The sequence below is a fragment of the Paenibacillus sp. 01T424 genome (assembly GCF_056398745.1).
On record NZ_JBFTPZ010000023.1, the window covers coordinates 57,672 to 109,576 of the forward strand.

The 51,905-nt window shown below is 46.4% G+C and carries 50 protein-coding genes (1 of these 50 only partly in view); 6 read left to right on the plus strand and 44 right to left on the minus strand.

Translation table 11 applies throughout. The features are described 5' to 3' along the window. Together nrdE and nrdI are read right to left on the minus strand one after the other, a co-directional pair. Positions 1 to 51, minus strand: the start of a protein-coding gene (nrdE, locus tag AC1DPK_RS17990; protein ID WP_076270062.1) for a class 1b ribonucleoside-diphosphate reductase subunit alpha. Its footprint begins 2,034 nt before the window's first position; only the first 51 of its 2,085 coding nucleotides appear in the window; it begins with the start codon at positions 49 to 51; its stop codon lies off the left edge, out of view. Continuing rightward, positions 38 to 397 (minus strand): class Ib ribonucleoside-diphosphate reductase assembly flavoprotein NrdI, encoded by a 360-nt coding sequence (nrdI, locus tag AC1DPK_RS17995; RefSeq protein ID WP_076270063.1) that lies wholly within the window; start codon positions 395 to 397, stop codon positions 38 to 40. The genes nrdE and nrdI overlap by 14 nt, the downstream gene beginning before the upstream one ends. Positions 398 to 710: 313 nt before the next feature. Here nrdI and AC1DPK_RS18000 point away from each other — a divergent pair, with 313 nt between their 5' ends. Continuing rightward, positions 711 to 896, plus strand: coding sequence for a hypothetical protein (locus AC1DPK_RS18000; protein ID WP_477511203.1), 186 nt, complete (start codon positions 711 to 713; stop codon positions 894 to 896). Positions 897 to 1,602: 706 nt separating this feature from the next. Here AC1DPK_RS18000 and AC1DPK_RS18005 read toward each other — a convergent pair. The 27 genes from AC1DPK_RS18005 to AC1DPK_RS18135 form a co-directional block, all read right to left on the minus strand. Further along, the gene (locus AC1DPK_RS18005) at positions 1,603 to 2,370 is read right to left on the minus strand and encodes a class I SAM-dependent DNA methyltransferase (protein ID WP_076270065.1); all 768 of its coding nucleotides are present in this window, start codon (positions 2,368 to 2,370) and stop codon (positions 1,603 to 1,605) included. Further along, on the minus strand, positions 2,367 to 3,323 hold the full coding sequence (locus AC1DPK_RS18010) for a CvfB family protein (RefSeq protein ID WP_477511204.1): 957 nt from the start codon (positions 3,321 to 3,323) through the stop codon (positions 2,367 to 2,369). Before AC1DPK_RS18010 ends, AC1DPK_RS18005 begins: the two co-directional genes overlap by 4 nt. After that, positions 3,320 to 3,667, minus strand: coding sequence for a ribosome silencing factor (gene rsfS, locus AC1DPK_RS18015; RefSeq protein ID WP_054027809.1), 348 nt, complete (start codon positions 3,665 to 3,667; stop codon positions 3,320 to 3,322). Before rsfS ends, AC1DPK_RS18010 begins: the two co-directional genes overlap by 4 nt. A gap of 21 nt (positions 3,668 to 3,688) precedes the next feature. Further along, the gene (gene yqeK / locus AC1DPK_RS18020; RefSeq protein WP_477511205.1) at positions 3,689 to 4,243 is read right to left on the minus strand and encodes a bis(5'-nucleosyl)-tetraphosphatase (symmetrical) YqeK; all 555 of its coding nucleotides are present in this window, start codon (positions 4,241 to 4,243) and stop codon (positions 3,689 to 3,691) included. Continuing rightward, complete coding sequence (nadD, locus tag AC1DPK_RS18025; RefSeq protein ID WP_477511206.1) at positions 4,233 to 4,823, minus strand: nicotinate-nucleotide adenylyltransferase; 591 nt, start codon at positions 4,821 to 4,823, stop codon at positions 4,233 to 4,235. The genes yqeK and nadD overlap by 11 nt, the downstream gene beginning before the upstream one ends. Before the next feature lie 110 nt (positions 4,824 to 4,933). Further along, complete coding sequence (yhbY, locus tag AC1DPK_RS18030; protein ID WP_076270069.1) at positions 4,934 to 5,239, minus strand: ribosome assembly RNA-binding protein YhbY; 306 nt, start codon at positions 5,237 to 5,239, stop codon at positions 4,934 to 4,936. A 60-nt stretch (positions 5,240 to 5,299) separates the two neighbouring features. After that, positions 5,300 to 6,160, minus strand: coding sequence for a shikimate dehydrogenase (aroE, locus tag AC1DPK_RS18035; RefSeq protein WP_475449568.1), 861 nt, complete (start codon positions 6,158 to 6,160; stop codon positions 5,300 to 5,302). A 38-nt stretch (positions 6,161 to 6,198) separates the two neighbouring features. Beyond that, entirely contained in the window at positions 6,199 to 7,323 is a 1,125-nt protein-coding gene (gene yqeH / locus AC1DPK_RS18040) for a ribosome biogenesis GTPase YqeH (protein ID WP_076270070.1), read from the minus strand. Further along, positions 7,323 to 7,847, minus strand: a complete 525-nt coding sequence (locus AC1DPK_RS18045; RefSeq protein ID WP_076270071.1) for a YqeG family HAD IIIA-type phosphatase — start codon at positions 7,845 to 7,847, stop codon at positions 7,323 to 7,325. Before AC1DPK_RS18045 ends, yqeH begins: the two co-directional genes overlap by 1 nt. Before the next feature lie 116 nt (positions 7,848 to 7,963). Further along, positions 7,964 to 10,219, minus strand: a complete 2,256-nt coding sequence (locus tag AC1DPK_RS18050; RefSeq protein ID WP_477511207.1) for a transglutaminase domain-containing protein — start codon at positions 10,217 to 10,219, stop codon at positions 7,964 to 7,966. After that, the gene (locus tag AC1DPK_RS18055; RefSeq protein ID WP_339208542.1) at positions 10,216 to 11,463 is read right to left on the minus strand and encodes a DUF58 domain-containing protein; all 1,248 of its coding nucleotides are present in this window, start codon (positions 11,461 to 11,463) and stop codon (positions 10,216 to 10,218) included. Before AC1DPK_RS18055 ends, AC1DPK_RS18050 begins: the two co-directional genes overlap by 4 nt. Positions 11,464 to 11,467: 4 nt before the next feature. Then, the gene (locus tag AC1DPK_RS18060) at positions 11,468 to 12,424 is read right to left on the minus strand and encodes an AAA family ATPase (protein WP_076270074.1); all 957 of its coding nucleotides are present in this window, start codon (positions 12,422 to 12,424) and stop codon (positions 11,468 to 11,470) included. Between the two features lie 140 nt (positions 12,425 to 12,564). Continuing rightward, on the minus strand, positions 12,565 to 12,915 hold the full coding sequence (gene spoVAE / locus AC1DPK_RS18065) for a stage V sporulation protein AE (RefSeq protein WP_076270075.1): 351 nt from the start codon (positions 12,913 to 12,915) through the stop codon (positions 12,565 to 12,567). Then, the gene (gene spoVAD / locus AC1DPK_RS18070; protein ID WP_076270076.1) at positions 12,912 to 13,934 is read right to left on the minus strand and encodes a stage V sporulation protein AD; all 1,023 of its coding nucleotides are present in this window, start codon (positions 13,932 to 13,934) and stop codon (positions 12,912 to 12,914) included. The genes spoVAE and spoVAD overlap by 4 nt, the downstream gene beginning before the upstream one ends. A gap of 1 nt (position 13,935) precedes the next feature. Then, positions 13,936 to 14,421 (minus strand): stage V sporulation protein AC, encoded by a 486-nt coding sequence (spoVAC, locus tag AC1DPK_RS18075; protein WP_076270077.1) that lies wholly within the window; start codon positions 14,419 to 14,421, stop codon positions 13,936 to 13,938. Between the two features lie 45 nt (positions 14,422 to 14,466). Next, the gene (locus tag AC1DPK_RS18080) at positions 14,467 to 14,814 is read right to left on the minus strand and encodes a hypothetical protein (RefSeq protein WP_441882152.1); all 348 of its coding nucleotides are present in this window, start codon (positions 14,812 to 14,814) and stop codon (positions 14,467 to 14,469) included. A gap of 67 nt (positions 14,815 to 14,881) precedes the next feature. Next, positions 14,882 to 16,906 carry a beta-galactosidase gene (locus AC1DPK_RS18085; protein WP_477511208.1) on the minus strand — a complete coding sequence of 675 codons (2,025 nt, stop codon included), beginning with the start codon at positions 16,904 to 16,906 and terminating at the stop codon, positions 14,882 to 14,884. A 92-nt stretch (positions 16,907 to 16,998) separates the two neighbouring features. After that, positions 16,999 to 18,723 (minus strand): ABC transporter substrate-binding protein, encoded by a 1,725-nt coding sequence (locus tag AC1DPK_RS18090; protein WP_477511209.1) that lies wholly within the window; start codon positions 18,721 to 18,723, stop codon positions 16,999 to 17,001. Between the two features lie 70 nt (positions 18,724 to 18,793). Further along, positions 18,794 to 19,687 (minus strand): carbohydrate ABC transporter permease, encoded by an 894-nt coding sequence (locus tag AC1DPK_RS18095; protein ID WP_430061753.1) that lies wholly within the window; start codon positions 19,685 to 19,687, stop codon positions 18,794 to 18,796. A gap of 12 nt (positions 19,688 to 19,699) precedes the next feature. Further along, positions 19,700 to 20,659, minus strand: a complete 960-nt coding sequence (locus AC1DPK_RS18100; protein WP_477511210.1) for an ABC transporter permease — start codon at positions 20,657 to 20,659, stop codon at positions 19,700 to 19,702. Positions 20,660 to 20,944: 285 nt separating this feature from the next. Further along, complete coding sequence (locus AC1DPK_RS18105; RefSeq protein WP_477511211.1) at positions 20,945 to 22,501, minus strand: response regulator transcription factor; 1,557 nt, start codon at positions 22,499 to 22,501, stop codon at positions 20,945 to 20,947. Beyond that, positions 22,494 to 24,296 carry a cache domain-containing sensor histidine kinase gene (locus AC1DPK_RS18110; protein WP_477511212.1) on the minus strand — a complete coding sequence of 601 codons (1,803 nt, stop codon included), beginning with the start codon at positions 24,294 to 24,296 and terminating at the stop codon, positions 22,494 to 22,496. The genes AC1DPK_RS18105 and AC1DPK_RS18110 overlap by 8 nt, the downstream gene beginning before the upstream one ends. 207 nt (positions 24,297 to 24,503) lie before the next feature. Next, positions 24,504 to 24,857 carry a hypothetical protein gene (locus tag AC1DPK_RS18115; protein WP_441882133.1) on the minus strand — a complete coding sequence of 118 codons (354 nt, stop codon included), beginning with the start codon at positions 24,855 to 24,857 and terminating at the stop codon, positions 24,504 to 24,506. Positions 24,858 to 24,999: 142 nt separating this feature from the next. Continuing rightward, the gene (locus AC1DPK_RS18120) at positions 25,000 to 27,828 is read right to left on the minus strand and encodes a glycoside hydrolase family 3 C-terminal domain-containing protein (RefSeq protein ID WP_477511213.1); all 2,829 of its coding nucleotides are present in this window, start codon (positions 27,826 to 27,828) and stop codon (positions 25,000 to 25,002) included. Positions 27,829 to 27,833: 5 nt separating this feature from the next. Then, positions 27,834 to 30,218 carry a glycoside hydrolase family 95 protein gene (locus AC1DPK_RS18125; protein WP_477511214.1) on the minus strand — a complete coding sequence of 795 codons (2,385 nt, stop codon included), beginning with the start codon at positions 30,216 to 30,218 and terminating at the stop codon, positions 27,834 to 27,836. Positions 30,219 to 30,445: 227 nt separating this feature from the next. After that, a complete protein-coding gene (locus tag AC1DPK_RS18130; RefSeq protein WP_477511215.1) occupies positions 30,446 to 31,282 on the minus strand; it encodes a sugar phosphate isomerase/epimerase family protein in 837 nt (278 codons plus the stop codon). Positions 31,283 to 31,327: 45 nt separating this feature from the next. Next, positions 31,328 to 32,395 (minus strand): Gfo/Idh/MocA family protein, encoded by a 1,068-nt coding sequence (locus tag AC1DPK_RS18135; protein WP_477511216.1) that lies wholly within the window; start codon positions 32,393 to 32,395, stop codon positions 31,328 to 31,330. Between the two features lie 158 nt (positions 32,396 to 32,553). Between AC1DPK_RS18135 and AC1DPK_RS18140 the strand changes: the two genes are divergently transcribed. After that, the gene (locus AC1DPK_RS18140) at positions 32,554 to 33,435 is read left to right on the plus strand and encodes a helix-turn-helix domain-containing protein (RefSeq protein WP_477511217.1); all 882 of its coding nucleotides are present in this window, start codon (positions 32,554 to 32,556) and stop codon (positions 33,433 to 33,435) included. A gap of 265 nt (positions 33,436 to 33,700) precedes the next feature. On the opposite strand, the gene AC1DPK_RS18145 is transcribed toward AC1DPK_RS18140, so the two are convergent. After that, the gene (locus tag AC1DPK_RS18145) at positions 33,701 to 34,930 is read right to left on the minus strand and encodes an MFS transporter (protein ID WP_477511218.1); all 1,230 of its coding nucleotides are present in this window, start codon (positions 34,928 to 34,930) and stop codon (positions 33,701 to 33,703) included. A 171-nt stretch (positions 34,931 to 35,101) separates the two neighbouring features. Here AC1DPK_RS18145 and AC1DPK_RS18150 point away from each other — a divergent pair, with 171 nt between their 5' ends. Then, a complete protein-coding gene (locus tag AC1DPK_RS18150) occupies positions 35,102 to 35,797 on the plus strand; it encodes a GntR family transcriptional regulator (RefSeq protein WP_430061766.1) in 696 nt (231 codons plus the stop codon). A gap of 102 nt (positions 35,798 to 35,899) precedes the next feature. Here AC1DPK_RS18150 and AC1DPK_RS18155 read toward each other — a convergent pair whose 3' ends face one another. Together AC1DPK_RS18155 and AC1DPK_RS18160 are read right to left on the minus strand one after the other, a co-directional pair. Further along, a complete protein-coding gene (locus AC1DPK_RS18155; protein ID WP_477511219.1) occupies positions 35,900 to 36,883 on the minus strand; it encodes a Gfo/Idh/MocA family protein in 984 nt (327 codons plus the stop codon). After that, the gene (locus tag AC1DPK_RS18160) at positions 36,880 to 37,911 is read right to left on the minus strand and encodes an alcohol dehydrogenase catalytic domain-containing protein (RefSeq protein WP_477511220.1); all 1,032 of its coding nucleotides are present in this window, start codon (positions 37,909 to 37,911) and stop codon (positions 36,880 to 36,882) included. The genes AC1DPK_RS18155 and AC1DPK_RS18160 overlap by 4 nt, the downstream gene beginning before the upstream one ends. 162 nt (positions 37,912 to 38,073) lie before the next feature. Between AC1DPK_RS18160 and AC1DPK_RS18165 the strand changes: the two genes are divergently transcribed. Continuing rightward, complete coding sequence (locus AC1DPK_RS18165; RefSeq protein ID WP_477511221.1) at positions 38,074 to 38,964, plus strand: helix-turn-helix domain-containing protein; 891 nt, start codon at positions 38,074 to 38,076, stop codon at positions 38,962 to 38,964. Positions 38,965 to 39,019: 55 nt separating this feature from the next. On the opposite strand, the gene AC1DPK_RS18170 is transcribed toward AC1DPK_RS18165, so the two are convergent. The 3 genes from AC1DPK_RS18170 to fabF all read right to left on the minus strand — a co-directional run bounded on the left by AC1DPK_RS18170 (position 39,020) and on the right by fabF (position 42,495). After that, positions 39,020 to 39,850 carry a uroporphyrinogen-III synthase gene (locus AC1DPK_RS18170; protein WP_477511222.1) on the minus strand — a complete coding sequence of 277 codons (831 nt, stop codon included), beginning with the start codon at positions 39,848 to 39,850 and terminating at the stop codon, positions 39,020 to 39,022. A 96-nt stretch (positions 39,851 to 39,946) separates the two neighbouring features. Further along, positions 39,947 to 41,026 (minus strand): AI-2E family transporter, encoded by a 1,080-nt coding sequence (locus AC1DPK_RS18175; protein WP_477511223.1) that lies wholly within the window; start codon positions 41,024 to 41,026, stop codon positions 39,947 to 39,949. A 230-nt stretch (positions 41,027 to 41,256) separates the two neighbouring features. Further along, entirely contained in the window at positions 41,257 to 42,495 is a 1,239-nt protein-coding gene (fabF, locus tag AC1DPK_RS18180) for a beta-ketoacyl-ACP synthase II (RefSeq protein ID WP_477511224.1), read from the minus strand. A 127-nt stretch (positions 42,496 to 42,622) separates the two neighbouring features. Here fabF and AC1DPK_RS18185 point away from each other — a divergent pair, with 127 nt between their 5' ends. After that, positions 42,623 to 43,465 (plus strand): helix-turn-helix transcriptional regulator, encoded by an 843-nt coding sequence (locus tag AC1DPK_RS18185; RefSeq protein ID WP_339209573.1) that lies wholly within the window; start codon positions 42,623 to 42,625, stop codon positions 43,463 to 43,465. Here AC1DPK_RS18185 and AC1DPK_RS18190 read toward each other — a convergent pair. The 8 genes from AC1DPK_RS18190 to AC1DPK_RS18225 form a co-directional block, all read right to left on the minus strand. Beyond that, entirely contained in the window at positions 43,462 to 44,067 is a 606-nt protein-coding gene (locus tag AC1DPK_RS18190; protein ID WP_477511225.1) for an ABC transporter ATP-binding protein, read from the minus strand. The genes AC1DPK_RS18185 and AC1DPK_RS18190 overlap by 4 nt on opposite strands. Beyond that, the gene (locus tag AC1DPK_RS18195; RefSeq protein ID WP_430061780.1) at positions 44,057 to 44,980 is read right to left on the minus strand and encodes an oligopeptide/dipeptide ABC transporter ATP-binding protein; all 924 of its coding nucleotides are present in this window, start codon (positions 44,978 to 44,980) and stop codon (positions 44,057 to 44,059) included. Before AC1DPK_RS18195 ends, AC1DPK_RS18190 begins: the two co-directional genes overlap by 11 nt. 45 nt (positions 44,981 to 45,025) lie before the next feature. Beyond that, positions 45,026 to 45,886 carry an ABC transporter permease gene (locus AC1DPK_RS18200; protein WP_441882091.1) on the minus strand — a complete coding sequence of 287 codons (861 nt, stop codon included), beginning with the start codon at positions 45,884 to 45,886 and terminating at the stop codon, positions 45,026 to 45,028. After that, a complete protein-coding gene (locus tag AC1DPK_RS18205) occupies positions 45,883 to 46,878 on the minus strand; it encodes an ABC transporter permease (RefSeq protein ID WP_441882088.1) in 996 nt (331 codons plus the stop codon). Before AC1DPK_RS18205 ends, AC1DPK_RS18200 begins: the two co-directional genes overlap by 4 nt. Positions 46,879 to 46,899: 21 nt before the next feature. Continuing rightward, positions 46,900 to 48,441 carry an ABC transporter substrate-binding protein gene (locus AC1DPK_RS18210; RefSeq protein WP_477511228.1) on the minus strand — a complete coding sequence of 514 codons (1,542 nt, stop codon included), beginning with the start codon at positions 48,439 to 48,441 and terminating at the stop codon, positions 46,900 to 46,902. Positions 48,442 to 48,695: 254 nt separating this feature from the next. Then, positions 48,696 to 49,145, minus strand: coding sequence for a nickel-responsive transcriptional regulator NikR (gene nikR / locus AC1DPK_RS18215; RefSeq protein WP_339208511.1), 450 nt, complete (start codon positions 49,143 to 49,145; stop codon positions 48,696 to 48,698). Positions 49,146 to 49,176: 31 nt separating this feature from the next. Further along, positions 49,177 to 49,494, minus strand: a complete 318-nt coding sequence (locus AC1DPK_RS18220) for a Dabb family protein (RefSeq protein ID WP_083682390.1) — start codon at positions 49,492 to 49,494, stop codon at positions 49,177 to 49,179. 99 nt (positions 49,495 to 49,593) lie between these two features. Beyond that, complete coding sequence (locus tag AC1DPK_RS18225) at positions 49,594 to 50,697, minus strand: glycoside hydrolase family 172 protein (protein WP_477511226.1); 1,104 nt, start codon at positions 50,695 to 50,697, stop codon at positions 49,594 to 49,596. Between the two features lie 120 nt (positions 50,698 to 50,817). Here AC1DPK_RS18225 and AC1DPK_RS18230 point away from each other — a divergent pair, with 120 nt between their 5' ends. Further along, positions 50,818 to 51,687 carry a helix-turn-helix transcriptional regulator gene (locus AC1DPK_RS18230; protein WP_477511227.1) on the plus strand — a complete coding sequence of 290 codons (870 nt, stop codon included), beginning with the start codon at positions 50,818 to 50,820 and terminating at the stop codon, positions 51,685 to 51,687. A gap of 82 nt (positions 51,688 to 51,769) precedes the next feature. On the opposite strand, the gene AC1DPK_RS18235 is transcribed toward AC1DPK_RS18230, so the two are convergent. Beyond that, the coding region (locus AC1DPK_RS18235) for a beta-galactosidase small subunit-related protein (protein ID WP_477511229.1) at positions 51,770 to 51,905 on the minus strand (136 nt) is incomplete at its 5' end.

The following is a 51,905-nucleotide window of genomic DNA, read 5'->3' on the forward strand; positions in this document are numbered from 1 at the left end:
TCCGTCTGCACCGCGCTGCATCAATTCGTTATTCAATTCAATATGCTTCAATGGTTCGCACCCTTTCGACAAAATGTTGCGTATCTTGATTCGTACCTGACAATTCAAACTTCAAAATCACTGGAACATCGTACATTTGTGAGATCGTATCCGCGCTTTTTGCGAACCCGGTTCCCCAGTTGCGGTTGCCGCTCGCAGAAACGCCGCGGAGCATGCCAGAGTTGCTTTCTAGAAACGAAGTTACCTTCTCTGGAACTTGGCCGAACCCTGTTGTGTATGTTACTAGCACGAACGGCTCGTCAACTTCTTCCCTCTCATCAATCGGCACCGCCCGCATATTCAATTTTTTGATGAAACGCTTGACGTTGCCTGTTTTGGAATCATAGACGACTAGCATAACACGTTCGCTCCCTTACTGTAATCAAGCAATTAAAAAGCGCTTCTGACTAGCAATTCCGTCAGCTGCGCTTGTTCAAGATATACCGCTGGTAATCGTTGAAGGCACCAATCCACATCAATATGTAGTTGATGTTTTTGATTCTACATCAATATATAGGAGTAGTCAATGAAAATTATGGAGAAAATATTAATCTATTTTTTTGGCGCACTCGACTATTTTAACAGATGAGGATATGATGTGATAGTGACATTTTATTGCTATTTTGGGGGTCCTGAAAATCGTAAACACAACTGCAGAACAAATAAGAGCATTGCTAGAAAAACTGTTCAAAGATGCCGGATATACAGTGCCGGAGCTGCTTAAATACATCGAAAAACTTGAAAAAGATCAAGATCTAATGGCCGAAACAATCAAGAAAATGAAGCTTGAATCGATACGAAAAGCATCTGCTTCCGCAGGCATGAACAGCCGATTAAAAGATGCGCTTCGGGAATAATCGGATATACGAGTCACAAGATCTAGATATATACAAGCGAATAATTCAAGAAATCGATAGCACTTCTCGTTCACCAAAACGCCGTTGATAAAATTTTACAATCAGAATACTTTTCGTCAAACTTCGACACTCACACTAGATATAGATGTCGATTGCAATGTTTCTACTTCGACATTGCAATCGACATCTATACAGACCAACTCATACTTCGATCCCACTCATTAAGCACATATGTGTGCTTAACCACCACAAACCAGGGTTGCTTTCCCTCTATAAGCGCATATGTGTTCTTACAGCGAACTTTCGAGCATACTCTCACCACGATCCCAGTCTGTAAGCACGTATGTGTTCTTACAGACCACAAACCAGAGTTACTTTTCCCCAATAAGCGCATATTTGTTCTTACAGCGAACTTTCGAGCGTGATCTCACGACGATTCTACTCTTTAAGCACATATGTGTGCTTAACCACCACAAACCAGGGTTGCTTTCCCTCTATAAGCGCATATGTGTTCTTACAGAGAACTTTCGAGCATACTCTCACCACGATCCCACTCTGTAAGCACGTAAAGGTACTAACGCACCACAGTCTCCTATTGTCGTCTCTTATATAGCGACGTTTTCTGCGAATAGCCGGACAGATCAAAAAAGGGTTTCCCATAAAGTCTAGTTAGACTCTATGAGACACCCATCTCTAGTGGATCATATTATTTGATTGCTGCGAAGAACAAACGCTCTGACTCGCTGTCAGCTGGCTTCAGCTCAAAATCTGCGTAACGGTCGACCGTTTTAAAGCCCGCACGGTACAGAGCTGACTCGATCCAGTCTGGATCGTAAGCGCGCTGCACATGTGATTCTTCAAACCGATAAAACTTTGAATCGCGGTCACGCGAGAATATCGTTAGGTTATGCTCAATCTCGCAGCGCTCCTCTTCAAAGTCGCATGTCCATATATAGGCTACATCACGCTCATCAAGCACAAAGGGCTGTTCTTCCGCATAACGAATGAGCTGCTTTGGCGGATGCATATCGAATAAAAAGGAACCGCCGCTGCGAAGGCCAGCATAGGTAGCGCGGAAAGCCGCCTCAATATCCTCTTCCTCCGTCAAGTAGTTCAAGCAATCACAAAACGAAATGACCGCATCAACGGGCTCTTGCAGCTCCCATTCACGCATGTCCTGCTGCAGCCACCGAATCGAACCGGAGCGTGGTCTCGTAACCGCCTGAGGCGTCTCATCCCACTTGCTTCGCGCGACGGTAAGCATGTCCGATGACAAATCAATTCCATACACATGGAAACCCGAGCGTGCTAACGGAATCGAGATGCTCCCTGTACCGCAACCAAGATCTACGACAGTAGCAGGCATGCCATAGCGCGACCAGCCGGCCCTTGCGAAGCCCAGCCATTCTGCATAGGGCATATCCTCCATCAGCTGATCATAGACAGTAGCGAACTGTCCATAAGAGCGTGTCATTGCCGGTCAGCTCCTTCAGCTGAGGAGCCTGAAGCGTTCGCTTGCTCTCCTGCTTGCTCCGTCGTCGCATCAGACGGTTCAGCCAAATAAGTCCAGCTGCCTTTCTGAGTGACAAGCCTTTCTCTCATCAGCTTGCCTAAAGCGCGTTTGAATGCACCTTTGCTAATCCCGAATTTTTGTTTAATAATGTCGGCATCTGTCTGATCAGAGTATGGCATTCCGCCGCCTGGTCGTTCTTTAATGAAGGCAAGCAGTCGATCAGCATCCTCCAATCGTCCTACTTCCTTACGCTGCGCCATGGAAAGGTTAGCTCTGCCATCCTCACGAATGAAAGTAACACGAGCGCTTACACGCTCACCAAGTCTAAGCGGACGGATTCGTTCTGCGCTTGGAATAAGCCCATAAACGCCAAACCCTACAACGCCGCCATCAATCATGACGAACGAGCCGAGCTGCAGCGTTTTTGTTACCCAGCCTTCAACCCATTGATTATTCCAGCTCTCAGGTGCATGGAAGACAAGCTCCGAGAGTTCCTCTTCAAAAGCAATTTTCGCTACGAGTCTTCCTATTTTGTCATGCTTCATCACAACAAATACTTCATCGCCAGGAAGAGGCCTGTATTCAATACTCTCCGGCAGCTCTGAAAGCGGAAGCAACAGTTGTCTGCCAAGCCCCATTTCTAGGAAGCAGCCAAGCCTTGGATGAACGTCCGCTACTTTCAGGCGAGCAAGCTCACCTAGCTGGAGAAGCGGCTTCTTCATCGTAGCAGCCAATCGATCCTCTGAATCGTAAAAAATGAATACTTCCACTGCATCGCCGATTTTTGGCTTAGAGCCTACAAGCTCGGTATAATGCATGAGCACATCCGATTCTTCATCGCTCAAAAAATAGCCGTAGGGCGACACCTCGCGTGCCACCCTTAAAGTCAAAGTTGTTCCGGCTACAAAACTCATGCAAACTCCACAACCTTCGCATCGGACCATAGCCGCTCAATGTTGTAATATTCACGCTCATCGCGATGGAATACGTGAACGATAACGTCGCCGAGGTCAATCAGCACCCATCTTGCCGAATCCATACCTTCGATTCCGCGCACGCGATTGCCATTTTTCTCAGCTTGTTTCCGAATTTCGGTTGCGATAGCTTGTACTTGTGTATCCGAGTTACCGCTGCAAATGACGAAGTAATCCGCCACCAAGGAAATTTCTTTTAAGTTCAAAGCAACAACGCGCACCGCTTTTTTGTCTTCTGCTGCTGCGACTGTGATTTGAAGCAATTGATCCGAATGTAACGCCATAGCTCAGCCTCCTGTTAAATATTATTCTAATAAACTATTTCTTGCTTCTATTGTTAGCGGAAATATTCGTTTTCCTTTTTCTAATAAGAAGGAAATTGTAGAGTTAAAGCCAGCAAGCAATGCTTGATCCAATGAATGCTCGCTAAGCTCGCGAATTTTGTCTACTCCTGGAAACTCTCGCCCTGGTTCCATATAATCGGCAAGGCAAACAATTTTCTCAAGTTTCGACATACCGCGGCGACCTGATGTATGGTAGCGAATAGCGTCCAGCACTTCGGTGTCCGCCACACCAAATTCATGTTCGGCTACCCACGCCCCAACGGGTGCATGCCACAATTCTTTATCATAAAGTAAAAGCTCTGCTGGCAATGCTTGATCGCGAATGACCTTCTGCATACGATCGACATTCCAGTACTTAGAAACATCATGCAAAATGGCAGCAAGCTCAGCTCGTACAGCATCTTCGCCAAACCTATTAGCTAATATGACTGCGGTCTCCATGACTCCCTGTGTATGCAGCCATCTTCGCTCAGGCATTTCCGCTTTTACTTTTTCGATCATTTGCTCACGATTCATACAGGTTGTACCTCCTCATGTAGCTATTCACCGAATCAGGCACTAAGTATTGAACAGACTGCCCAGCTTTTACCTTGCTCCTAATCGCTGTTGAAGAAATCGCAATGGCAGGCATGTGAACCAAGCTGACCCGCTCCTGCAAAAAAACCGGCAGTGCGGAAATATCGACCGGATTGCCTGGACGCTCTAATCCAATAAATGATATTCGAGCAGCTAGCTGCTCGATTTCATGCCACTTCGGCAGGTCGTTGATGCGATCTGAACCGATAATATAGGAAAAAGAATGGTTCGGATAACGTCCCTGCAGCTCTACGATCGTATCGTAGGAATAGCTCACACCACCACGCTGCAATTCAATATCAAGCGCTCGAAAGGCCTTGTTGCTCTCGATAGCATCGCATACCATTTCGTAGCGCCGCTCTCCGCTAACGCCTGGCTCATTCGCCTTGAGCGGTGGTCCGTATGACGGGATAAACCACACCTCGTCCAAGCCGCTCTGCTCTCGTGCGGTTTCTGCAGCAATCAAATGACCGATATGGATGGGATCGAAGGTGCCGCCCATAATTCCTATCTTAATCACTTGTTGAACGCCTCCCTATCAAGCAAAGTCGAAGCGTTAACAGCTATCGTGTCTTCTAGTATGCCCTTTATGACAAAAAGCTGCATTCGCCGCGCAAGTCTCGGTCCATATTATTTGCGAGCAGCTGTAGGAAGCTCGATTTGTTTGTTGTCCTTGGATTCTTTGTATAGAACGATCGTTTTGCCGATCACTTGTACAAGCTCCGCGCCCGCTGATTTAGCAACTTCAACGCCGATTTCCTTAGGATCGTCTAGACAGTTGTTAAGAACAGAAACTTTGATAAGCTCGCGCGACTCAATCGCCTCCTCGATATGACGAACGAGGTGATCGTTAGTGCCGCCCTTTCCGACTTGGAAAATCGGTGTCAAATGATGAGCTAGAGCTCTTAAATATCGTTTTTGTTTGCCTGTAAGCATAATAAGTGTTCCTTCTTTCATCTCAATAATTCGTCTGTTTGATTGCTTCAATAAATAAGTTTAGCCTTGCAATGAAGCAAGTACCGTTTCGCGCATCGCTGTGACGGGTGCTGGCTGGCCTGTCCAATATTCAAAGGCATATGCTCCTTGATAAATAAACATGCCAAGCCCGCCATGAATACGGCAGCCGCGCAGCTCTGCTTGCTGCAAAAATTTCGTTTTCAAAGGATTGTATATTAAATCACTTGCAACCGCGCCCAGCTTCAGCCAGCTTGCATCAATTGGAGTCTCCTCCGTATGAGGGAACATGCCTACTGATGTCGTGTTAATCACGATATCGGCTTGCTCGCATGCGGTTTGCAGCTCATCATTCGAAATCGCTTCAATATCTACTTTATTTTGCAATGAATCTGCAAGCTCTTTTGCCCGGTCTACGGAACGGTTGGCCACCGTAATTCGCGCAGGATTCTCGCTTGCTAGAGCATAAATGATGCCGCGGGCTGCGCCGCCCGCGCCGATAACGACGATTCGTTTCCCGGCAAGCTCACGCTCCGCTTCTTCCTTCAACGAACGCACATAACCAATACCATCGGTGTTATATCCGATTAGACGGCCAGCGTCGTTGACAATCGTGTTAACCGCGCCAATCGCCTGCGCGCTTGCATCGATCTCATCAAGCACGGACATAATGTCCAGCTTATGGGGGATCGTAACATTGACACCGCGAATGCCCATTGCACGAACACCAGCGGCAAAATCTCCGATACGATCACTCGTAACATGAAAAGCAGTGTATACACCGTTAATTCCCGTTTCCCGAAAGGCACGGTTCATCATAATAGGTGATTTCGAATGCCTTATCGGATCGCCGATGACGCCGAACAAAAGAGTATTGCTGTCAATCTGGTTTCCTGCGCTCATATTCGTCACAGTGAATTCCCCTTCCAAGTGACATGTGTTTAGATCATCGAGTCGCGAAGCATGACCTTAACGCCCTTCGGCGCATAAATGTCAATAACAGCTCCACCAGTACCGTTCACTTGAATCCATCCAAGACCGGATATAAATACGTCCTTATTCAAGCCACGCTTAACACGTAGTGAATGCCTTGTCCAAGCCGGAATCGTTTCTAGTTCTTCAAGCGATGGTCCTCCGAGCAATTGCCCACGGTGATCTGCATACAACTCATCCGCCCGCTCCAGCTTCGTACGATGCATGTTGAGCGCATTTGAAACATAGAACGTAAAGGATTGGCGATCACCCTCAACAAAATCGAATCGAACAAGGCTGCCAATAAACAGCGATTGACCCGAGTTCAATTGATAGACGAGCGGTTTAATTGGCTTGTCCGGCAATAGTGAGCCTAGGAAGCTCCGCGGTACAACCTCTGTCATACGTGTCGTATAGACGATACCTGGGGTATCAATAATCGCTTTCCCATCCTCAAGCGGAATATGAACGGCATCAAGCGTTGTTCCCGGATAACGAGAAGTAGTCAGCTCACGTTCCATGTCACTGTAATCTCGAATTAGACGATTAATCAAGGTTGATTTGCCGACATTCGTCGCGCCAACCACATAGACATCTCGGCCATTCCGGTACTGCTCAAGCGCTTCAATAACCCGCTCGAAGCCCATATTCCGCTTCGCGCTGCATAGGACCACATCGACTGTGCGCAGTCCCTCTTCTTTTGCTTGCTTCTGAACCCAATTCCGAAGTCGATTGACGTTCATCGCTTTCGGCAGCAAATCAATTTTGTTCACGACAAGCAGCACTGGATTGTTTCCGACAAAACGCTGCAAGCCCGAAATCAAACTTCCTTCAAAATCGTACAGATCGACAATATGCACAACGAGGCTATCCGTATTTCCGATGCTGCCAAGCAGCTTTAAGAAGTCATCCTGATCAACCGCTACGGATGAAGCTTCATTATAATTGCGAATTCGGAAGCATCGCTGGCAAATAACCGGTTCGCGACCGACAGCCGCCTCCGGCAAATAACCTGGCAAATCAGAACTTTTAATCTGAAGCGCCACTCCACAGCCCGCACATGATCCATATGCCTGACTAAGTTGTTGTTCCATCACTTTGTTTCCCCCTCATACCATAACCCTTTTTTCCTTAAACGCACTAACGCTATTCGTTCAATACGACGATTCACTCGTGTCATTATACCTTCATCAGCAGGAGCGATTGGCGTGACAAGGATGGTGTATAACCCCATACGGTTACCCCCAAGCACATCCGTCAGCATCTGATCTCCGATTACGACGGTTTCCTCAGGTGCAAGGCGGAGTACACTAAGCGCTCTCTTGAACGATTTGCCAGCTGGCTTGCGAGCAGCATGAATATATGGAATATTCAGCGGCGCAGCAAACTTCCCGACGCGTGTCTCGTTGTTATTGGATACGATAACAACCTGAAAGCCCCGAGAACGTACGTAATCAAGCCACTGCACAAGCTCAGGCGTAGCTAACGCCTCCTTGGCACCGACAAGCGTATTATCCAAATCCGTAATGATGCCGCGAACGCCTCTTGCATGCAGCTCATCTAAGTTAATTTCATATACTGTATTGACGCGCATATGCGGCAACAGCCGTTCAAACATAATGGATATCCCTCTGCTTTCTGCTTGCTATCTTACGAAACTATACCATACAAACTAAATTTGTTGCAAAAAAATACCGCTACCAATTTCTCTGGCGAGCGGTATTTGTTCGTATGTTATCTTAATTGATCAATGAGTGAGCGTACTTTAACGACGAAACGATCCGCTTCTTCAGATGACGCCATAACGGGGCTGTATTTCGCTTGCTCAAACCCATTCAGTACAATTTTAAAATCTTCACGCAACCGCTTCTGATTTTGCGACCAACGCAATACGGCCTCGCGCAGCGTCTCATGGTCTTCGCGCTCCATTCCACGCTTTTTGCAAATGCGCAGCAGCTTTTGCGTCTCAAGTACGATTCGATCATTTGTTGTGTATGATCCATGGCGGAGCTTTCTCCAAGAAAAGATAAGCTTGTCACGACGAATAATGAGCCATGCAATTGCAGCAACGATGAGTAGTGATATGGAGCTCCATAACCAAACCTGCGAGCTTGATGAGCCTTCTGTATCTCCTGCTGCTGCAGCATCGTTATCGCTTAGTTCCAGATCTGGCAAAGCAGCAACCTCTTCTTCAGGCAGCGTATACGGGAATGAGAAACCCGCTGTTGCTTCGAACGGTATCCAGCCAGTACCTTCAAAATAAATTTCTACCCAAGAATGAGCATCTGAATTTCGAACGGTGTAGGTGCCTGCTCCGCTTGGATTTACTTCTTCCTCCCTATAACCGCCTGGAGGGCCGAAGTCACTAGCTGGAAGCGCACCAGGAGCAAATCCTTTAACCCATCTCGTCGGAAGGCCTAAGCTACGCGCCATAACGGCCATTGAAGTGGAAAAATAATCGCAATAGCCTTCTTTTAGCTCGAACAGAAATTGATCAACGAAATCGCTGGTAGATCCTGTGAGCTTCGATTCATCGGGCAAATTATTATAGTTGTAATTGAGCCTTAAATACGACTCCAACAATCTAGCTTTATCATAATCATTAGCTGCTCCAGCGGTGACCTGCTCTGCAAGCTGTTTGACTCGATCCGGCAATGATTCAGGCAATTGCAAGTAAAATGAATGGCGTGAAGCCTCTCCCTTATCTGACCAGCCAGCTTTGGATGTCCTCAGCAGCGCTTCATCTAAAACAGGTACTGACGACGTAACCGAATACGTTTGCGGGTATTTGCGGTTTTGCATGGACCAGTTCAGCAGCCGCAGCTCGCCTGAGCTAGGCTCCCATCTCAAGCTAGTTGGAATAGCTGCCTCTTCATTTTCAATCCAATTGATCTTCGAAAGTGGTGCAGCAGCAAAAAGAACCGGATAAACATCCTTTCGAATCATTGTAACAATCTGATTGACTTGCTTAACCCCAGCTTTTGGCGGATCATCTAATGAAGGGAATACTTCTCCCTTTACAACTGAAATATTTTCTTCGCCAGCAAGCCTGGGACTTACATCAATCCATCCGTCACCCGTGTAAAAAGCTTTGGACTCCCCGCGCCAGTAGCTGCGATGCGAGGTCGTGACGGTCATCATCGGTGAATAATCAAATTCAAATCCACCACCAAGCTTATCGTCGCTTCGACTATATCCGGAGCTCGCATTGCCTGATCGGTTCGGCGATATCACATCTGTGCCCTTATCGCCTAAAAACACCTGAACCCTCTCCCCTTTAGCTTCCTTCCAGATCGTATAAGGATCCTGAAGAATAGGAGCAATTGAGGGCATATTCAATCCTACAATCATGAGAATAGATAAAACGAGTGCAATCGGCACCATTAATCGCAGCGGATACTCGATTAGCTCTTTCCAGCTATTCGGATGCTCGCGCTTCAGCCTCGACAAGTGGCCAGCGACCATCCAGAGCAAACCAATAAAGACGACCATCCCTACTTCATCCCACAGCCAGATCGGCGTAAAGGAATCTGCGATGGTTAACACCAAAATGCTTACGCCTACAAATCCGAACATTCGAACTCTTGTGATCGTCCATATTCCAAACAGCACGTAGAGCATAAGCATCGCCCCACTTATCCATATAAATGGATTAAGCTGAACGAGATGTACCTGCAGCCACCACAGCCACTCTTGCCAGCCCTGTGGACTTGCAACAATCCATTCCATTCTTGCCCATTGCGTTGTAATAAAAATAGCTGCCATTACTTGAAAAAGAAGCTTCAGAAATTTCCAGCGGGGAGGAAGCAATATATCAATTGCTGCCGCCGCAAATAAAGTGTAGTAGGCAATGGCGTACGTTTCGTCCCACCAATAACCTTCAAATATTGTAATTACATTCGCTAAAATAATGGCAATAAATATAGATCTCAGCTTCTCAAACCAGTTCGTCGTTAAATACACACCAATTGATTTCATCATTTGCTTCATGCAATTCCGCTCCCTTCCAATACCGTTGGGAGCTCTTGCAGCTGACGAACTTCAAATACAGGCCAGCCGCGTTCGCGCAATACACGTTTCCAAGAAGTATTATGGCTTAATAAATCAACCGACGAGGAGATATGAATCAAGCAAGGGGTAATTCCTTTGCGTGAGAGCCACTCCATGCTTCGAATGACATCCGCGCCAGTCTCAGGAGTAATGAGGACTGCAAAACTTCCGGCTTCAATCGTAGAATCAGCTTGCTGAAGCGACGGATACAAAGGCCTCGCTGCATTTGCATCTACAAAGGTTAAATGCCTCATCACCATATTTCGTTGATCAATGCCTGATTTGGGTGTAACGAATGTCATGGAGTCTCCAATGGAGAGCAGCCCCATTGCCGTATCACTTTTGAGACCGTTCTCGAGCAATGAAGCTGCAACGGATACGGCTAATTCGAAGCGAGTCGCGAGTTCACCTTTGTAGCTGCTTGAATGTCGATCAAGGATGACTAGCGTACGCGGCAATGACTCACGCTCGAAAGCTTTCGATTTCCACTCGCCCGTCTTCGCCGTCGCATTCCAATGGACACGTGACAAACGGTCTCCGTATAAATATTCACGAACGCCGTTAATTTGTGTCGTTTCCTTCGCTGAGCGTGACGCGATGGCATGAGAGTAAGGACCGCGAATCCCGCGCTGAATGCCATTCCACTGCCTAAGCGGAACTGTCTGAGGCAGCACATTAAGCACCGTCTCTGATCCGAATTTCCCTGAATGCTCGAACAAACCGAAAACATCATAAGACAAGCACTCTGTATGAGTAAATCGGTACTCGCCGCGCTGCAGCGGAGGCGTTTGATACACGACATGGCCCGCACGCTTCCAATTCGGCACGAAGGAAGTCTCGAATGCCAGCCTTTGTCCATTATGACGATGCAGCTGATCTCTAACAATGACGTATGGAAGCGGATAATAGCCAGGTATTTTCATGGAAAGGCTTACTTCTAGCGTGCTGCCTGCTGATAAAGATTGATCGATTGTTGTTGCTCCAGGCATCGCATACACTCTGCTGCCCGTCACCTTGTTAATTCCGCTCCACCTGCCAAGCACTAAATAAATAATTAATAAATTCAAAATCATGAAGAGCATCATCGCGGTTTTGCCGCCTTGAAATAAAAAGTAGAACAGACTGGTCAAATAAATGACTGCGACAAGCTGCATCCGCAGCTTCGAAGATTTGGCCGCTGTCATACGACTAACGCTCTAGCCGAACCGGTACTTTCGTGGACTGAATCACCTGCTCGATGATATCCTCCGCTTTAAGACCGTTCATTCTAGCTTCCATTCTCAGAAGAAGTCTGTGCGAAAGCACGTATGGAGCAAGTTCCTTCACATCATCAGGCGTTACAAACTGTCTCTGCTGAATATAAGCGCTCGCTTTAGCCGCTCTTGCCAGCGCTAGCGCTGCACGAGGACTTGCACCGAGCATTACATTCGCGTTTTCTCTCGTTCCTCTTATTAATGAAACTAAATATTTGCCTACGGCGTCATCAATATGCACCTTAAGCGCTTGGTCCTGAATTTGGATCATATCGGATATATTAATCATTTGCTGAATGCGATCAGATGGATGTATTCCTTCATTAGAGAGCACCATTTGCTGCTCATCTGTTTCACTTGGATACCCGAGCGACAGCTTCATCATGAACCGGTCCAGCTGCGCCTCCGGAAGCGTATAAGTGCCTTCAAATTCAATTGGATTTTGGGTAGCGAGCAAAACGAACGGACGAGGCAGCTCATATGTATCGCCATCAACCGTTACATGTCCTTCTTCCATCGCCTCAAGCAGTGCAGATTGTGTCTTCGTTGTTGCGCGATTGATTTCATCGGCTAGCAATATATTGGCCATAATTGGACCCGGACGAAATAAAAAGGTTTCTTGTTTGGGATGGTAAATGGAAACGCCTGTTATGTCAGTTGGCAGCAAGTCGGGATTGCATTGTATCCGGCGGAACTGGCCGCCTATTGACTTTGCCAACGCTTTCACTAATTGTGTTTTGCCCGTGCCTGGCACGTCTTCAAGCAGAACATGTCCACCTGCAACGACGGCAATTAACAATCTTTGGATCTCTTCCTGTTTGCCGAGGATACAAGATTCTAAGTTTCGGAGAATAGTAGAACATAATTGCATGTCTGCAGGACGAATATCCATTTCATAACCTCCCGAAATAACGCATGAGTTAGTATTCAATACTACTATTTTACAGTACTTCCTTTACAGTACACAAATTTTTTCGCTACAAAAAAAATTGGAAGATCCCACAGGACCCTCCAACTTAAGTGTATAAATGGTTATCCTTTTGGCCTGACGACAAGTGCTGCCAAGAAGGAAAATATAATCGCTGCCGAAATGCCGGCACTAGTTACTTTAAAGATACCCGATATAACGCCAATCCAGCCTTGCGTATGCAATTCGGTTAATGCGCCGTGTACGAGGGCATTACCAAAGCTTGTTATCGGAACCGTAGCTCCCGCTCCAGCAAACTTGACGAGCGGTTCATATAAGTCAAAACCATCAACGATAGCGCCAATGACCACTAAGGTCGACATCGTATGGGCAGGAGTCAGCTTAAGAACATCAAACATCAGCTGACCGATCACACAAATTCCTCCACCAACTAAAAAAGCCCACAAAAAGATCATATATGCTTGCTCCCTCCTGCGCTAATGGCAACAGCATGTGCTATACATGGAATACTCTCGCCTTGCTGGAACGAGAGCGGCGATAATAATGCGCCCGTCGCCACGACTAAAATTCGGTTTAATTCGCCTTTCTTGATTCGTTTGAGCAGATGTCCGTAAGTAACGACGGCTGAACAACCACATCCACTGCCCCCTGCCTGTACCTTCTGCTTCTGAACGTCATATACCATAAGGCCGCAATCGCCAAACACTGTTTCGTTCATCGGAACGCCGTTTTTCATAAGCAATTCCTTTGCAATGGGATGCCCTACTCCAGCCAAATCACCCGTTACAATTAAATCATAATCACGAGGAGATCGGCCTGTATCGTTAAAATGGGCTTGTATCGTATCTACAGCTGCGGGCGCCATTGCAGCTCCCATATTAAATGGATCTGTGATGCCGAGATCTATGACTTTCCCGATGGTTGCACATTCCACGACTGGGCCGTCACCTTCTGCAGCGACAACAGCTGCGCCAGAACCCGTAACCGTAAATTGAGCGGTAGGCGGCTTCTGTGAGCCATATTCCGTTGGATAACGAAATTGCTTCTCAGCTGTGCAATTGTGACTGCAAGTGCCTGCCAGCACATGAGTGGCTGAGCCTGAATTCACGAAGAGCGATGCAAGCGCCAATGATTCCATCGAGGTGGAGCATGCGCCAAATACGCCAATGTACGGTACTCCTAGTGATCGAGCAGCAAAGCTATTGCTAATAATTTGATTCATGAGATCTCCGCCGACAAAAAACTGAAGCTGGTCGCGTTCGATGCCGGCATTTTGAATTGCAAACTCCGAGGCTTGCTCCAGCAGCAGCCGCTCTGCCTTCTCCCAGCTTTTTTGCTGCATGTCTAGCTCAGGATGGACGAGATCAAAATCGGCTGCAAGCGGACCATCTCCCTCATCAGGACCGACCACGGTCGCTTCGCCGATTATTACCGGGCGTTTCTCAAACCACCATGATTGTTTCCCTCGCAGCATATTACTGACCCCCAGTTCCGAGAATAAGATGAGCGATACCTACGAAGAAAGCTGCGACTGTACCGAAAACAATCACTGAACCAGCCAGCTTAAACATATTGCCGCCAACACCAAGCACAAGACCCTCGCTCCGATGCTCCAAAGCAGCCGAACACATGGAATTGGCAAATCCGGTTACAGGCACTGCTGAGCCAGCACCAGCCCATTGCGCAATTTTATCGTACACGCCTAGGCTCGTTAAAATAACGGATATCAAAATAAGCGTTGCAACGGTTGGATTGCTTGCCGCTTCTTCGCTCATTCCCATCAAATGGACATAAAGCTCCTGTATAACCTGTCCAAATACACATACTGCCCCGCCGAAAACGAATGCTTTCAAACAATTCCCAAGTACAGATCGAGGCGGCTCCATCGTTTTTGCGAACGATTGATATTCTTTTGGTGACATGGACATTTTTTTGTAATGACTTTTGCTTTTGGTCGCCACAAAACCATCCTCCTTTTCCGCTACGGTTTTTCTCTATGCCTGAAGCTAAAGTTCCGTAACCGCTTTGCTTTCTTCTGGTTCATTATTTGTAATAGCAGGTTGCAATATTCCAACACAAACAAAAACGCCATCAATGTCCTCTGGATGCTGCATCAGCTTTGACGGAGATATACAAGATAATCTGGAGCAAATAATATTCTTTCTTACATTAAAAAAAGGATTGCCCCCGACTAATGATTTAGTCGCAGGCAACCCTTTATTTAAAGAAATATGGCTAATAACAAAAGAACGAGTAAAACATACATTATGAGCACGAGCAAGCTCAATAAATGACGTTGCCGCTTCGTAGACAAAAGTGCAGCTCCCCTCACACCGGGCTTTTATCAACAGCATATGCCAAACACCCAGCTGCGGAGCTTATCCAGGGCGATTTCAATAACGATTTCAATAGGCAAATGTTTTATTGTTCAATAATCATAACGCCTTTAGCAGATAAGCTGTAAGTGCCGCTGACAATCTCACCCGTGAGAAGCTCTGTTCGCTGCTGAGCGCCAAGCTGAAGCTCAGAAGGCTCAGAGTTATGGTTCAAAATAAAAGTAAAGGATTTCCCATCTTTATTTCTGCGTGTTACTTCGACCCCTGTAGGTACGGACAAGATTGGCTCAATCCCTTTGTCCTTGCATAGGTTCGTGAGCAGCGACTGCAGAAACTCTTTATCAGGACTGGAAGCTATATACCAAGCTTCCCCGCTGCCAAATTTATTAACGGTAACCGCTGGCATGCCTTTATAGAAATCTGAGCCGTACTCAGCAATAACCTCAGCACCTTCAGAATGGATCAAATCACATAGCAGACTGCATGTATAGGTGCCGCTGAGAGCCCCATCAACTTTTTTCATCACCATTTGGTTGTGTTGGCCTGGCAGCAGCGCGTCGATCTCCTCCGCCCAAATGCCAAGAACCTTGCGCAGCTTGCCTGGATAGCCGCCCGTAGTTACGAGATCATTCTCATTAACGATGCCGCTGAAAAAAGTCGTAATGAAGGTGCCCCCGCGCTCCACGAACGCTTCAACCTTCTCCGCAAAACCCGGTTTAATCATATACATAACCGGTGCAATGACGAGATCATATTGCTCGAAATTTTCTTCAATGCTGATCATATCGGTTTGAACATTCAATTCAAACAAGGCATCGTAATACTTATGAACCTCGTCCACGTATTTTAAAGCTACGCTTGGACCGCTGGATAGCTCAACTGCCCAGCGGTTTTCCCAGTCAAATACGATGGCTGCCTTTGCATCAATTCGCGAATCAAGCAGCTTATCTGAAAGCTTCGTCAGTTCATGACCAAGCTCCGCGCACTCACGAAACACGCGCGTATGCTCATGGCCCACATGCTCAATGACAGCGCCATGATATTTCTCGCATGCTCCGATCGAGCGGCGCAGCTGGAAGAACATGACGGTATCCGCGCCATGCGCTACTGCCTGATAGCTCCAAAGCCGCATGACGCCAGGGCGCTTCAAAGCGTTGTAGGCTTGCCAGTTCTGCTGGCTCGGCGTTTGCTCCATCAGCATAAAGGGCTGTCCACTTTTCAAACCGCGCATAAGCGAGTGCGTCATTGCTGTATAGCTTACGAGAGTGTCGATCGACGGGTAATTGTCCCACGAGATGACATCCAAATGTTTTGCCCACTTGAAATAATCAAGCTCAGGGTAAGTACCCATCATATTTGTCGTAATTTGAATGTTGGGCGAGTGCTTGCGAATTTCTTCGTGTTCAATTAAATAACAATCAAGTAGAGCATCCGATTGAAATCTGCGATAATCAAGCGATATGCTTTGGAAGTTGGTTCGATTGCCGCCCCATTCCTCGCTAAGCGCATTAGGCGGTTCAATTTCATCCCAGTCATAAAAAGTATGGCCCCAGAAATTTGTATACCAAACCTTATTCAATTGTTCAATCGTGTGATAACGCTTTTGCAGCCATATTCGGAAAGCGTCGGCGCAGTTATCGCAATAACAGTAGCCGCCATATTCATTCGAAATATGCCAAGCGACAATCGCAGGGTGATCCTTATAACGCTCAGCCAGCTTCCCAGCGATGCGTCCCGAATGCTGCCGGTAGGTTTGGCTGCTCGGACAGGAATTGTGGCGTCCTCCAAATTTACGTTTGCGGCCCTCATAATCGACACGAGTGACATCCGGATATCTCTTCGCCATCCATGCCGGATGAGCCCCCGTACTTGTAGCAAGGCAAACAGCGATTTGGTCGCCATGAAGTCTGTCAATTATGTTATCCAGCTCAGTGAAATCATAGGTTTCTTCACTTGGTTGAATCCGCGCCCAAGAAAAAACGTTAACCGTTGCAACATCAATGTTCGCAAGCTTGAACATGCGAAGATCCTCTGTCATCGTCTCATCATCCCACTGCTCCGGATTGTAATCTCCGCCGTACCATATTTTCGGAAGTTTCTCGTTTATCATTTTTATTTCAATCTCCCTTCAGTTTATGTTAATTAACAGCAAGGGAGAGAGCTCATTAGATGAGCCCTCTCCCTGCCAATTCACTTTGAGTCTTATTTCGACCAAAGTTCCACACGATCCTGCACCATTTTTGTAAATTCAGCATTCAGTTTTGCTACACCTGCATCATCAAGATCTTTTAGAAATGCATCATAGATTTTATCGAAGTCTGCTGGTTTAGCAAGAATCGCTTCAGGGATACGTTTTTTCATAATATCTTGTGTTTTTTGGAAAATAACGTTTGCTTGCGAGCCCGTCTCGAACGGAAGTGTCCAAGCTGCGCCATATTTGCGAACAGGGAATGCATCGTCAGCAGGCCATAGGTCTCTGTACGTTTTCGCATTGTATTTCGCTAGCGTCTTCTTGTCTTCTTCGGAATAAGCCGTTTGAATTTGCTCAGGGAATGTCGTCGTATAGTAGTTTCCAGAAGGATCCTTCACGCCATCGCCGTAGCGAGCAGAAATCAAGTAGTTGCCAATACCTGTCGTTTTCTTGAATGTATTGCCGTCATTTGATTTTTGAGCTTGAACATCTGCAGGAATAACACGTTTTCCGCCTTCTACATTGTAATGCTTGCCTTCAATACCCCAGTTCACTAATACTTGACCTTCATCTGATGCAAGGTAATCAAGGAATTTGATTAAGCGTACTGGATCTTTGGCATCCTTTGTAATCCCAATTCCATAACCAGATAGGTAACCTGTGCCTTGGAAGGAGTGATCTTGGAATGTATCATTCAGCGTTACAGGAAAACGAGCGTAAGTTGATTTAAAATTGCCAGCTGCTTTCAAAGCGTTTTCTGCTTCGCCATAATCCCAGTTTTGGTCAATCAGTCCAAGCACACGGCCGGAAGCAATTTTTGATTTATATTGATCATATTTTTGAACGAAGCTTTCTTTATCAAGCAAACCGATATCGTTCATATGGTTCAGCCAACGGAAATACTCTCTTTCCTCAGGACGCTGGTAATGCATGATCGCTTCATGTGTGTCTTGATTAACGAAAAACTCGCCATCATCTGGAGCACCTGTTGCATAGAAAGCCGGGTTTGTAACTGAAATTAGAATTTGCCATTCACCGCCGTTAAGCGACATGCCGATTGTCGGCTGGCCATCAGCTGTTTTAGGGTTCTTCTCAATATAAGCTTTGATTGCAGCTTCATAGTCTTGTACCGTTTTGATTTCTGGATAACCTGCAGCTTCAAGCACTTGATGCTGCAATTGGAAACCGCCGCCTGCTTCGAAGTAGGTTTGTCCTACGCCGTCTTGAGGAAGCACATAAATCGCGTCGTCATCTTTGCTCCAACGAAGACGATTAAAGTATTCGCCGTAAATCTTTTTCAAGTTCGGTGCGTGCTCCTCAATCAAAGGTCGAAGATCGATCAGTGCGCCAGCATCAACCAGTTTGCCTGCGCTGCCTTTTGGCATAACCATATCTGGAAACTCGTCGCTTGCTACCATAAGGGCAAACATATCTGTGTCACTGCCGCCGACAGGGAATTCTTGTTTAATCGTAATTCCTGTTTTATCTACAATAAATTGCCCTACATCTGACTTCATATCATCCCAGCTCGGGTTCGCGTCGCCAGAAGCGATACGAATCGTAATCGGATCACCCTTCTCCGGCTCTACTGCATTTGTTGGTGAATTCGTGGAATTGCCTGGTGCGTTCGTTTCTTTATTTTTGCCGCCTTCATTATTCGAATTGCCGCATGCCGTGACAAATACGAATACAAGTGCCAATACCAAGCTTAAAGCCATTTGCATTTTTCTTTTCATTGCTTGAAAGCCTCCCTTTTTCTCGTTCATCATGCTTGTGTATATAACAGGAAACCTGCTATTACCAATATTAACTTTTTACTGCGCCAAGCGTCATGCCTTTGACAAAATACTTCTGAAGGAAAGGATAAACTAGCAAAATCGGTACCGTAACGACGATCGTAATCGCCATCTTGATAGACTCCGGTGAAACCGACGCCAGCGTTTGCTGCGCATTAGGGTCACGGTAATTACTGCCCGTTTGCGTGGATAGCAGCACCTTCATCAGCTCATACTGCAGTGTCGTATTCTCTGGACTCCTATTATTGAACAAGTAAGTATCAAACCAAGCGTTCCAGTGTCCAACAGCAATATACAAAGCAATTGTAGCGAGTACAGGCTGACAAAGCGGAAGGATAACCTTCCAAAATATAGTCCAATCATTTGCCCCATCAATTTTGGCTGATTCTTGGAGTGCATACGGAAGCCCGTCAATATAAGAGCGGACGATGAACACGTTCCAAACGCTCAAAATAGCAGGAATGATGTAAACCGAAAACGTACCAATCAAACCTAAGTTTTTCATAAGCAGAAACCCTGGAATGAGACCGCCTGAGAAATACATCGTGAGTGCGAATACGACGGACATCCATCTTCTTGCTTGGAAGTCTGGACGACTTAAGGTGTAAGCCATCATGGATGCCGACAACACCCCAATGAGCGTTCCCAAAACGGTACGAATAACCGAGTTTTTGAAGCCTACAAGCAGTCCCTCAAAGCCGAAAATCGTCTCGTAATTTTTGAGTGTAAATTCGCGAGGGTATATAGTTAAACCGCCTCTTACCGTATCTACCGAATCATTAAATGATATCGCTAGTACATTCAGGAACGGATACAACGTTACGATAGCAACGATGATCATGAATACATAAATGCATGTGTCAAAAACTTTATCGCCTGTACTTCTTCTCATAGCTCCTTGCATGTACCGCACCTCCTATATGATTGATTCTTTGGTGACTCGTTTGTAAATTCCGTTCGCGATAAACACTAATAGGATGCTGACGACGGAGTTAAAGATACCRATTGCCGTACCATACGAATATCGGCTCATTTGAATACCGTACTTCAGCGCATAAAGATCGAGCACTTCTGAAAAATCGGATACAAGAGGATTTCCTAACAAAAACTGTTTCTCAAAGCCAATGCTGATTAAATGACCGATCGATAATATGAATAGCACCATAAAGGTTGTTCTAATTCCCGGTAATGTAATATGCCACATTTTGCGGAATCGGCCTGCCCCATCGACAGTCGATGCTTCATAAAGCTCAGGATCTATTCCCGCCATCGCAGCTAAAAAGATAATGGAATTCCAGCCCATTTCCTTCCACAAATCCGATATGGTTACGACGCTCCAGAACCATTCGCCCTTGGCCATAAACTGAATCGGCGTATCAATGATGTTAAGATACATCAATAATTGATTAATCGCACCGCCGTCTGTTGACAGCATCTTCGTTACAAGCCCCGCAACAACAACCCAAGATACAAAGTGCGGCAAATATGAAATGGTTTGTACTGAGCGCTTAAAAAACTGCCCTCTTATTTCATTCAGCAATAGAGCAAAAATAACTGGAATCGTAAACCCTACGATAAGCCCCATCGTACTCATTGCCAGCGTGTTTCGCAAAACGATATAAAATCTTTCGTCTTGAAACAGCTCTACGAAATTGTCAAAGCCTACCCATTTTTGATTCAATATCCCGTTTTTCGGCTTATAATTCTGAAATGCGGTCAACCAGCCCCATACCGGCACATAGCTGAATAGGAAGATCCAGATGACGAATGGCAGCGACATCATGTACAAGTAACGCTGCTGAATGGCTTTGAACCAAAATCGATTCCTTTTGTTTGTCGCCCTTAACTGCTTAGGACTATCTGTTAGCGGTTTCATAGCTGCTCCTCCTACTGTTTCTGCTTCGTGCAAAAACGTCTTCGCAAGCTACCTTATGTGGTGAGTAGCTTACCCTCTCTTATCTGTACTTATCATAAACGATAGAACCTATCCTCCGGCACCCATATAATTAGACCTAAAATCATATGAAAATACGTTCTTTCAAGCGCTTTCATAACCGTTGGTTATATAAAAAAAATAAAAAAAACATCTAGCTCGTCAGCGACTCTATCAGTCCTGTGAAATAGATGTTTGTAATAATAAGATTATAGGAACAACAGCTTCCTATTCCAAAGCCGTTCTACCAGAAATACTTTTAAAGGATGAGGGCGATACCCCTTTATACTTTTTAAATTTACTATGGAAATAATCAACATTCGCATATCCGACCCGTTCCGACACCTGATGAACCTTGAGCCCCTCCTGCAGCAGCCCAATGGCATGCTGTATTCGCACTTGATCCAAATACGTGTTGAAATGCTCACCCGTATAGTTTTTGAACATTTTGCCTAAATAGCCGCTATTGTAATTAAAAAGATCAGCCAGCGTTTCCAGCTTAATATTTTCGCTATAATGACGTTCAATAAAGTCAGTCATTTGTTTCATGACCGACAAGCTGTCTGATTTCGAAGTTTTCATCGCCAGCTCCGACAGACGGGTTTGCAGCTGCGCAATCATTTCCTCATAATGATGGGCAAGGTACAGGGCGGTAATCATCGACAGATCCTCATGAAGTGATAGCTGCGGATTAGACAAGGCCGCTTTATTTAGTACGATCGTGAGAAGCTGCGCCCAGCTCGATTTGACGAACGGCTCGGAACAATCATAAGCGATAATTTGATTGGACGCCTCCTGCATCGCGTTGTCCATTCCCTCTTTGCTCCCGATATCCAGCATATAATAAATCTTTTGAGCAAGGCTTTCGATTGATAATTGATTGCTAAGCTTAGCCTCCGCCTGCTGTCTTTCCTCGGCTAAAGACGCCATATGGATGAACTGTCCTTGCAGCATGAACCGCTGCTTCAATAAGTCGTGAATGGGCATGGACCATTTTTGCAGCTCCGCGGGTTCGCGAACGGGTTCGCTTGCCGCAGCTGCAAATTTCACCTTCGTTCCGCAGCATTCCTCGATCCACAGCTTCATTTGCTCGCGCGAGCCATTTTGGAGCATATAATCTTTAAGCAATATCCCAATATAAGGCTCGGCAGAAAAAACCCAGCCGATTTGCTTCTCTTCAACAATGTCTGTCAGCTTCTTCTTGAGCGTTGCATTCAGTGTAAGGGAATGTTCCCTGCTGTAGAGCTCGATCAACATCAGCTGGTAATATTTCGCAGGCTCACCCAATAATGTTTTCAGCTCGTGACTGTTAGCCGTATTTGCATCCAGCTTCCCGCTTGAGAGCTGATACAGCATCTCCTCACGCAGTAAAGCAACCGATTGCTCTGTGTTTTGGCGCTGCTCCGACTGACTTTGGAGCTGAGCAGAGACACGTTCGACATAGCTCTCCAGCTCATCTTCATCGATCGGCTTTAAAATATAACCATCCACATTATGCGCGATCGCTTGCTTAGCATAATTGAACTCCGCATAGCCGCTCAAAATTAAAAAATGACAGCTATTGTCTGTTTTCCTTATTTCCTCAATCGCTTGTAGTCCATCCATGCCAGGCATGCGGATATCAATCAGAATCAAATCAGGACTCAGCACGCCGTGCTTCTCGACTGCCTCGCGTCCATTGGATGCTGTCCCTGCGACGGCAAATCCGTATTTGCTCCAATCAACTAATGTTTGCAGTCCTTCTCGAATCATCGGTTCATCGTCTACAATGAGTACTTTATGCAAGCGAATGACCCCCTATTGGAATTTCAAAAGTAATGCGTGTACCCGCTCCAAGCTCGCTCTTCAGCGTCAAGCCATATCCGTCCCCATAGATCATGACCAGCCGCTGATGGACATTGCGCAGCCCGATTCGGTATTCTTCCTCTTCTTCCATATCATGCAGCGATTCATTGATTTCATTAATCTTTTCATCGCTGATTCCTACGCCATTGTCGGATACCTCAACCCGAAGCATATGATCACTGACCTCTGTCTTTAACCATACGAATCCGCCCTCAGCAACATTTTCAAGACCATGCACAACAGCATTCTCGATGAGAGGCTGAATAATAAGCGGCGGAATTTCGATCTCCTGACCGTTAGCATCGATATCCAGGCGAAACGTCAATCGATCGTTACCGTATCTGAATTTTTGAATTTCCAAATAGCAGCGCACCATTTCGAGTTCATCCTTTAATGCAATTTTGCGCGCGCCTATTTCTAAATTTCGACGAATCATTTTACCAAGCATACGAACGATTGAAGAAATCTCTGTCTCGCCCTTGATATGAGCCTTCATTCGAATCGATTCAAGCGCGTTAAACAAAAAATGAGGATTGATTTGGCTGGCCATCATTTTCAGCTTAATTTCCTTTTGTCTAAGCTGCAGCTGGGCCTGTTGTTTATGCGATTCCGCTACCTCGTCCATTAAGCCGCGAATACTTACGACCATGTTGTTGAATTGCTTGGACAGGATGCCAATCTCGTCATTGCCTGTCACATGCGAAATCACGTTCAAATCTCCCATCGCTACTTTGTTCAAATCTTTATTCAGGACCAGCATCCGCTTCGATATAATCGCAGAAAAAATATAAATCATAACGAAGGCTATAACTAAGCTTAGCAAAATAATGCCTAGCCCAAGCAAGCTTATGCGATTAGCTCCACTTACAATACTATCAATTGTAAATACAGATACGATTTTCAACCGATTAAAGCTTGATTCAGGCTGAAGATCCTCGATAACAATTTTCGAAGGTTTTCCTTCGTATTTGAATTCATAGGTGCCTGCTGCTTTATTCGTCAGTTTACTGGCAAAGTCTAATTCAGAAATATTTTTACCTACCCATTCGGGGTTTTTCGCTGCAATCATATAACCATTGTCATCAATAATCATCGTATCAAACGGCTCTTGGCTAATCATCGCATTAAGCTCATCCTGATTCACGCCTATCACTAGTACGCCGCTTGTCCGATATGTTGGGAACGTGATCTTCCGAATCAGACTCAAATAACGGCGGTTATTTTTGGTTTCATCCTTAATGTATTCCCAGTGAATGCCGTCGCGCTTCATTGCTGACTTATACCAGTCTGTTTCCGCAATGGGATCGGTAACTTTCAGAAACTCCCAATTGTCGAGTATCGTCATATTCGTCGTATAAAAGCGTATGTTGTAGACTTCACTGTATAGTTTAATGTAATCTTTAAAATCACGGTAATCCCAAAACGCCTTAACGACATCAAACGTGGAGCTGTATTGCGTGTTGACGACGTTCGTTAACCTGCTATCGACCAGCAGCTTGTCGGAAATTTCGATTGGCATGCGTATAATATCCAAGGTCTGCTTCTTAATTCGCTCGACGTTATTCGTAATTTGCTGGGTCGCTTGATCAAGTACATTTTGCCTAAAAGCGACGGTAAGAAAAATGCCTACGATAAGCACCGGTACAAAAACAACGAGAATAAAAGAAATAATAAGTTTCTTTTTGATTCGAATATTGTTCATTCTTTGCCCCATTGTTCGAATGCTCTTCTTCATACAAACGGTTCCTCCTTAAAGCTTTGCGCAGCAAACTTCATTCGTTAGTATCGGCTGAGGTAAGCGTTTACTTTTTCGCGTAAAATTTTAAGGCATCTACATTATAATGCTGGTAATCTGCCGTGCCTACATCACTAATTCAATATTTTATCATATGAAAATTAGACAAAATGGAAGCGCTGCCTATACGATGCAAAAATCCCGCTCTTAAGAGAGCGGAATTCGGTAGGATGAATGCTCTTCAACGATATGCTCGCCTTTGTTGTACAACCATTTGAAAGCAAAACGATCGCCTGCATAATTTGTTCTGCTGCGAATATCCGGCACAATAACCGTTTCAAAATGATCGATGATCGTCTGCTGCAGCGAGGCAAGGCGTTCTTCATTGGCATCCGCCTGCTGCTCTGCTTCCTCTTTCGATTGTGCGGTCTGCGAGAAGTAAGCAACTGCTGCCTCCCGATCGCTAATGGATTCAGGCAAAGGATGTCCTGACCCCCGGAAGATTTCTTTCACCGTATTTATCCAATCTTTATACAAGTTGATTTCAATGTCGTTTGCCATATGGACTAGCTCCTCTGTCGATGCTCATTGTTCATTTAAAGAATAAAGCTGCATTACATAAAAAGCAACCATAACCGCAAAAACGGAGCTGCAACAAGCGCTATACAGCACCTGAAGACAGCTCCGTATGAAATTGCTCATATTATTGAAAGCGGAAGAAGCTCAGCTTCACACTTTCCGTCAAACCAATTACCAGATCGCCTCTCAGCTTGCAGCTTGGCAGATCAATACGAATCGTTTGCCATTCTTGCTCACCGCTTGACTCAACCGAGCATGAGCCTCTAAAAACAGCGGCCGGGCTGATCATCTGAATAGACAACTCTCCGCCTTGAGCGCCGCCGCTAACGCGAGCTTCAAATACACTTGGGCCGTTTGACCAATCAACATCATTAAATTTGATCCAGCCCTCTGCTTGCGATAAACGGACTGCCGTTCCGCCTTCCTTGCTCTCATCCAAATAAACATGGGCATAATCATCATAGTTTTCCGCGCGCGTCTGCAAGGATAACTGACGTGGTGGAATGGTCTCGCCTTCGATTGTTATTGTACTCTCGGCAAGGAGATGTGCAGAGGAGGCACCAGCTGCAAACGTATAAGCCGCCGTTTCAAGGCAGAAACGGTCCCGTGTTACATCCCAAATAGCAAGCTCTTCTGCTGGAACTACAAGTTCTACTTGCTTCGTCTCTCTAGGCTGGAATGAAATCCGCGTGAAGCCAACCAGCTTCTTAAGCGGACGCTGTACCCTTGAGCCCTCTACTCGAACATATAATTGGACAACCTCATCCGCTGCGATGTCGCTCTCATTCGTAACCTGCAGTTCCACTGTTACACTGCCGTTCATACTCGCAGCGTTATTCGTAATCTCAAGCGGACCGTATCGGAATGAACCGTAGCTAAGACCATAACCAAATGGATACAACGGTTCGCCATCGAAATAAAGATATGTTCGTTTTCCTTTCAAAATATCATAATCCATTAGATCGGTTAACTGCTCTTCTGATTTGTACCAAGTCATATTCAAGCGTCCAGCCGGCGAGTAATCACCGAATAAAACGTCAGCAATGGCATTGCCCAGCTCTTGACCTGCATGTGATAAGTAAACAATCGCGGGAACTTGCTCGTTTACCTTGTTAAGTGCAAATGGATAACTTCCAATAACTACGACGACCGTGTTCGGATTAGCAGCGAATACCGCGCTAATTAATTCATTTTGCGAAGCGGCAAGGTCAAGGCTTGGACGATCGATTTCTTCTTTCCCGTTAATAAGAGGATTATTGCCTACGAAAACAATTGCCGTTTCTGCTGCTTTGGCTGCAGCTGCCGCTTCTGCAATTCCGTTCGCGATAACATCTTTAGAGAACAGCTCGCTTGCTCCAATATCCGCTAATTCCGTAACTTGAAGGGAATCTGCGCCGCCATTAGGGGCAGTGACCAGCTTGCCGTTCCAAGTTCGTATCGCAAAATTCTCTTCGGATTGCTCATCAAGCTTGAACACTTCCTTCACAAACCAGCCAAAAGCTTCGCTTGCAGCAGCTGCAATATTGACATCATCTGCGCTTGTAAGCAGCTTGCCGGAATCCATGCTCTCTAGCGTATAACTGCCCCAGCCCCAATCCGTCACCTCAAATGTATCGCCTTCCTCATCCAAATCAGTCGCTTGCAGGCGGTTTGCATGGTCTGTGGATGTGCGCAATACTTTTCCATTCGCAGCTGATTTCAATCGAACGCGATCATTGCCGCTGCTGAATGTTACTTCTTTGCCGGCAAGCTTGCTCTCGATGCCTTCAAGTGGTGTTACTTTGTACGGCAGTGATCCAGAGTACCAGTCTCGGTATACAACGTCGGCAAGCGGCCCGATCACTGCTACACGGCTTAACTTTTCTTTATTCAACGGCAACGTTTTGTTCTCATTTTTGAGCAAAACAATCGACTCTTTTGCAGCTCGCAGCGATAATTGTCCATGCTCCGGTGCACATAGTTTCGATTCCGGCATATCCACGTATGGATTCCCTTCAGCGGGATCGAACTCTCCTAAGCGGAAACGTACACGGAAGGTGTTAATAAGTGCTTTATCCAAATCCTGCTCTGACAGCAGCCCTTCTGACAAAGCTTCACGAATAGCCGCGCATGATTTTTCTTTATCATCCGTTATGCTGTCGATGCCTGCTTTGATGGAATGAGCTACTGCCTCTTTATAGGAATCATAATAATGATGATCGTTGACGATACCAAGCAAATCTCCCGCATCGCTGACGATGAAGCCGTTCATGCCCCATTCCTCTTTCACTACTTTGTTTACGTCCTCATGCAAAATAGTAGGCGTGCCATTAACCGAGTTGTACGAGGTCATCATCGAATGAGCGCCGCCCTTGACGAAAGCAGGCTTGAACGCTGCTTGATAATATTCCTTCATATTGCGCGGATCAATGCTCGCCGAACAACTGCCGCGATTGATTTCATTGTTATTGCCGATAAAATGCTTCAAGGTCGCTACCGCTTTAAAGTAAAGCGGGTGATCGCCTTGAATGCCCTGTACCAGCGAGGCTGTTAGCTCACCTGTCAGCTTAGGATCTTCTCCATAAGCCTCTTCTGTTCTTCCCCAGCGCGGATCTCGCTCCATATCCACCGTTGGCGCCCACAGCGTCAAGCCGTTGATGGCTGGGTTTCGCTGAAAGTAAACGCGTGCTTCGTCACCGATTGCAGAGCCTACTTCCTTCAGCAGCTCGGGATTCCAAGTGCAGCCAAGCCCGATGGGCTGAGGGAACGTGGTCGCTTCGCCTAACCACGCCATTCCGTGCGCCGCTTCCGTCCCATGTTTGTACGGCTTTACGCCTAATCGCTTTATTTCAGGCTGGTATTGAACCATCGATTCAATTTTCTCATCCAGCGTAAAACGTGAAACAAGATCGGTTACCCGTTCTTCAAGCGGAAGCTCTAAATTTTCAAATGGAAAACGTATACTGGTCGTCATAACGCTTACTCCCCCTCTATCGTGGATGTTAATATGCTATACCATTCATTTTTGTTTGTTGAAAATGGCTTTGACGCATCGATAGCTGTACCGTCAGAAGCAACAACGGTAATGGATTCCTTCGATCGCAAGCTGCAAATCGATCCGTGTGTGGATTGCATGCGCCCAGCCGTCAGCTTGCCATCTGTCCATTCCATATCGACAACAAACCCTCCACGCGCTTTAAGACCTTTCACGCAACCTGCCGGCCATGCACCCGGAAGCGCTGGCAGAAGCTCGATATAACCCAAATGGCTTTGCAGCAGAAGCTCTGCAATGCCCGCCGTACCGCCAAAGTTTCCATCGATTTGAAACGGTGGATGATCATCGAACAAATTCGGATGCGTAGAGCGTGCAAGCAAAGTATGGATAAAATGATAAGAAGACTTCGAATCCTTCAGCCTCGCAAATAAGTTAATTAACCACGCACAGCTCCAGCCTGTATGACCGCCTCCGTGGTTTATGCGGCTCTCAAGTGAAAGGCGGCCCGCTTCCACAAGCTCCGAAGTTGTTTCTTGATTGATTGACGTACCTGGATATAAGCCATATAGATGAGATACATGACGATGCCCAGGCTCATGCTCCTCGAAATAATCATGCCATTCCTGCAATTGTCCATTAGGCGCAATTTGCAGCGGAGGAAGCTTGCTCCTCGCTGCTTCTAGCTGCTGCTTGAAAGATGCATCGATTCCGAGCAAGCTCGCAGCTGCTGCGCAATGATCAAACAGCTCGCCAATTAAAGTAATGTCCATAGCAGATGACTCAGCAACACTGCAAGCCTCCCCTTGTGCGGTCAGAAATTTATTCTCTGGCGACGTGGATGGCGAAGTCATCAGCTGCCCTTTGTCGTTCTCCTGCAGTAAGTCCAAACAAAATAAAGCTGCGCCCTTCATTAAGGGATAAGCTTTTTCTCTCAAAAAGGCTTCACTCGGATGATATAAATAATGCTCCCATAAATGCTGCATCAGCCAAACGCCGCCAAGCGGCCAGAAAGCCCAGCTTGGATGGCCGGCTGTCGGCGTTGATGTCCGCCATAAATCCACATTATGATGCGCTACCCAGCCTGCACTGTTGTAATGAATAGCCGCGGTACGGGCTCCCGTGATGCTGAGTTCCTCAATCAAGCGAAACAAAGGCTCATGGCATTCGCTCAAATTCCCTATTTCCGCCGGCCAATAATTCATTTGCGTATTAATATTCGTCGTATAGTCGCTGTTCCAAGGCGGCTGAACCCGGTCATTCCATATGCCTTGCAGATTAGCCGGCTGCGTGCCTGGCCGCGAACTTGCCATAAGCAAATATCGGCCGTATTGGAAATATAGCGCTTCCAATGCTGGATCTTGTTTGCCTTGCTTATAGTTTTCCAGCCGCTCATCTGTCGGCAATTGAGCTTGTTCCGTCCGCCCCAAATCGAGCTGCACGCGTTGAAACAAGCTTCGATGATCCTCTACATGGCGCTCTCGCAGCTGTTCATAGCTAAAAGTTAATGCTTTCTCCAGTAGGCGATCGTTTTGCTCGGCCAGTTCAGCAGCAGTTTTGTCTGGATGAACATCAAAATTCACAAAGCTTGTTGCTGCGCTTAATAGAAATGTAGCCGAGCTTGCCCCTTGAATATTTATTTGCTTATCGCTGTTTATCGATAGTTTGCCGCCTTCTATCTTGACCATCAGTTTTCCTTGAAACGTAATGCCGCGATCATTCTCATACTGTACAGCCAGCGGATGATCTCCCAAATAATTGTCTGCTACATGACTTGGACAACGACCGTGAAGTACGATAGCGTCGCTGCCTGCTGCCTCGATTCCATACTGTACGGAGGAAGTCATCGCTGCTGTAAGCTCTAGCAGATCTTCTCCTTCTGACTCGTATCTAACGCATAATACTTGATCCACCGCGCTAACGAACATCTCGCGCGAGTAAACCGTTTTACCCACTTGAAACCGTGCAGCAGCGATGCCTGCATCGATATCAAGCTTGCGAATGTAATCTGGAGCCTGATCAAGGGCGTGTTCAAAATGCTGCTCTATAAACAAGTCGCCCATCGGTTGATAGGACTCTGTGTTTGTTCCGAGCATCTTCGCCTCGATTAACTGCTCCGCCTCAACAAATCTTTTATCTGCTATGAAGTCCCGGGCTCGCTTTAAATAGCGCAGCGCTTCGTAATTGTTCGTATCCCGCGGAAAGCCTGACCACAATGTATCTTCATTTAATTGAATGCGTTCTTGTTCCACACCGCCAAATACCATACCGCCTAGTCGGCCATTCCCAATGGGCAGTGCTTCCTCCCATCGTGAAGCCGCCTGCTTATACCAAAGGTTTAACGGATGAAGCTGCTCTGCTTTATATCCCATGTTTTTGGTCTCCTATTATCGCTCTGTTCACAGCGTTTAAAAAACAGTTATTATTCATCATAACGGAATAGCCCTGCTCGACAGTACCCAATACATTTCATGAAAAATCATGTCAAAATTAGCGTTTTTTCGAATTCTCGCTAAATAATAAAAAATCGCTGCAAGCACGATGATGTGTGCTTGCAGCGATGTAACTCACAGCCATATTATATTTGAAGGAGTATTTCTTACAGACCAGCTGCGCCAAATACTTTATCAAAACCTGCTTTGGAGCGCTGCGCCAGCTCTTCCGGCGATTGCGATTCCGCTTCTGATGATAAGATCTCCTGTGACACAGCACCTTTATAGCCAATACGATTAAGTGCTTGCAGGAATCCGACTAAATCAATTACACCTTCACCAGGATATACGCGGCCGTTGTCGAGTGCTTCCTCAACCGGCACGTCCGGCGCGTCATTGATATGAACATGGACGATTTGCTCTGGACGAAGCGCTTCAATATCAGCAACAGTCAGGCTGTTCGTATACCAGTGATAGGCATCAAACAACAATCCTACATTGCTCTCACCGATTGCGTCGATCCACTCCAATGTTTCCTCGAGCGTCCAAATAAATGGATTTTCCCAACGCGTCCGCAAATGATGCGGGCCAACAAATTCAAGGCCAAGGCGAATGCCATAAGCACCTAGAATTTGAGCGCAAGTACGTAATCTGCGAGTTGCAAGTGCCATGAAGCGAGCTGCTTTCAAATCTGTTGAAGGCAAAATATAGGTGCAGCAGCTTGTACAGCCTAGAGCCGCAGCCGCAGCCGCAGAGGATGCCAGCTTCTCCAATCCTTCAAGAAAAGCTTCTTCCGTTGTTCTCCATTCTACTGGAAGACCAATGGAGCCAATTACTACGCCATTGCTTGCAAGAAGCTCACGAGCTTGCTCTTCACCATAACGATTAATTAGCGACGCCGCATCCAAATCTACAGCTTGAAATCCGTACGCGCCAGCGAGCTTAATTAGATGCTCATCACTTTCGATTCGACCAAGACCCGCTCCAGTTAAACCTCTCAACATACAAATTCCTCCTCATTCTACAATCAATTATAATTAATTTAGATTTCAGTCCAGCTTCACTTCATTGCCTGTGCGCGATGATTCATAAATTGCATCAAGCACAAGATTGTTCGTCAAACCAGTCAATACGGAAGTAATCGGCTGTTTACCTTCACGAATACATGCAAGGAAGTGACGGCTAAGACGAGCGCGCTCACCTTCATCATTGTCTGCTTTGCTCAAAACACTTTCAATCGGGCGATCAAATTTTTCTGTAAGCAGCTTGCCTTCAGCACCGCGATAGCTTGCGCCGCCTTCTGAGCCCATTACATGGATAAACGGTGAATTGTCCGTATCCATATGAACAGCCCAGCTCACTTCAAGCGAGAGTGTACTGCCGTCTTCCATTTTGATTAGCGCCGTAGCCAAGTCCTCAACATCATACGTTCCGTCCCAATCCGGTGTACCCCATGTGCCAATCCCTTTACGGTTTGGGCCAAACTCTGCATAGGTTGATCCATATACGGAAACCGGCTTTGGATTGCCCATCAAATACAGCGCAAGGTCAAGCATGTGAACGCCGATATCGATAAGCGGGCCGCCGCCCGATTGATCCATTTGTGTAAACCATGTGCCCCAGCCCGGAATGCCCTTGCGGCGAAACCAGCCCGTTTTGGCTGTATAAATTTTGCCAAGCTCACCACGGTCGATTTGCTCTTTAATTTGCATCGCAACAGATTCCCAGCGCATTTGATGAGCGACCATGACGACACGGTCTGCTGCTTCGCTTGCTCTCAATATTTGACGAGCAGCATCGCTGTTAATGCCCATCGGCTTCTCTATCAACACATGCTTGCCCGCTTCAAGAGCTTGAACGGCAAGCGGAGCATGGAATTGGTTAGGAACACCGATGATGACCGCATCGATGTCAGCTCGCTGAATCAACTCTTCATTGGAAGCCGCAACATGCTCAATACCATATTGCTTGGCTGCTTTCTCTGCCCGATTCAAATCCAGATCAGTAATCGCCGTAATGATACACTCTTCGCCAAGCTTAGAAAATTCTCCTGCATGGACGTTGCCAATATTTCCTGCACCGATAATACCTATTCTAATCTTATTTTCTGTAGTCAATGAAATTCCTCCTATAATTTTGAATGAACCCTTGCTCAGCAATAAGCACTCGTTTTTCGTAACGCTTGATCTCTTCATTTATGTTAGAATAAACGGGATGAGAAATCGTGCTTGTTTTTCGATAAAAGTCTCAGATTTTCGGAGGAATGCATTCATTCATGACCTACATACCTGACTATTTGAAAACGTATCCAAATATGAATACCTCTTCTCCCCTCCATATTAGCCTAAACCGTCTTTACCATGGCTTTAGGCCGCATCGCCATGACTTTTTGGAGTTCTCTTATGTTATAGACGGAAGAGGCTCTGAATCGATCAACGATGCAAAACATCAAATGCTGCCCGGCACTTTTACGTTTGTGCTTCCTTATCAGGTGCATGAACTATTTACCGAGCCCGGGAGTACACTTGTTCTTTATAATTGTATGTTTAGCATGGACTTGCTGATGGAGCCTGGACAAGAGGAAGGCCTTATGGACCTCATCGATCAGAATACTCTGCCGCCATCTGTTCAACTTAGCGGTGCTGATAATGAACGAATGAAGCATTTAATAGAAGATATGTTTCGTGAGTATGCGGGGCAGGAGCCTTGGCGCCGAACGATGCTGCAAGTGCGGTTGAAGGAAATATTAGCTTTCTTTGATCGTTATCGCCGCAATATTGCGCCGTCTGTTCCAGCCTCAAGGCTTGCTTCCAAATCGAGTGCCTCGGTTTGGCCGATCATTCATTATATTCATCAACATTATCAAGACGAGCTTGCGCTATCTGATCTTGCAAGCCGCTTTTCACTGAGCATGTCTCGCATAAGTGAAGTAATTAAACAAACGACTGGACAAACATTCGTACATTTCCTGCATGATTTGCGCTTGCGGCATGCCTGCAGCCTGCTTGTTTCTACCGATATGAGCGTCGCTGAAATTGCGCTGGAGGTTGGTTATGGCTCATACAAAACCTTCTCCCGTATTTTCCGTGAAACCAAGGGCATCGTTCCGAAGGATTACCGTAAAATGAAGCTTAGTCAGGAGCAGCCAGGCAAGTAGCCGAGGCTAATAAACAAACAAGGGCTGCCTAGAGTAGATCAATCTACTTCTAGGACAGCCCTTGCTCTGTTATGTGTTTAATGAAAAATAGACAAAATGAGGAATAAGATAGCTAGCATGACATAAATGACAAGCGAAACGATCATTAAAGTCCGCTTATTCACAGCGTTACTCCCCTCCCAGCACCAATTAGGCTATACACCAACATTGTATGTGGGCGGGGAATGCGCGGAAATTGTCCTAATGAGAAAATCGTCCACTCGGATTAAACGGCTGCTTTGGCTTTGCGATCCGATGGCAGCAAAATCGTCAGCATGCCGAGCAAAGGCAAATAGGACGTGCAGCGAATGACAAACTCAATACCCATGGAATCTGCCAAATTGCCGAGCACCGCCGAACCAATGCCCCCGAGACCAAACGCCATTCCGAAAAACACACCTGATACGAGGCCAACCCGCCCAGGAAGCAATTCGTTCGCATAAACTAAAATAACGGAAAACGCCGAGGCCAAGATTAAACCGGCAAAAAAGATTAAAATAACGGAAAATGTTAAATTAGCATAAGGAAGCAGCAGCGCAAATGGTGCAGTTCCTAGGATCGAGAACCAGATCAAGCTGCGACGGCTGAACTTATCTGCGAGCACCCCGCCGAGAAGCAAGCCAATAACATTCGCTGCAAGAAAGACAAACAATACGATTTGAGCATGACTGACAGAGAGTCCAAAATGCTCGATGGCATAAAACGAGTAATAGCTGCTGATCGCAGAAATATAGACGTTTTTGGAAAATACAAGAATCATTAAAATCGTTATGGCAAATACAACTTTACCGGAGGACACATTAAGTTTGGAAACCGGCTTTGCCGCTTGCTTCGTACTCTTTCTTGGCTCAAGAGCGAGCTGCTTGCCGTACCATTTGGCTACATTAAATTGAATGACAATTCCAATCGTAACGACCAGAGCAAACCAGATCACACCGCGCTGACCTGTGTGCACGAACAGAACAGCAGTCATGATTGGTGCAAGCGATTGTCCAATATTTCCGCCAAATTGAAAGATCGACTGCCCTGTACCTTTTTTCGTCCCAGCCGCCAAATAGGAAACCCGCGCAGAAGCTGGATGGAAAACGGCTGAACCAATTCCAATTAACATAACAGCGACCATGACCATCCAGAACTGCGAAGCATACGAAAGAGCAGCAACGCCCCCCATTGTGAACAGCATGCCAATAGGCAGCAGCATCGGCTTCGGATGCGAGTCAGATAAAATGCCGACAACAGGCTGCAGCAGCGCTGCAGTTAAATTAATCATCAAAGAGATCAATCCAATTTGAGCAAAGCTCAGTGAAAGCGAGTMCTTCAAAATAGGAAATAATGCCGGTACGACCGATTGAATCGTGTCATTAATCAAATGCACGAAGCTAATGGCAAACAACAGTGGGTATATCGTTTTTAAAGCGGACGGTGATGTTGCGATTGAAGCTTGAGTACTAGACATACAGTTTTCTCCTTACTCCAAAAAGAATGTAATATGTAATATATCGCATATTATATTTCCTTAAGCAAATAAAAGCAATAAATTCCTTTTTAAAATTTTTGGCATTTGCTTCAATGAATGATCCTGCGATATATTATATATTGTCGAAACTGTTATCCTATCACTTTCATAATGAAACCAAAAAATAAAGGAGGATCCCCTCTGCCTATTCCAACTGATTATTCAACACCCGTTAGACTATCCGCCAAGGAGCGTACCTTAAGCCAGCTGCAAAAATGGATTATCGACGGCACGCTTCAGCCCGGTGAGAAGCTTAACGATTCAGAGCTTGCCGAGGCACTTGGCGTCAGCCGCACACCGATTAGGGAAGCCTTTCAATTGCTTGAGGTTCAAGGACTCATTCAAATGTTTCCTGGAAAAGAGACGCGAGTCACGACGCTAGCCAAGGAAGATATCCTTAAGCTGTATGCGCCCCTTACAGCCCTTCAAGCATTAGCAGCTGAGCTTGCTGCCGACAATATTCAACCAGAGCATATTGAACAGCTGCGTGCTATTAATGCCAGCTTTAATGAAAAAGTTAGTGAAGAGCAGCTCTATGAAGCGATGGAATATGATGAAGAGTTTCATGAAACGATACTGCAAATTGCCAATAATCAGCATATACTCACCTTCTGCTCCTCGCTTCAATTACATATAAGAAGATACAAATATATTTTCTTCAAACGTCCGAGCTGGGAGACCCATACGGCTGCAGCGGATCATGAGTACATCATCCAAGCGCTTGAAGCACGTAATGGTGAAGAAGCCTCACGTTTGATGAAGCTTAATTTAAATAGGCCTCTTGAGCATCTGGACAAAATTCTTTGAGCGATCCGTACCACATCTGATGATAACCAAAAAAGTGATTAAGCCGACCAGTAAGTCGCTTAATCACTTTTTTTAGTTAAACCGATCCTTCCATAGCATGCTCTACGTCTGAATCCGTTGCCCCGTCTGGAATGATTCAATCGCTGCATGGGCTAGCTGAAGCGCTCTGCGCCCCGCCGCAGCGTGAATTGGCGGTGCTTCACCCGCACGAAATGCACCGAGCAAATGTTCAAAATGTTTGTCGAACGTAAGATGGAATTCTCGCTCCTTATCATTGAAGTAACCCGCTTGCCATACTTCGGCTGTTTCGCTGCCCGAGCGTTGAAACGTAAATTTCTTCACTGTATCTTCAATGGTCACTCTGCCCTTTAAGCCATTAAGCTCCATCGCATGAGTCTGTGCGTATGCATACGAGGAGTCATAAGATCCGAGCAGTGTTCCTACTGCGCCGGATTGAAATTGCAGTGCTAATGCCATGGTAGAGAAACCGTTTCCGGTTTTATCTGTCATTTGTGCCATCACCGATGCAATCGGGCCGCATAAATGCTCAAGCATATCAAATCCGTGACACTGGGTTTCGATTAAGTTGCCGTGCGGATGATCACTTGTTCCTTCACCGCCAAATCGCCAAGAAGCGAATATAAGCTCTCCTAACTGTCCCGCATCCATCGCTTCTTTAGCCTTATGAACAGCTGTCGCATAGCGGTGATTAAAATTAATCGCAAAAAACAGCTCCCGCTTCGCTGCTTCCGCAAGTAATAAATCAGCTTCCCCTAGATCAAATACGAGCGGCTTTTCCACCAATAATGGAACACCTGCTTGAATAACCTGCAAGGTCGCATCAAAATGTCCTTGATTCGGCAAGCATAAGCTGACGAGGTCAGGCCGTTCCGTCTCCAGCATCTCCGCGATGCTCGTATAGGCATTTGTCCCAAACTCATCTGCTCTTGCCCTGGTTCGGTCAGCATCTCGTCCAACAACGGCACAAAAATCAACATCCTTACGCGCATTAAAAATACGAGCATGGTGGTATCCCCAGCCACCAGCCCCGATTAAGGCAACCTTCACTCGCCCCTCACTGCTCATTGCTCAATGACCACCTTTCCCGTATTCCCTTTGAAAAACAACTCAAATGCTTCTTGCATCGATTGTGGTCCAAAACGGTGCGTGATGATTTGACTTAAGTATGGCAGGTGTTCACCCATCAAACGATGATTAGCCTCTAGCTCGCTAAACGGAAAATACTCACTGCCAAGCACGGCTCTCTCTGTTGCTATCAAATCGGAGGATACTTGCAAATTTAGCTGCTCGCCATGACCAATGCATACGAGTACACCGCGATGATTCAGTGCATGCAAAGCTGCTTCGCGAGCTGTTGTTCTACCGCTCGTATCGAATGCTGCATCTATACGGCCCAAGCCTGCGGCTGCCAATCCCGCTTCAAGTGTTGTTTCCCCCAAATGGATCGGAATAGCACCCATTCTCTCTGCGAGTTCTAAACGATACGGTGTAAAATCCATAATGAATACAGGCAGCTCTTTGCCCAGCAGCAGCTTCGCCATCGCCAGCACCGCTAGACCAATCGGACCTGCACCGGCGATAAGGATGGATTCGATATCACCATGCACAAGCTGCGCTCTGCGAATCGCATGACCGCCTGTCCCCATGATATCAAGCAATATCGTTGCTTCTGCCAACGGAATGGCAGCATCCACAGCAAAAAACACATTTTCGTTCACGACCATATAAGGCCCGTAACCGCCATCATGAGAGAAGCCATAATCTGCACGCTTGCTTAAGCATTGGTTCGTGTACCCTCGCTTGCAGCTGCGGCATTGCCCGCAAAAATCCATTAAGAAAACAACGCCATGTGTACCTAGATCCGTTTTGGTATTTGTGCCTGCTGCGACAACGATGCCTGCTGCCTCATGACCAGGCGTCGCTTCAGAACCGCTGTAGAACTGTCCACGCTCTGATCCGCATAAAGCGTTTGCTTTGACCTGGAGCAGCAGCTGGCCTGGTCCAGGGGCAGGCACCGATTTCTCGATATAGTCAATTTTCCCGTTTCCCAAAAATCTTGGTGCACTCATCACGTCAGGTATCATTAAGCTCATTCGTATACCCCTCCATTTTCATGTCATTATCCTCGATAGTTTCTATTGCTTACCTCTATAATAAAGCTAATAATAAAGGTAATCATGTAAAAAACATCGAAATAACTTGTCAAAAACAATGATAATGATCTCACTAATCGTATGAATTGGAGGCAATTAGGAATGAATACGCAGCTGCATAACTGGAATGACCATCCCGTGCTGCCGTTTATACGGCTTTGCTATCGCTTTAAAGAAACGTCATTTTTTCAAGGTGAACGGCGTCTGCTCGATTATTTGTTTTTATATATGGAAGAAGGCCGTTATTTGCTTACGGTTGAGGGGGTTGAATATGAGCTGCTACCTGGCGACTTTGCACTTATTCAGCCTGGAATGCTCTTCACAACGAGAGGATATGGGAGCTGCGTAGTACCAAACACTCATCTTGATTTTTTTTATAATCCGAACCGAGAAAGAAGCTTTGTAACGACGCCCGGCCAGACAAACTTGGAGCCGTATTCGGATTTGAAGCAGCCGCAGTTAAACGAATTTCCAAACCTGCAGCTGCCCGTCAAGCTGAAGCCGCGACATCCAGAATCGTTCAAAAAGCTGCTGAACCAAATGATTGAGCATTTTAGCCACAACGACATACAAAACGTGCTGCATGCCCAAAAGCTGGCAATGGAGCTGCTCCTTCTATTAATCGGCGACTTTGAGACGACAGGCTCTTTGGCATTCGAGGATCAGCAGTTCGTAACAAAGATGAAAGCTTTTATTTCCTTTCACCTATCTGGAACAATCACGGTGGAGTCGATGGCGAAGCATGCAGGATATTCCGAATCCCATTTCAACGTTATTTTTCATCACTATTTTGGAGCAACGCCCCATCAGTTTCTCGTTCATTTACGTTTGGAGAAAGCAAGCGAGCTGTTAGCCACAACCGGACTTAAGCTCGACTTAATTGCGGAGTATTGCGGATTCGCCAACGCCTCACATTTCTCGAAAGCGTTCAAGAAAAGTTATGGCCTATCACCAAGGGAATTCAGAAATGCGCAAGAAAAATCCTTTTCATAAAATAAAGGCAGTCTAAAACACCGATTACGTGTTTGAGACTGCCTCTTCAATATATTTATACTTCCTTGCCTTCAGTACGCTCATAATAACGTCCAATTTCAATTACTAATGCGCCCATTCGCTCCAGCTCGGGAACGATGATTCTTTCCACGCCGTACTCCTTCAAAACTGCAGCCGTTACTTTACCTACTGCGGCAGCCACGATATGCTGATTAAAGATGTTCAACAAAAGCTCCTTGCGGCCCGATTCGATTGCATGCTTGAACAAATAGTGCACCTGCACCGCAGTCGTGAAGCAGACCGTATCGACCGTGCCGGCAGAAAGCTCGCTAAGCAGCAGCTCGACTGTAGCAGCATCCGGCGGAACATGCTTATAGGGCAGCACCGCTTCTACTTGCGAAGTACCCTTATTTTCGAGAAAACGCACTAGTTTCGGAGCTGGCTCGCCATGAAGCTGTATCCACACCCTTTGCCCTTCAAAATCAAAGGCTTCGAGGTTTTCTATGAGTCCATCCATCGTTCCATCATCCGTGCTAACGATCGCTTTCAGGTCTGAACGTTTAAGAAATGCAGACGTTTTGTAGCCTCTTGTCGCAATTTTCGCCTCAGCCAGCCTACCAAGCACCGCTTGTTTAATGCCGATGCTGTCGGCTGTGTTGACGATCTGATCCGATCCCATGCCTGTCGTCAAAATAACCCAATCCGCGCCTTGCTCAGCGAAGTTTCGCAATGGCTCTTCCAACAGCGCTTCATCAAACATCGTCAAGCCTTGAAGCGAACGCACAATTGGAACGCCGCCTTGTTTTTCAATAACCATGCACATCTCATCCGTTTTCCGAGATCCAGCAATTACGATTTGTTTCCCTTGCAATGCGTTTATCCCCATCGTTATCAAGCCACCGTACTTTCGGTAAATTTGCCTTAGCCGACGTCATTATAACAGATGATGCCATAATACGCACCCATTATGTGACAATCTCAGTTAAGCATTTTCCCATTTCTGCTTGAAGAACAGCTCGTAAACTTTGCTATAAACGATTTTCAAAATCATATACACCGGAATAATAAGTAGTATGCCTAAAATTCCTGCAATATCTCCGCCCATGAGCACCAAGATGATCGTCGTCATCGGATGAATATCAAGCTGCTTCCCGAAAACATRGGGCGATATAAGATTATCCTGAATTTGCTGCGCTACTGTAATAATGACAATAGACCAGATCGCGATTGACGGCGCTTCGATGAAGCCGATGATGACAATCGGGATGGAAGATAGGAATGATCCGATAAACGGAATAAAGTTCAAGATGACGGCAACTACGGTCAGCAGCATCGCATAAGGCAAATCAATAATTAGAAAACCTACATACATGAGAACTCCGAGTGCTACATTCACGATAACTCTGCCAACGATAAAGCTGCTGAGCATATGATCGATATCGTCCATGACCTCTTTACCGTGGATACGGAACCTTTTGGGTATAAAGCTTACAATTTGTTCACCAAACTTCCCGCCTTCCTTCAGCATATAGAACAGTAGAATCGGGAACGTTATGAGCACAATCGCGAAATTTGAGAAAAAAGAAAAGAGCCCGGTCAAATATTCTGTAAATACCGTAAAGCCTTTGTTCAAATACTCCGTAAGCTTAGATAACAGATTCGAATCCTGCGGCAAAAAGGACGATAAAAACCCATTATGCTCAAGCTCTGCAACTTGCTCGCTTAAAGTAGTAAACAAAGCGGGTGCATTTTCAACCAAATTATTGAGCTGCGTACGCAAGGAAGGCCATACCAAGATGCTGAAGCCAACCATCATAATGGCGAAAATCAAATAAATAAGTAAAATTGCGAGCGTACGATTAACCTTATGCCGCTCCATCACATTGACGAGCGGGCGCAGCAAGTAATAAAAAAAGCCTGCCAGCATAAGCGGAACGATAATCATACTGAATAAGGAAAGCACAGGTTTAAATATAAATGAAACGCGCGACCCCAAATAAATAATAATTAATACCAAAATAATCGTGAAACACCATCTAAAAAATCGATTATGTCTGGCCATGCCTGCACCTTCTTCTCTTTTTAACTGATCTTGTCATCTATAGGTTACATAACCTTTACCCTTCCTCTCATGAATTGAATCGTTTGGAGTACTGGTTTTTTCTCCCTGCTGCCCGCAATCACACTCGAATTTATTACAAAATAAAAAAAGCTGGGTTAACGGCAGTAATCCGCCGACCCAGCTCTTGCTTTATTTTTGGAATTAAGAAAATTTACGATATTACATCATGTTCAAGCCTGAAATTTCTTCAAAATAATTACGGCATTATGACCGCCGAAGCCGAAGGAATTGGACATCGCTATATTAATCTCAGCTTCGCGCGCAACGTTTGGCACATAATCAAGATCACAAATTGGATCTGGTTGTTCTTGATTGATCGTTGGCGGGATAATCCCCTCCTGCATGCTCTTCACGAGTGCGATAGCCTCTACTCCGCCAGCTGCACCAAGCATATGACCTGTCATCGATTTGTTAGCTGTCACCGGAATTTGATACGCGAGGTCACCAAACAGCTTCTTAATGGCTGCCGTTTCGGAACGGTCTCCGATTTCCGTACTGGTGGCATGTGCGCTTATTAAATCAATTTGATTAGGCTCCAAGCCAGCTTCCCTCAGCGCATGCTTCATCGCCTGATAAGCACCAATACCCTCGGGATGAGTCGCGACCATATGATACGCATCTGAACTGGCGCCATAGCCGATAACCTCCGCATGAATGCGGGCTCCTCTTTGCTGCGCATGTGACAGTGATTCGAGTATGAGAATGCCTGCTCCTTCGGCCATAACAAAGCCGTCGCGCCCTGCATCAAAGGGTCTGCTTGCCGAAGCTGGTGCTTCATTCCGCGTTGATACCGATGTTGCATTGCCGAAGCTCGCGAGTGAAATATCCGTCACTGCCGCTTCCGTTCCTCCTGCAATAACGACATCTGCGCTGCCTGATCGAATAAGCCGCCAAGCCTCACCAATTGCGGTATTCCCAATCGAGCATGCGGTAACTGGCGCCATCGACGGCCCCTGCGTACCGAACCGAATACTGATCATCGCCGCTGCCATATTCGCAATCATCATCGGAACAAGCGTTGGACTAACACGATCTGGCCCTCGATCATGCAGCACTTCAGCTTGGTCAAGCAGCGTCTGTATGCCGCCGATGCCAGAGCCTACATAAACACCAACACGTTCCCGATCTGTCTCTTCAACCTTAAGTGCTGCATCCTCCAGCGCTTGTTCAGCAGCTGCTATCGCAAACTGGCTAAACCGATCCATCCGACGGGCTTCTTTTTTCCCAAATAAAGCTTCTCCATCAAAATCTCTTACGACACCTGCAATTTTCGATTTATGTTTGCTTACATCAAATGTATCAATCGTGGAAATACCAGATTGTCCATGCACCAATCCGTCCCAAAAACGCTCCACACTGTTCCCTAGCGGCGAGATGACACCCATCCCCGTAATGACGACACGTTCCATCTTATTTCCTCCTTCGCAAAATCCTTTATGGGTAGTAGTTTGTCATACTCTTTATCCTATTACAAGTTGTTGTTTATTATAGTATAATGAGTACTACTATAAAGAGAGTACGGAGATGGAAATCATGATTAATCGAGAGACGAGACTACAAGCATTATCATCCTTTCTAAAATCAAAGCGTGCCAAAATCATGCCGGAGGACGTTGGTTTCCCTATCGGAACACGGCGGAGAACACCTGGTTTACGACGTGAGGAGGTCGCTCAGCTTGCTGGCGTCAGCACAACTTGGTATACCTGGCTAGAACAAGGCAGAGATATTCAAGTATCGGCGTCTGTTCTGGATTGTGTTGCGGCGGCTCTGCAGTTAAATGACGATGAACGGGAATATTTGTACGCCCTCGCCCTCGGTTCCGGTTATAGCGCTCTGCCTATTAATGAGGAGCAGACCGAAATTACGCCCTCTTTAAAAAGAATTTTAAAGGAGCTCCGCTTCTGTCCAACCATAATATCCGATCGGCGCTGCCAAATCGTCGGTTGGAACGAGGCCGCCTCGCATGTCTTTATGGACTTTGACCAAATTCCAGCTGAACAGCGAAATATGATTGAGTTATTGTTCACAAGGAAAGAATTCCGCAGGCTAGCGGGAAATTGGGAGCATTTTGTAGGGGGATTTCTAGCTATCTTTCGCGCCTATTACGGTCAATATGTGCAGGATGATTGGTATGAGCGGTTTATTGATGAAATGAAGCGAAGCCATCCGGAGTTTCAATATCTTTGGGAGCAAAGCCAGGTCAGCTCTGCTCCAGATGTATTGCTGGAATTTCGACATGCACGAGTCGGAAAGATGTTGTTTCACCTGACCTCATTTCAAGTAAAGGGAAATACCGATCTACGATGCAGCGTCTATACGCCTGCACCTGAAACATCAACCGAAGCTAAGCTGCGCAGACTAATGGGCGGACAAGATTAGCGCTGGCTTGGAAATGAAATCGTTCGATTGCAAATTTTGTTTACAAGCGCATGATCATGACTAATGATAAGCAAGCCCATTTGGCGAGCTCGGACAATTTCAAGCATCTTATGCCATATTTGCGCCTGCGTAATTGCATCAAGCATGGTCGTCATTTCATCTGCGATGAGAAATTTGGTATCTGGTCCGAGAGCTCTCGCAATACAGCAGCGCTGGAGCTCTCCGCCTGACAGCTCATTTGGATAACGACGCAGCCACTGTTCCTTAATGCCTAACGCTTCAAGCAGCGCAGCATCCGGGGACCAACCTTCAGTCATTGTTTTTGCCAACCGCCATCTTGGATTAACCGCGCGCTCTGGATGCTGAAAAATCATTTGGACAGGATCAGAGCCTTTATTACTCTTACTCCGTCCATCAACCGACACTTCTCCTGCAATAGGGTTCAAATAACCAGCCAATAATCGGCCTAACGACGTTTTTCCGCTCCCGCTAGGTCCAATAAGGCCGACGACCTCTCCTGACTGTATCGAAATGCTAAAATCTTTAAACAACCAAGGACCGTCCGCATAACGCCAGCCGAGATTCCTTCCTTCAAGTCGCATGAACACACCTCACCATTCCACTTCGAAGGCTGCGAGCCGCCGGCCTGCTGTCAACACATCGTTCTGTAGCCAAGCTGCAGCGTTCAGCAAAGAGACAGCCTGAAATCGCAGAACTCCTTGCAGGCTGCGTCCCGGCCAGCGGTTCGAAACCATTTTGAGGAAGCGCACGCCACAAGGCGCGGCTGTATGGATGCCTAAGCTGCTCACCATTTCCGTGAAAATCTTTGGCCGAAGCGACCTCAACAGCGGTTCCCGCATAAAATATAGCGACCTTATCGGCAATTCGAAGAGCCGCTTCAATATCATGTGTAATAAACAACACGGCACAGCCGCCTTCAGCGAGCTGCTTGAAGTGGCCGAGCGCCTCTGTAACATCATCCGGATGCATGCCTGGCGTAGGTTCATCTGCAATGATCAGCCTTGTTCTTTCCAGCGCTGCCGTAGAGACAAGCACCTTACGAGCCATGCCTCCTGAGAGCTGAAAGGGAAACAGCCTCTCCACATGTGCTCCAAGCTGAAGCCGCGCAAATAACCCTCTCCGTTCCTGAAGCTGCTCAGCGCCATCTTCGCGCGTGCGCAGCTGCTTGCCTACTCGCATTAACGGATTAAGGAAGCTTACCGATTGCGGTACTAAGGCAATTTCCTTACCGCGGTAGCGCTTAAGCTTAGCTTCATTCAGCACTTCTCCGCCGTATGAGATGCTTCCGGTCATCACAACATTTTTAGGCAAAATGCCCATAATCGCATGAGCGAGCAGGCTTTTTCCCGATCCGCTCGCTCCAACGACGGCTACGATTTCACCTTCATTTATCGCGAAATCCAGCTCATCAATAATCGAAACCTGTTCCTGCGAGCTGCCTTTCACATAGTGCATAAAGGAAATGGATAGTTTATTCACCTCCAGCAGCGGCATATGGGCACCTCCCTCCATATTGATCAATATTGCCTTCCTTTAGCGTCATAGCTGAGCATTCCGCGGGTCAATGAGCAGCCGCAAATGGTTGCCTAGCTTATCAAACGCGCGTACAGTCAGCAGCAATCCGAGTCCCGGAAATAACGCAAGCCACCACATTCCCGTCGATAAGTAACGCATGGATTCAGAAAGGATAATTCCTATTGCGGGCTGATGCGGTGACATGCCAAGGCCAAGGAAGGTTATCGCCGCTTCATGCAGCACAGCATGTGGGAACAACAGCAGAAAACCAACCAACAACTGCGGAAATAAATGCGGTGATAAGTGCCTCGCAGCAACAGACAAACGTGATCTTCCGAGCTTCCTCGCAACTAGCACATATTCCGCTGACATGAGCTGCATCGCCTCCGCGCGAATCACTCGAGCAAGGCTTGGCCAATGCGTCAACATGATGCCGATGGCTACCCCTTTAAGGCCGCCCCCGCAAACAAAAGCTATCAATATAAGCAATACGAGATGAGGTACGCTTAGAAAAACATCAATAAGCCAGGAAATAATGCGATCAGCTGTCTTCCCAAGCGTTGCCGCCATCAATCCCATCATCGCTGCAATAAATACACTGGAAATCGAACCGAGCAGCCCAACTTGAATGCTAAGTGCCAGTCCCTTTACGGTGCGGGAAAGCATATCCCTCCCCAGCCAATCGGTTCCGAACAAATGAGTTAGCGAGGGAGGCAAGTTCCGATTATTCAGCTGAACTGAAAGTCCCGATGAATCAAGAAGCCAGCTACCTATGCCGATGCTTACAAGCAGAAGCGCTGCACCTATTGCCGATATAAGCATTCGTCGCCGTTCGTTTGAACGCTTCCGAGCAGCTGGTTTCTGTAAAATCGTAAGCTGATTCATCCTTGCGCCTCCTTCCCGTACCTCAGCCTTGGATCAACCATACGGTAAAAATAATCAGCTATCGCATTGCCAGTGAATACAAAGATCGTACTGCATAAGACAAGCCCCATAAGCAGCGGCACATCACCGCGAAGACCCGCTTCTACCGTCGCTTGACCGAGTCCCGGATAAGAAAACACCTGCTCTGCAAGAACAGCTCCACCGAACAATTCGCCAAATGAAGCAAACTGCAGCGTAATCGCAGGCAATGCAATGTTGCGAAGACCATGTCTAAGAAACAAACTCACACCATATTCACCTCGTGCTCTGGCAAACAAATAATAATCGCTTTCCATCACATCAATCAGCTTCTGGCGTGTATGGAGTGCAATCGGTGCGATGCCCACGACACTCAGAGTAATACCTGGCAAAATCATATGACGAATATAATCGGCAGCCGTTACGCTCCCTGCCAATACCCCAGCAGGAACACCAAGCCCTACTGGCAGCCAGCCGAGCCATACAGCAAATACCATCATAAGCAGCAGGCCGATCCAAAAGGCAGGCGTCGAAGCCAGCGTATAACAATAGCTTTTGATCAACCGATCCAACCATGAATCCTTCTTTATAGCTGCGGCCACGCCAGCGGCAAACCCAATAATGCCTGACAGCGTCCATGCGAATGCCATGAGCAGTACCGAGTGCAAGAAACGATCCGCAATCACCTTCGTTACAGCCTCTCTGTATATCATTGAGGTGCCCATATCTCCTTGCAGCAGAGCAGACGCCCATTTTATAAATCGTTCAGCGAATGGTCGATCAAGTCCCCAATAAGCAGCAATCTGCTCCCTTTGCTCTGCACCGACACGCATGACATCTGCTCCAATATACGATTGCACGGGATCAATCGGCGATAAAGCAACAAGCGCAAAAGTAATGATGCTGACCGATGCAAGCAGCGCAATTAATCGGATAAACTTTTTCCCTACAAAAACAATAACCCCCTGTAGCATGCTGACAACCTCTCCCGCCCGTTACTCTTCCCAGCGCCAGCTCTCAATATTGTCCGTTACAGGCCATCCGTGACCATGCGGCTGAATACGCTGCTTTCCGATATTAAGCTTGTCCTTCACGAGAAACAAATGATCAATATTTACGAGCCATGCCCATGGAGCATCGCCTTTTGCACTCAGTCCCGTTTGTCCATCCCATTGCGCTTTTTTCCAATAGGCCTGTGCTTCTTCCTCCGTACGTGCGTCCAATGCTTGTTCAAACAGCTGATCCACGGTCTGGTTGCTGTAATAACCCGTATTGTAATAGTCAACGCCACCAAATGTGCTGCTGTATAGATTGTACATTTCGAGCGGGTCATGACTTCCCCAGCCTAGCAGCATAGCATTCGAATGCATCAGCTTCTCAAGCTCGTCCCAGCTTTTACCTTCAACTAAAATGTGAATGCCGGCAGCTTTCACCATTTCCGCCGCAGCCAGCGCTAACGATTGCCGTGTAACGTCACTTGAAGGATACAGAAGTGTAAACTGTGCTTTTAACGTCCCTTTTTCGACGATACCATCACCATCGCTGTCCACCCAGCCTCCATCCGCTAATATTTTTGCGGCTGCAGCAGCATCATTATCCTTGACCTTCGTCTCATCATTCCACCATGGAAGACCATCATTCGCTGTATAGGCAGGTGAGCCATGTCCGTCCAAAATGCCATCGACCAGCTGCTGACGATCAATTACTGTATTGATAGCCAGGCGTATTGCTTTATCTGCGGTTACATCATTTCCAATGGGATAACCTTCTTCCGTTTTGCCGCCAGCTTTGACATAGGGGAATGCTATTCCGCGGTTATCTACTGTTTTTACTGCTTCAATCCGCATGCCAGCAACCTTTTGTTTGCTAAACGTGGACGGTATATAAGCAAGATCAACGCTTCCAGCCTTTGCCGCCGCGAATGCGCCGTCTTCATTTAAAAATAAGAAAGTCAGTTTCTGAAAATACGGCTTGTCTCCGTAATAGTTTGCGTTTGCCTTTACGATTAGCTGCTGTCCGCGATCCCATTGTACGAATGTAAACGGACCTGAGCCGATCGGGTTTTCCGCATAACTGCTCGAATAAGCATGTTTAGRTACAATACCTGTCGTTATAAGATAATAAACAAATGTCGATTGCGGTTTCTTTAAATGAAACACAACTTCGTTATTTCCTGCTTCTACGTTTGCTAAATTAGTGAGATCAATCGCAGCTCCATTGCTGGAAGCTGTATCGAATGTAAACTTCACATCCTCTGAGGTTAACGGCTTTCCGTCGGAGAATACGACATCCTCCCGCAGCTTGACCGTCCACGACTTGCCATCCTCGCTTACGTGATAGTCAGCAGCCAAATCCTTCACAATATTCAAATCATCATCTCGTTTAAGCAGTGTACTTTGGAACAGCGGAGAGCCGTACCGTCCCCAGCCCTTAATCGGATCAAAACCGGTGTCCGGCTCTGATCCTACCGCAACAATTAGCTCATCTGTTTTGGCAGTAGTGTCTGCCGGCTTCACGCCGCTGCATCCTGTGATGATGAATACAACAATGATTGCATAAGTGATAGCTGAAACGATAGTTTTCAACCCAACCCCTCCTGTGGCGTTACATTAAGTAACACGATTATGTGATAGTGTAACACGACTTTGATAGAGTTTCATCCTTTTTCTTCAAAATTCGCTCAAAAAACGCCAGAAAAAAAAGAGGACCTAACATCGACAGCGTCGACATGTTAGAAATCCTCTTATTTGTACAACCCTATTGATAGATTCAAATATAACAGCTTCCGATCTCAAGTATGAGTATGCTCTTTGGCAGAATCATGTTTATCCGCATAAGTAACGGAGAGCTCGGCATAAATGACGCCCTTCTGTGCTTGAATCTGCTGATGCAGCGACCGCAGGCGCGACAGCTGTCCTCTCACGACGATAACCTCCAAGCATTGATCATGATTTAAGTGGACATGCATGTTGGAAATAATATCATGATGAAAGCGATGCTGCACCTCCATCAGAACAACGGGTAAATCACTGACATGGTGATCATATACGAGAACAATCGTACCTGCAACATGCTCCTGACCGTTCATTCGAGTTGGCTCAAGCAAGGCTCGCCTAACCAAATCACGAATGGCTTCCGATCGATTATGATAGCCAAGTTCGTCTGTATATCGATCAAATTGATCAATCAGCGGTGCCGGAAAGGACACGCCAAACCGAACCAGCTCTTCCTTTTCAGCCATTTGCTCACCCTGCCTGCTTCAGATTCGACATCTAGTTGATCGGTTTATTCAAGATAGGATAATCAACAACGATTACGTTATCAAGCAGCCCGTCCAGCAAACCTACAAAATGCTGATGTGCAGGATGTGGACCGTAGTCGAGCAAAGACTGCTGATCTTTAAAGGTAACTCGCAAGCCCAGTGTGTAACCTTGAATATTATCCGTTTCTGTCGTTGCATTACAGCCTGCAGTCAATTCAATGATGCCTGGAACTTCTGTTTGCAAGGAATAAAGAGCGCTCAGCAGCTCTTGTTCTTTGGTGCTAGAAAGCTTCTCTTTAAACTTAAATGATACGAGATGCTCGTACATATTCGAATAACTCCTTTCTTTTGTAAAATACGACGTTCTCCCTATCATATCATGGACTTCTATTCTATTGTTATCACGAATGTATTCACTGCCTTATGCTTACCTCGGCCATCGCTCATTAGCCGGGGGCAGCTGAGGAAATGGGGCATGCGGCTCCATCTGATACCAATAGGCTACGGATGAAATGTCGTCGGAGCGTTCGAACAGCTTCGTATGGTCGTGACCGATTTGCTGAATCGTCACACGCAGATCATTTTCAAATCGAATCGGATCGGGCAGATGCCAGCGGTACATGCCGTGCATGGGTACATTATGACCATACCAAGGGTCGACCTCCGTCGTTTCCTTGTAAAACTTATAGCCCAAATACGCCGTGGAATACGATTCGGGTTCATTTGTCCGTGTATTGCTGAAGCACCATGCGCCTCCCACATAATCCTCCGTGCCCGTTCCACAAATCGTAGGCCAATCTTGATCGCCATCCATATAAAATTTGATCTCGCCTTCTCCCCACCAGTTCCGCTCGAGTGCGGCCCATGCAAGGTATGTGCCGATATATTGTCCTGCACCTTTGACATTATCCAGAATCGTATAGTCTTTGCCTATTTCCGTCACTTTCTCACGGCGCCACTGCGCGTGAAAATACGCTGCATTCTCTGGCAGCTCATCAACGAGCGAATAATTAAACGTATAGAAAAAACCATCTATGTTAGCAGCATGCTGATTTACAATCGTGATTTTCGCCGATTTCCGGAACGGCATTGGAATATAACAGTTCATGCCGCCCGTCGGAACGACAGCAATTGGAAGGGAATGAACGTTGGTTCGCACACCGAAGCCATTGCAGAAAAAATCACCGAGCGGAACGTCCACCGATGGGCTCGTCTCATCATCCCAGTACATGCGCAGAATAAGATCACGAAGCACGTATTGTGCCGCATGCCCTCTGCCTGTTTTGTCCGCGACAGTAATCCAGAAATGTTGAATTACTCCCGTCCCTTGAATATGGGCAAGCGTCACTTCTTCACCTTGACCCAGTGTTATGGCAGGCCTGCCTTTTCTTCCAATGCCCAAGTTGCTCGCTTCTTTACCGCCTTGCCCCTTCTCACCATTCACATTTTCTGCTGAAATGGATCGGGTACGCGCATTCGTGACGAGCGGAGCGGAGGATAAACCAAATCCTAGTCCGTGCTGCTGCAGCATAGTCCATCACCTCATGTATCAATTATTGTTTATTATCGAGCCTATTATATAATGATAGATATGATTATCCCTTACCTTTTATTGTTAAGTTGTTTATCATAAATTGCTGAGGTGATCGATATGCAGGTCGATAAACTGTCCCCCTATATTCGGGTGGCTATGGACAGTGTGCTGGAGCCTACGTGGAAGATGGATGAGCGGGTTATTTGGGATTATGAACTGCTATACCTCATGGAGGGTCAAATGCTCGTAACCGTGGAGGATGTTGTCTATCACGGAAAGGCTGGAGACTGCTTCTTCTTTAAGCCCGGGCAAAGACACGCTATTCAAAATATTGGCGGAACGAGAGTCCGCCAGCCCCATGTTCATTTTGATCTGTATGTTCAGCCTGACAGCCAAGATGTTGGCGTTTCCTTTAAACCGCTCCATCAGATGAATACGAAGGAGAAGGGCTGGTTTCGTGATCATGAGCTATCCGCATCACCGTTTCTTATGCCTACTCATTTTCGCCTTGGAGACCCATTTCCTTTGGAACAATCGCTCTTCGAAATGATTCGCGAATTCGAAACGAAACCTCCCTTTTATGAGATCCGTATCAAAGGCTGTTTGCTGGCGATTCTGTCCCTCATCATGAGAGAGCAATATTGGGGCAGCAAAACGAAAAGTGATGGACAGCTGGGGCTGCTTACGGATGTTCGTTCATACATCGAGCATAACGTGCACCGCTGCATCAAGCTGGATGAGCTGTCTGAGCGATTCCATATAAGCAAATTCCATTTGATCCATTTGTTCAAAAACCTGTTTCAGCAAACACCGATTCAATATCATCAGCAGATCCGTATTGAAAAAGCTAAAATGATGATTCAGTTTACTTATTTGCCGATGCAGGATATCGCTGAGCAGCTCGGCTATTCGAACATTCATGCTTTCAGCCGCGCATTCAAAGGGAGTGAAGGCTGCAGTCCTTCCAAGTATCGGCAGAAAAAATAAATAGAGGCTGCCCCTAAAGTAGAATGATCTACATTGGGGACAGCCTCTCTTCATTTTACATAGCCTTGTTCATAAACATAACTTATACGCGATGAATATTGAATTCAAACGCCAAATCTTGATTTGCTGGAATGAGATATTCGTCATGGACTGGCGCACCCCAGCTGTCGTCACCGCCAACACCCATTTGTCTGCCGGCTACGGTAACTACCGTATAA

Bases quoted from the DNA above. Each gene is read 5' to 3' on its own strand.
- AC1DPK_RS18090 (WP_477511209.1), bottom strand. From the start codon at position 18,723: ATGAAAAGAAAAATGCAAATGGCTTTAAGCTTGGTATTGGCACTTGTA.
- spoVAD (WP_076270076.1), bottom strand. From the start codon at position 13,934: ATGCTGCGAGGGAAACAATCATGGTGGTTTGAGAAACGCCCGGTAATA.
- AC1DPK_RS18080 (WP_441882152.1), bottom strand. From the start codon at position 14,814: ATGCTGTTGATAAAAGCCCGGTGTGAGGGGAGCTGCACTTTTGTCTAC.
- nikR (WP_339208511.1), bottom strand. From the start codon at position 49,145: ATGGCTGAAAAGGAAGAGCTGGTTCGGTTTGGCGTGTCCTTTCCGGCA.
- AC1DPK_RS18045 (WP_076270071.1), bottom strand. From the start codon at position 7,847: ATGTTTGAACGGCTGTTGCCGCATATGCGCGTCAATACAGTATATGAA.
- AC1DPK_RS18085 (WP_477511208.1), bottom strand. From the start codon at position 16,906: ATGATAAACGAGAAACTTCCGAAAATATGGTACGGCGGAGATTACAAT.
- spoVAE (WP_076270075.1), bottom strand. From the start codon at position 12,915: ATGATCTTTTTGTGGGCTTTTTTAGTTGGTGGAGGAATTTGTGTGATC.
- AC1DPK_RS18140 (WP_477511217.1), top strand. From the start codon at position 32,554: ATGACCTACATACCTGACTATTTGAAAACGTATCCAAATATGAATACC.
- AC1DPK_RS18060 (WP_076270074.1), bottom strand. From the start codon at position 12,424: ATGGATATTCGTCCTGCAGACATGCAATTATGTTCTACTATTCTCCGA.
- AC1DPK_RS18155 (WP_477511219.1), bottom strand. From the start codon at position 36,883: ATGAGCAGTGAGGGGCGAGTGAAGGTTGCCTTAATCGGGGCTGGTGGC.
- AC1DPK_RS18200 (WP_441882091.1), bottom strand. From the start codon at position 45,886: ATGAATCAGCTTACGATTTTACAGAAACCAGCTGCTCGGAAGCGTTCA.
- AC1DPK_RS18165 (WP_477511221.1), top strand. From the start codon at position 38,074: ATGAATACGCAGCTGCATAACTGGAATGACCATCCCGTGCTGCCGTTT.
- AC1DPK_RS18050 (WP_477511207.1), bottom strand. From the start codon at position 10,219: ATGAAGCAAATGATGAAATCAATTGGTGTGTATTTAACGACGAACTGG.
- fabF (WP_477511224.1), bottom strand. From the start codon at position 42,495: ATGGAACGTGTCGTCATTACGGGGATGGGTGTCATCTCGCCGCTAGGG.
- AC1DPK_RS18125 (WP_477511214.1), bottom strand. From the start codon at position 30,218: ATGGGATATAAAGCAGAGCAGCTTCATCCGTTAAACCTTTGGTATAAG.
- AC1DPK_RS18115 (WP_441882133.1), bottom strand. From the start codon at position 24,857: ATGGCAAACGACATTGAAATCAACTTGTATAAAGATTGGATAAATACG.
- yqeK (WP_477511205.1), bottom strand. From the start codon at position 4,243: ATGAATCGTGAGCAAATGATCGAAAAAGTAAAAGCGGAAATGCCTGAG.
- AC1DPK_RS18010 (WP_477511204.1), bottom strand. From the start codon at position 3,323: ATGAGTTTTGTAGCCGGAACAACTTTGACTTTAAGGGTGGCACGCGAG.
- AC1DPK_RS18190 (WP_477511225.1), bottom strand. From the start codon at position 44,067: ATGCGACTTGAAGGAAGGAATCTCGGCTGGCGTTATGCGGACGGTCCT.
- yhbY (WP_076270069.1), bottom strand. From the start codon at position 5,239: ATGCTTACAGGCAAACAAAAACGATATTTAAGAGCTCTAGCTCATCAT.
- AC1DPK_RS18005 (WP_076270065.1), bottom strand. From the start codon at position 2,370: ATGACACGCTCTTATGGACAGTTCGCTACTGTCTATGATCAGCTGATG.
- AC1DPK_RS18150 (WP_430061766.1), top strand. From the start codon at position 35,102: ATGAAACCAAAAAATAAAGGAGGATCCCCTCTGCCTATTCCAACTGAT.
- AC1DPK_RS18195 (WP_430061780.1), bottom strand. From the start codon at position 44,980: ATGCCGCTGCTGGAGGTGAATAAACTATCCATTTCCTTTATGCACTAT.
- AC1DPK_RS18225 (WP_477511226.1), bottom strand. From the start codon at position 50,697: ATGCTGCAGCAGCACGGACTAGGATTTGGTTTATCCTCCGCTCCGCTC.
- AC1DPK_RS18110 (WP_477511212.1), bottom strand. From the start codon at position 24,296: ATGAAGAAGAGCATTCGAACAATGGGGCAAAGAATGAACAATATTCGA.
- AC1DPK_RS18095 (WP_430061753.1), bottom strand. From the start codon at position 19,687: ATGCAAGGAGCTATGAGAAGAAGTACAGGCGATAAAGTTTTTGACACA.
- AC1DPK_RS18170 (WP_477511222.1), bottom strand. From the start codon at position 39,850: ATGGGGATAAACGCATTGCAAGGGAAACAAATCGTAATTGCTGGATCT.
- rsfS (WP_054027809.1), bottom strand. From the start codon at position 3,667: ATGGCGTTACATTCGGATCAATTGCTTCAAATCACAGTCGCAGCAGCA.
- AC1DPK_RS18120 (WP_477511213.1), bottom strand. From the start codon at position 27,828: ATGACGACCAGTATACGTTTTCCATTTGAAAATTTAGAGCTTCCGCTT.
- AC1DPK_RS18160 (WP_477511220.1), bottom strand. From the start codon at position 37,911: ATGAGCTTAATGATACCTGACGTGATGAGTGCACCAAGATTTTTGGGA.
- AC1DPK_RS18220 (WP_083682390.1), bottom strand. From the start codon at position 49,494: ATGTACGAGCATCTCGTATCATTTAAGTTTAAAGAGAAGCTTTCTAGC.
- AC1DPK_RS18130 (WP_477511215.1), bottom strand. From the start codon at position 31,282: ATGTTGAGAGGTTTAACTGGAGCGGGTCTTGGTCGAATCGAAAGTGAT.
- AC1DPK_RS18055 (WP_339208542.1), bottom strand. From the start codon at position 11,463: ATGACAGCGGCCAAATCTTCGAAGCTGCGGATGCAGCTTGTCGCAGTC.
- nrdI (WP_076270063.1), bottom strand. From the start codon at position 397: ATGCTAGTCGTCTATGATTCCAAAACAGGCAACGTCAAGCGTTTCATC.
- AC1DPK_RS18230 (WP_477511227.1), top strand. From the start codon at position 50,818: ATGCAGGTCGATAAACTGTCCCCCTATATTCGGGTGGCTATGGACAGT.
- aroE (WP_475449568.1), bottom strand. From the start codon at position 6,160: ATGAGCGCAGGAAACCAGATTGACAGCAATACTCTTTTGTTCGGCGTC.
- AC1DPK_RS18205 (WP_441882088.1), bottom strand. From the start codon at position 46,878: ATGCTACAGGGGGTTATTGTTTTTGTAGGGAAAAAGTTTATCCGATTA.
- yqeH (WP_076270070.1), bottom strand. From the start codon at position 7,323: ATGGAACAACAACTTAGTCAGGCATATGGATCATGTGCGGGCTGTGGA.